Genomic DNA, 57,410 nt, shown 5'->3' with positions numbered 1-57,410 from the left:
TGACCCACACGTGGTCCAGGCGCCGCACCGGGCGGCGGGCGGGGTGGGTCTCGCCGTGCTCCCGGTGCCAGAACCGCCAGCCCACCTGGTCGTCGCGCTCCCGCGCGAGCTGCCAGGCGTCGGTGAACCGCTCCCGCAGGGGGTTCAGCTCGGCCGCGTCCGGCTCGGTGTTGAGGTCGCCGACCAGGACGCCGGCCCCCATCGGCGTGGTCTGCAGGTCCAGCAGCGCGCGGACCTGCGCGGCGCGGTCGGGGGCCGGGCCGGTGGTGAGGTGGGTGGTCGTGACCCAGAGCGTGCCGCCGTCGAGCTCGACGAGGGTCCGCAGCGCGCTGCGCGGCTCGCCGTCGCCGGGCAGCGGGTGGACGTCGCTGACGAGCAGCGGCAGCCGGGAGAGCAGGGCGTTGCCGTACTGGCGCGGGTCGTCGCCGCCCCGCGGCCGGTCGATGGCCGGCCCCCAGGCCAGCTGCATGTCCAGCGCCCGGGACAGCAGCAACGCCTGGTCGACGTCCTCGCTGCGCTCGCCGAAGCGGCGGTCGACCTCCTGCAGGCAGACGAGGTCGGCGTCGGCGGCGGCCAGCACCGTGGCCAGGCGCGGCAGGTCGTGCCGGCCGTCCACCCCGACGCCGTGGTGGGTGTTGAAGGTGACCAGCCGGACCGGGATGGGCGGCTGGTCGGGTCCGGGTGCGGGTCTCACACCGGTCAGCCTGGCAGCCCGGCCGGGACGTCGGCGGAGAGGGGCAGGTCGGCGACCAGGTGCACCGCCTCGTGCCCCTCGTCGTCGCGGCCGCTGACCCAGAGCCGCAGCCGCGCCGCCCGGCCCTCGAGCACCAGCTCGCCGAGCTGGTTGCCGAAGTAGGGACCGGCGGCCAGCGCCCAGTCCAGCTCCGACGGGCGGACCCGGGCCAGCCGGCCCAGCGCGGCGGTCAGCCGCCGCGCCCACCGGCTCCAGCCCGCCCGGAAGCCGAGCCGGACCGCCGAGGGGGCCCGGTTGTGCAGCGGGGAGACGGTCAGCTGGTGCACGCGGGTGTCCAGGTCGCCGGGGGAGACCAGCTCGGCGGCGTAGGCGTGGTGGACGTCGCCGGAGAGGACCAGCGCCGTCGCGGGTGCCCGCCCCTGCTCCCCGCGGGCCAGGGCCACCAGCGCCCGGCCCAGCCGCTCGAAGGAGTCCCCGAAGGCCGACCAGTGCTCCAGGTCAGCCGCCTGGCGCAGGGCTTCGGACAGCCGGCCCAGCGGGCGTGCGCGGTGCCGCGCCACGAGCGTCTCGTTCCACCGCTCGAGCTCGTGGATCGCGTGCGGCAGCAGCCAGGGCAGCGAGCTGCCGATGACCAGGTGCTCGACGCCCTCGTCGACCGCGCGGCGCAGCGCGGCCTCCACCCAGGCCATCTCGTCGTCGTCGAGCATCTGCCGCGTGCCCTCGTCGAGCACCCGGCCGGCGCGGGTGTCGACCACGACCAGCCGCGCGTCCCCCCAGTGCCGGACGAAGCTCCACCGGAACGACCGCGGGTCGGCGTCGGCGGCCTCGGCCATGGCCCGCAGCACCGGCTCGGCGTCCCCCTCGGCCTGCCGGACCGCCGCCCAGGTGGGGTCGGCGGCCAGCTCCTGCGGGCTGAGGTTGCCCAGGTGCTGGTGCACCCAGTAGCTGACCAGGCCGCCGACGATGCGCTCGTGCCACCAGTCGGTGGCGCCCACCCGGCGGCGCCAGGCCGCCGAGGTGTTCCAGTCGTCGATCATCTCGTGGTCGTCGAACACCATGGACGACGGGACCGTCGACAGCAGCCAGCGGACCTGCGGGTCGCTCCAGGACTCCGCGTAGAGCCGGGTGTACTCCTCCCGGTCCCGCACGTGCGCGTGCGCCGGCACCGGCTCGCCGCGGTGCACCTCGAGCCAGGCGCGCGTCGCGGGGGTGAGCTCGTCGGCGTAGACCTGGTCGCCGAGCAGGACCAGCGCGTCGGGCCAGGCGTCCTCCGGCCGGGTGGCGAGGTCTGCCGCGTAGCAGTCCAGCGCGTCCGGCGGGATCCCCTCGGCCAGGCCGACGGTGCTCGGTGTGGCGTACCGGCAGGAGCCGAACGCCACGCGGAACGGCCCGGGCCGGCCGGGGGTGCGGATCCGGCTCGGCGGGAACGGCGAGGACGCCCCGGGCCACACCCGCGTCCCGTCCAGCCGCACCTCGTAGGGGGTGCTGCTACCGGGCTCCAGGCCGTCGACCACGACCAGCGCGTAGTGGTGTCCGCCGACCTGGAAGGTCCGCGCCGTCCGGCCGAGGACGTCGACGTCGCAGGGCCGGTCGGTCTCCACCCAGACGGTGGCCGACACCGGGTCCACGTGCCGCAGCAGCGGCCCCAGGAGGAGGGCGGGGGCGTCCCCGGCGGTCAGCGGCATGCCGGTCAGCCTCCTCCACCGACCCGGGTTCCGCCCAGAGCCGGGTGTGCGCCGGCTGGGAGACTGGCGGCCATGGAATTCGTGCTGATCGCGATCGCGATCCTCGTCGTCGCCCTGATCGCCGGGGTCGGCCTGCTGGTCGGCCGCGGTCGCCGCACCACCCGGCTCGACGAGGACGCCGCCGGCGGCACCACGCTCACCCGGCCGCGGCCGCCCGCCCCGCCGCGCGAGGAGCCACCGCCCCCGTCGGGGGCCACCGCGTCGGGGCTGGGTGCACCGCCGGCGGAACCGGACGCCGTCACCCCCGAGGCCCCGCCGGAGGTGGAGCTCCCGCCGGCCGAGCCCGAGCCCGGCCTGGTCTTCGAGACCCCGCCGCCCTCGGCCGGCCGGCTGGTGCGGTTGCGCTCCCGCCTGGCCCGGTCCCAGTCCTCCCTCGGCCGCGGGCTGCTGACCGTCCTGGCCCGCGAGCGGCTGACCGAGGACGACTGGGAGGAGGTCGAGGAGACGCTGCTGGCCGCCGACGTCGGCGTCGCCGCCACGACCCAGATCGTCGACCGGCTGCGCACCCAGTCGATGGTGCTGGCCACCGCGTCGGGCGCCGACCTGCGCCGGCTGCTGGTCCGCGAGCTGACCGCCGTCCTCGGCCCGGACCTGGACCGCTCGCTCGGCGTGGACCGGCGCGAGGGCCGCCCCGGGGTCGTGCTCGTCGTCGGGGTCAACGGCGCCGGCAAGACCACGACGGTCGGCAAGATCGCGCGGGTGCTGGTGGGGGACGGCAAGAGCGTGGTCCTGGGGGCCGCCGACACGTTCCGCGCCGCCGCGGCCGACCAGCTCGAGACGTGGGGTGAGCGGGTCGGCGTGCTGACGGTGCGCGGCCGGGAGGGCGCCGACCCGGCCTCGGTGGCCTTCGAGGCGGTGCGCACCGGGGTGGAGGCCGAGGTGGACACCGTCGTCGTCGACACCGCCGGCCGGCTGCACACCAAGGGCGGCCTCATGGACGAGCTGGGCAAGATCAAGCGCGTCGTGGAGAAGCAGAGCCCGGTGACCGAGGTGCTGCTCGTGCTGGACGCGACGACCGGCCAGAACGGCGTCGTCCAGGCGCGGGTGTTCACCGAGGCCGTCACCGTCACCGGGGTCGTGCTCACCAAGCTCGACGGCACCGCGAAGGGCGGCATCGTCGTCTCCGTGCAGCGGGAGCTGGGCATCCCGGTGAAGCTGATCGGGCTGGGGGAGGGGGCCGACGACCTGGCGCCGTTCGAGCCGGAGGCCTTCGCCGAGGGGCTGGTGGGCGGGGAGGACTGAGCGCTGGTGGGCGGGGAGGACTGAGCGCTGGTGGGCGGGGAGGACTGAGCGCTGGTGGGCGGGGAGGACCGGGCGCTGGTGGGCGGGGAGGACCGGGCGCTGGTGGGCGGGGAGGACCGGGCGCCGGCGGGCGGCTAGCGCTCGACCCGCAGGGCCAGCAGGGCGACGTCGTCGACGGCGGCGGGTGCCAGGCGGGCGAGCAGGGCGTCGCAGAGGCCCTCGAGCGGGTGCGCGGCGAGGTCCCGGCCGGCGTCCAGCAGCCGCGCCGTCCCCTCGTCGAGGGTGGTGCCGCGCCGCTCGACCAGCCCGTCGGTGTAGAGGACGACGGTGTCGCCGGGGACGAGCGGCACCGTCGCGTCGCTGCGCGCCGTGGCGGGGTCGGTCCCCAGCAGCCGCTCGGGCCGCCGGTCGAGCAGCTCGGCGCTCCCGTCGGCGTGCAGCAGCAGCGGGGCGGGGTGGCCGGCGCTGGACCAGCGCAGCGTGCGCACCCCTGCCGCGCCGGAGGCGGGCAGCTCCACGCGGCCCACGACCGCGGTGACGAGGGTGCCGATCCCCAGGTCGGCCATCGCCCGGTCCAGGGCCGAGAGCACCGTCGCCGGGGACGCGTCGAGGGCGTGGGCGATGCCGCGCAGCATGTTGCGGACCTGGCCCATGACGGCGGCCGAGGCGCGGTCGTGCCCGGCGACGTCGCCGACCACGAGCGTCGTCGCCCCGTCGCGGGAGAGGAAGGCGTCGTACCAGTCGCCGCCCACGCGGGCCTCCTGGGCGGCCGGGCGGTAGCGGACGCTGATGCCCAGGTCGTCCGGCTGCGGCGGGTCGGTGAGCAGGGAGCGCTGCAGGGCCTCGGCGAGGCTGCGGGTGGCGTGCGCCCGGCGCCGCTCGGCCTCCAGCCGGGAGACCCGGTCCACGGCCTGGGCGCACTGCGCGGCCCAGGCCTCGAGCACCCGCAGGTCCTCGCCGTCCAGCGGCTGGGGGTCCCGCCAGCCGATCGTCCAGGACCCCAGCAGCCGGCCGCCGGCGCGCAGCGGCAGCGCGGCCCACGCGGCCAGGCCCAGCCCCTCGGCGAGGCGCCGGATCTCCGCGTCGCCGGCCGTGCCCGCGTCGCGGACCACCACCGCCCGCCCGCCCGCGGCCACGGCCATCGGCAGCGGCGACCCGGGGTCGAGGTCGGCGGTGAGCAGCCGCTCGTCCCGGCTCTCGGTCAGGGCGTGCGGGGCGCTGCCGGGCCGGATCAGCGTGACCGCGGCCACGTCGGCGCCCAGGGCGGTGCGGCCCTGGGCGAAGAGCCGTTCGAGCATGGCCCGGGTCGTCTCGGCGTCGGCGAGGGCGGACACCGTGGTGGCCAGCCCGGCCAGCGACCGCGCCGTCCGGCGCTCCCGGTCGGTGGTCGCGCGCAGCTCGGCGTTGAGGCCCTCGAGCTCCCGGGCACGCCCGAACAGGTCGCCCTCGACCTCCTCCACCCGGGTCCGGCCCAGGGGCCGCCTGGCGGCGGGCCTCGTCCCGCTCGACCACGTACTCCGTCACGTCGTCGGCGCGGTGCAGCAGCAGGACGACGCGGCCATCGTCGTCCAGGATCGGGACGTTGCGCGGGCTCCAGTACCGCTCGGCGTACGAGCCGTCGGGCATCGGGATGTCGTACTTCTGGATCGGCATGGTGACCGGGCGGCGGGTGTCCCGTGCCCGGGCCATTGAGTCGGCGAGGTTGACCACCCCGTCGGCGGCCGGGTCGTCCGGGTTGAGGGGGAACAGGTCGAACAGGTGCCGGCCGACGTTCTGCTCCAGCGTGGTCGCCGTCGCGTCCAGCCGTGCCTGGTTGGCGTGGACGATGACGAAGTCGGGGGTGAGCAGCAGGAACGGGGCGGGGGCGACGTCGAAGACGCGCGCGAAGTCCGGGTCCGGGAGGTCCCCCGCACGCCGCGGGTCCCGCTCGGCCGACACGCGGTGCTCACCCTCCCGTCCGCAGCCCGCCACGGGCTCCACCTGGTGTGCCGGCCTGCATACCCGCCGGTCGGCGCGGCGGTAACGTGCCGCGGACCTCAGGCGACCCCGCGCGGGTCGAAGCCGAAGGGCAGCTCGAGGCGGTGGGCGGCGAGCAGGTCCGCGTCGGCGAGCAGGTCCCGGGTGGGCCCGTCGGCGACCACGACGCCGCCGTCGAGGACCACCGAGCGCGGGCACAGCTGCAGGGCGTAGGGCAGGTCGTGGGTGACCATCAGCATGGTCACCGGGAGCGCCTCGAGCACCTCGGCCAGCTCCCGCCGCCCGGCGGGGTCGAGGTTGGACGACGGCTCGTCGAGCACGAGGACGTCGGGGTGCATCGAGAGGACCGTGGCCACCGCCACCCGGCGCCGCTGGCCGAAGGACAGGTGGTGCGGCGGCCGGTCGGCGGCCCCGGACATGCCGACCTGGTCGAGGGCGGCGGCGACCCGGGCGGCGACCTCGGGCTCCGGCAGGCCCAGGTTGCGCGGGCCGAAGGCGACGTCCTCCCCGACGGTCGGCATGAACAGCTGGTCGTCCGGGTCCTGGAAGACGATCCCGACCCGGCGGCGCACCTCCTGCAGGTGGTTGCGGTCGACCGGCAGCCCGGCGACCGCCACCCGGCCCCGGCCGGCGGTCAGGATGCCGTTGAGGTGCAGCACCAGGGTGGTCTTGCCCGCCCCGTTGGGGCCCAGCAGCGCCACCCGCTCCCCGGGGTCCAGGCGCAGGTCGACGCCGAAGAGCGCCTGGTGCCCGTCGGGGTAGGCGAAGGCGAGGTCCTCGACCAGCAGGGCGGGACCGGGGTGGGACGGGCCCGGCGGGGAGGGCGGGGCGGACGGGCTCACCCGACCAGCATGCCCGCCGCCAGGACGGCGGCGGCGGCCACCGGGAGGCTGAGGGCGGCCAGCCACTCCCGGGGAGCCACGGCCGCGCCCGGCCCGGTGGGCATCCGGCCGGTGTAGCCGCGGGAGAGCATCGCCAGGTGCACCCGTTCTCCGCGCTCGTAGGAGCGGACGAACAGCGCCCCCGCGGTGGAGGCCAGCACCCGCAGCGCGCCGGGGCCGCGACCGCGGAAGCCGCGGGACTCGCGGGCCACGCGCATGCGGTGCAGCTCGCCGCCGACCACGTCGACGTACCGGATCATGAACATCAGGATCTGGGTGAGTGCGGAGGGCAGCCGCAGCCGCTCCAGGCCGCGCACCAGCGCCCGGGGCTCGGTCGTCGCCGCCAGCACGGTGGCGGCCAGCACCGCGAGGGTGGCCTTGGCCAGCAGCCCGCCGGCCGCCGCGAGCCCGCTCTCGGACAGCGAGAGCCCGCCGACCTCGACGCGGGGACCGTGGGCCACCACCGGCAGGAGCAGCGCGAAGACCACGAAGGGGATCTCCACGACCAGCCCGCGGACCAGCCGCCGCGGCCCCACCCGGGCCACCGCCGCGGCGCCGAGGACGAGCAGCAGGTACCCGCCGTAGGCGGCCGGAGCCCAGCCGGCGTGGACGGGGGTGGCCACGACGACCACCGCGAAGGCCAGCACCGCCAGCAGCTTCAGGTGCGCCGGCAGCCGGTGCGCCGGGGTGTCCGCGGCGACGTAGGCGGCACCGAGCGCACCGCCGTGCCCCGCGCCCACGTCAGCCGGTCCGGCCGGTGGGGGTGCCGGCGCGGGGCTCGGCCCGGTCACGCCCGCGCCGCCGCACGAGCAGGGTCACCCCGCCGGCGAGGACCAGCGTCGCCGCGACCCCGACGACCCCGGCCAGCCCGCCGGAGAGCCGGGGGTCGTCGACCCCCGTGACCGCGTAGTCGGCCAGGGGCGACCCGGCGACCGCGCTGTCGCGCGCGGTGTCCCCGAACCCCTCCTGCTCGGCCGACCACTCCAGGCCGTCGGGGTGCGAGGAGGCGTAGTAGCTGCCCACCCCCGCGACGAGGAGGGCGACGAGCAGCCCGGCCAGCAGGAAGCCGCCCGTGCGGTACGCGCGGGTCACCGGGCACCGCCCACGGCCGTCGCCGGGCGGCCGGCCAGGGGCGCGGTGCCCCGCAGGCGCCGCGCGGCGTGCACGAGGTCGGGCCGCACGGCGAGGACGGCGCCGAGCACGGCGACGGTGATGGCCGCCTCGCCCAGGCCGATGAGCAGGTGGACGCCGGTCATGGTCGCCGCCATGGCGCCGAGCGGGACGTCGACCGCCCCGCCGACGGCGAACAGCCCCACGAAGACCAGCGCCGCCACGGGGACCGACAGGAAGGCGCCGATCCCGCTGCCGGCGAGCAGGGCGGCGCGGCTGCGCGGTGCGAGCGCGGTCGCCAGGCGGGTGCACAGGTACCCCACCGCGACGGTGACCACGCCGATGAGCACGATGTTCGTGCCGAGTGCGGTCAACCCCCCGTCGGCGAACAGCAGTGCCTGGACGACGAGGACGCAGGTGACCGCCAGCACCGCCGTCCAGGGGCCGACCAGCGCGGCGGCGAGCGCGCCCCCCATGAGGTGTCCGCTGGTGCCCGCGCCGACCGGGAAGTTCATCATCTGCACGGCGAAGACGAAGGCAGCGGTCAGGCCGGCCAGGGGGGCGGTGCGCTCGTCGAGCTCGGCGCGCGCCCCGCGCAGCGCCACGGCCACGGTGCCCGCGGCCAGGACCCCGGTGCCGGCCGACGTCGTCGCGTCCAGGAACCCGTCGGGGACGTGCACGCTGCCTCCTCTCGGTGCCGGGCCCCGCGGCGGGAACCGGCGCTGGCGACCTTATTGCACATCTCTTGCAGGTGCACAGGGTTCGCAGGAGGAACCGTCCGGTCGGGCAGGGAGCCCCGGCGCGCGGGAGCGCAACACGGCCGGAACACGCGGCGGGGACACGCGGGCCGGAGTTCACCGCGCGGAAACAGCGGCGCGCCACCGCGTGAAACAGGCCGACGGCACCGTGAACGCCGCGTCGACCGGCCCCCCGGACGACGGCCCCACCAGCACACCGCCGGGCGTTCCCCTGCGCCGGTGGACCCGACCGATGCGGGCGATGGCCCCCGACACGTACAGGAGGTTGCCGTGGTCGACACCGGCAACACCGCCTGGATCCTCACCAGCGCGGCGCTCGTGCTGCTGATGACCCCGGGCCTGGCGCTCTTCTACGGCGGCATGGTCCGCGCGAAGAGCGTCCTCAACATGATGATGATGAGCTTCGGGGCGCTGGCGCTGATCAGCGTCCTCTGGGTGCTCTACGGCTACTCGGTCGCCTTCGGCAACGACGTGGGCGGCGGTCTGCTCGGCGACCCGTTCGAGTACCTCGGCCTCGCCGGCCTGATGACCAGCGTGACCAACGGCCTGCCCGACATGGCCTTCGTCGGCTTCCAGGCCGTCTTCGCCATCATCACCGTCGCCCTCATCAGCGGCGCCGTCGCCGACCGCGCCCGGTTCGGGGCGTGGATGGTCTTCGCCGGCATCTGGGCGACCGTCGTCTACTTCCCGGTGGCCCACTGGGTGTTCGCCTTCGACAACGACGACCTGGGCGTGGTCGGCGGCTGGATCGCCAACGACCTGGCCGCCGTCGACTTCGCCGGCGGCACCGCGGTGCACATCAACGCCGGTGCGGCGGGCCTGGCGCTGGCCCTCGTGCTCGGCAGGCGGCGCGGCTTCGGCCGCGACGCCATGCGGCCGCACAACCTGCCGCTGGTGATGCTGGGTGCCGGCCTGCTGTGGTTCGGTTGGTTCGGCTTCAACGCCGGGTCCGCGCTGGGCGCGAACGAGACGGCGGCCACGGTGTGGGTCAACACGCTGGCCGCGACGGGCGCCGCCGTCCTCGGCTGGCTGGCCACCGAGAAGCTGCGCGACGGTCACGCCACCTCGCTCGGCGCCGCCTCCGGTGCGGTGGCCGGCCTGGTCGCCATCACCCCCGCGTGCTCGGCGGTCAACCCGGTGGGCGCGATCGTCCTGGGCGTCGTCGCCGGCGCGCTGTGCGCCCTGGCGGTCGGCCTGAAGTACCGCTTCGGCTACGACGACTCCCTCGACGTGGTCGGCGTGCACCTGGTCGGCGGCCTGTGGGGCACCATCGCCGTGGGCTTCCTCGCCGACCCCGAGGCGCCGGCCGGCGTGGAGAGCCTGCTCTTCGGGGGCAGCGTCGACCAGCTGTGGCGGCAGGTCGTCGGTGCGCTCGCGGTGCTGGTCTTCTCCTTCGTGGTCACCTGGATCATCGGGACGGGCATCAGGGCGACGATGGGCTTCCGGGTCAGCGAGGAGGACGAGGTCACGGGCATCGACACCGTCGTCCACGCCGAGTCCGGCTACGACCTCGCCTCGCTGGGGAGCAGCGGCTCGACCGCGCCGCTGACCGGCCAGGCACGGGCTGAGGCCCGCAACACCGAAGGGATCCGGGCATGAAGCTCGTCACCGCGATCGTCAAGCCGTTCAAGCTCGACGACGTCAAGAACGCCCTCGAGCTGATCGGCATCGCCGGGCTCACCGTCAGCGAGGTCCAGGGCTTCGGCCGCCAGCGGGGCCACACCGAGGTCTACCGCGGCGCGGAGTACCAGGTGGACTTCGTGCCGAAGGTCCGCATCGAGGTCGTCGTCGGCGAGATCGAGGCCGCCCGCGTGGTGGACGCGATCGTCGAGGCCGCCTCCACCGGTCAGATCGGCGACGGCAAGGTGTGGGTGACCACGATCGACGAGATCGTGCGCGTCCGCACCGGTGAGCGGGGTGCCGACGCCCTCTGAGGGATCCCCTCGCCCCCCACCCCTCGCACGCTCGGGGCGGGACCCCGCAAGGGGACCGGGAGCACCCGTCGGCCGGGGTGGCGGAACCCCGCCACCCCGGCCGACGCCGTCCCGGGGTACCGATCCGCGACACCGCTCCAGCACACGCCGCCGCGCCGGCGGCGCACCGCAGACCGAGGGGGACCCGTGCTCGACACCGAGGCGCTGCCCGCGCTCCCGCGGGCGCGGCGCGGGGAGGTGCTGGAGGCCTGGCTGCGCGGGCTGCTCGAGGACGCGGTCGCCGGGACACCGCCGCCGCGGAGCCGCCGGGGCGGGCCCCCGCCCCGCAGCGGCACCGAGGGGGTGGCCCTGGTGGCCGTCGGCAGCCTGGGGCGCCGGGAGCCGCCGCCGTACGGCGACCTGGACCTGGTCCTCGTGCACGAGGGGCGGCCGGAGATCGCCGCCCTCGCCGACGCCGTCTGGTACCCCATCTGGGACGCCGGCCTCCGGCTCGACCACTCCGTGCGGACCGTCGCCGAGGCGGTGACCACCGCCTCGACCGACGTGAAGGCCGGGCTCGGGCTGCTCGACGCGCGCCTCGTCGCCGGGGACGCCGACCTCGCGGCCGCCCTGCGCACCGCCACGCTGGCCAGCTGGCGGCAGTCGGCCTCCCGGCTGCTGCCGCAGCTGCGCGACCTGCGCCGGGGCCGCGCCCGCCAGGTGGGGGAGCTGGCCTTCCTGCTCGAACCCGACCTCAAGGAGGCCTACGGCGGCCTGCGCGAGGGCCAGGTGCTGCGCGCCGCGGCCGCCGCGCAGCTCGCCGACGAACCCCCGGCCGAGGTGGAGCAGGCCTACGCGTTCCTGCTCGACGTCCGCGATGAGCTGCGCCGCCGGACCGGCCGCCCGACCGACGTGCTCGTGCGGCAGGAGCAGCGGCCGGTCGCCGCCGCGCTCGGGGTCGCCGACGAGGACGCGCTGCTGCGCGAGGTGAGCCTGGCCGGCCGGCGGCTGGCCTTCCTCGCCGACGAGACCTGGCGGCGGGTCGAGGCCGGTCTCGTGCGCCGGCCCCGCGGGCGCTACCGCCGGGTGCGCCGCGAACCGCTGGCCGAGGGCGTGGTGCGCCAGGGTGACGAGGTGGTCCTCGCCCGGGACGCCCGCCCGGCCGCCGACCCGGGCCTGGTGCTGCGCGGTGCCGCCGCGGCCGCCCGCGCCGACCTCCTGCTCTCGCCGTACACGCTCAAGGTCCTCGCCGTGCACTCCCCGCCGGTGCCCGAGCCGTGGCCGGCCGAGGTCCGCTGGTCCTTCCTGCGGCTGCTGGCCAGCGGGCGCTCCGCCGTCCCGGTGCTGGAGCAGCTCGACCAGGAGGGGCTGCTGGCCCGCCTGCTGCCGGAGTGGGACCGGGTGCGCTCCCTCCCGCAGCGCCACCCGTGGCACCGCTACACCGTCGACCGGCACCTGGTCGAGGCCGCGGCGGCCGCGGCAGAGCTGACCCGGGACGTCGACCGGCCGGACCTGCTGCTCGTCGGCGCGCTGCTGCACGACATCGGCAAGGGCTGGCCCGGGGACCACAGCGTCGTCGGGGCGCCCGTCGCCGGGCAGGTCGCCGCCCGGATGGGCTTCGCGCCGGCCGACGTCGCCACGCTCACCGCCGTCGTCCGCCACCACCTGCTGCTGCCCGACACCGCGACCCGCCGGGACATCGACGACCCGGCGACGGTCGAGCGGGTGGCGGCGACCCTCGACCACGACCCGGCGCTGCTGCAGCTGCTGCACGCCGTGGCGCAGGCCGACGGGGCGGCCACGAGCACGTCGGCCTGGTCGCCGTGGAAGGCCCACCTGGTGGCCGCGCTGGTGGCCCGCGTGCAGTCGCGGATCGGGGGCTCGGCCGCGCCCGACACCGAGCCCGTGCTGCACCCCGGTGCCCCGGACCCGGGGGCGGAGGGCGGCGGGGCGGCGGTGACCGTGGCCGTGGAGGACGTCGCCGACGGCCAGCAGGTGACCTTCCGCGCGCCCGACCGCCCCGGGTTGTTCAGCTGCCTGGCCGGCGTCCTCGCGCTCAACCAGCTGGACGTGCGGGCGGCCAAGGTCAACACCGACGGCTCCCGGGCCACCGCGGTCTTCGCCGTCCGCCCCCGCTTCGGCCGGCCGCCGGTGCCCTCGATCCTGGCCGACGCCGTGCGCGCCGCCCTGGAGGGGACGCTGCCGCTGTCGGCCCGCCTGCGGCAGCGGGAGGCCGACTACCGGCAGGACGACGGTCGCGCGGCCCCGCCCCGCATCGCCTGGCACAACGGCGAGGTCACCGGCGACGCCACCGGCATCGTGGAGGTCCGGGCCGGCGACCGGGCCGGCCTGCTCTACCGGCTCACCGCGGCGCTGGCCGCCGAGGGCCTCGACGTCACCTCCGCACGCGTGGAGACCCTCGGGGCCGATGCCGCCGACCACTTCTACGTGACCAACACCTCCGGGACGCCGATCGACGGGGAGCAGCGGGCGCGGGTGGAGTCGGCGCTGGCCGCCGCCGCGCGGGGCGCGGTGCCCGACCCGGTGCCCGGGGGAGCGGACACGCCGGGCTGAGGCTCCCCGGTTCTGTCGGTGGCCCGTGCCACCGTCGGTGACGAGGAGGGGACGGACCGGTCCCACCTCGCCGCGAGAGGAGTCCGCATGACCGACCGCTTCGCCGTCGCGACCGCCGAGGGGCGGGTCTGGGCCTGCCCGGTGTGCGGCGACGACCGCGAGTTCGTGCAGCCCCCGTGCGCCGACGGCCACACCGACGACGGCGGCGAGTGCCCCGACTGGACGTGCGGCGACTGCGGCGCCGCCGTGTGGGCCGGGGCGCCGGTGCCGGCCGCTGCCGCGCGGGCCACCCGCGCGGCCTGACCGGGCCGGGGCCCCGGCCCCGCGGTCACCGCACGGTGAGCGCCACGCGGCCGTGGTCGGCCAGGGCGCCGTCGGTGACCAGGGCCACCCAGCCGCCGCGCAGCAGCACGATCTCGATGACCTCGTCGACGAGGTCGTCCACGACGTCTGGGTGGTCGACGTCGTCGGCCGGGGTGACGAAGTCGCCGTCGGGGCTGAGCCGGGCGGGGAAGAGGAAGCCCTCCTCCACCGCGAGCATCTCCGGGCGCTCCCGCCGCGCGGCCAGCCACACCGCCTCGATGCCGTCGACCACCGCGTGCCGGGACCGGCGGCGGTCGAGCAGCGCCAGCGCCTCGTCCTGCCGGGAGAGCAGGTAGGCGTCCAGCACCTCGCGGATCCGCGGCACCAGGTCGGGCAGCGGCGCCCGCGTGAGGCCCCCGGTCACCGTGCCCGCGAGCCGGCCGAGGTTGCGGGACACCCGGCGGAAGCGGGCCAGCGTGCGCTCGGCGCCCACCAGCACGAGGGGTGCCGGGTGCAGCCGCAGGTGGGTGCCCAGGGACTCGTCGACCCGGCGGAGGAAGGCGTCCCGGCCCATGCCCTCGGCGGGGACGGGGAACGGTGAGCGGGGCGGGGGGCGCAGGTCCTCGGCCACCCCCTCCAGCAGCCGCGCCTCCCGCTCGGAGAGCAGCAGCACCAGGTGCCGGGGCGTGCGGTGCAGGGCGCGGACCAGGTCGCGGGTGGCGAAGGTCGGGTCGACGACGACCCGGTCGGCCACCGGTACGGGGAGCCGGACCACCTCGCGGACGGCGGGGTCGACGAACACCGCGATGCCGCGACCGGTCGGCCCGGATCGGGCGCGGGCGACGGTCTCGGCGATCGCGTCGGTGAGCTCGGCGCCGGCGCGCCCCTGCCCGGCGAGCCGGGTGGCGGCACCGGCGGCCAGGCGGCGGAGCGTCGCGGCGTCGGCCTCGGTCATCCGCGGCGCGGGCCGGGTGGTGGCCAGCAGGGAGACGCAGGTGTCGGTCCGCACCGACTGGAGCAGCAGCACCTGCTCGGGGGTGGGCCAGCCGACCCGCCCGGGCGCGGCCGTCACCGGGGGGCGCCCACGACGACGGCGTCCAGCCGGCGGGCCAGCCGGCCGACCGTGCGTTCGAGGACCCGCCGGCGCCGCCGCCCGGACAGGCCCGGGCACCGGTGCAGGTCGACGGTCGCGGACGCGCCCGCCGCCGCGAGCGCCTGCCGGACCGCCGCGCGCAGGTCGCGGGCGAGGCGATGGGACTCCTCGGCCAGCAGGGCGGCGAGCTCGGCGTCGAGGGTGCAGGGTGGTCGGGGCAGGACCACGGCGACGTGCAGCGGTGCACGGCTGCGCCGGGCCGCGGCGAGGGCGGGGCCGAGGTCGGCGGCCACGTCGCTCCGGTCGGTGACGACGGCGAGCAGGCGCCGGGGTCCAGGGCGGGGCGGTGGCGCGCTGCGCTGCGGTGCGGGGGCCGGTGGCGGTGGGCTGAGCACGGTCACGGGGAACTCCCAGCGGTGCGGCGAGGTCTCCCCCGACCCCGGGTGGGGCCGGCCGGGCCCGGGCCGGGGCCGGGACTGACGGGCGGCGGCTGCGCAGGATGCGCTCGGGCACTCCCCTCGCACGAAGAAATTTACGTGAAATTCTTTGCCAGGTACAGGGGTGCGGAGCAGTGCCGCGGTGACGCCGCACGGTGAGCCGCGTCCCGATCCGCGTGCTGTCCCCGTCCGCGTAGTGTCCTTCGGGTGACCGAGACCTCTCCGGGGTGGACCTTCCTGTCCAACCACGGGCACGTCCTCGTCAGCCTCGCCGCGGACCCCGAGGTCCGCATGCGGGACGTCGCGACCCGGGTGGGCATCACCGAGCGTGCGGTGCAGATGATCGTCAGCGACCTGGAGCAGGCCGGCTACGTCGTCCGCGAGCGCGTGGGGCGCCGGAACCACTACACGGTCGTGAACCACGGGCGGTTCCGGCACCCGCTGGAGCAGCACGTGCGGATCGGGGACTTCCTCGCGCTCGTGCTGCGGGACGCCGGGGGAGGGGCATCGGTCAACGGCGCCGAGCCGGCCGGCCGGCGAGCTTGACCGACTCCTCCACCACCAGGATCGCGGAGGCCACCGCGGCACAGGTGAGCCACTGGGTGAGGTCCAGTGCCGTGGTGTCGAAGACCGTGTGCAGGAACGGCAGCTGCACGACCAGGACCTGCAGCAGCACGACGACCGCGAACGAGATCCACAGCCACCGGTTCCTGTACAGGTGCCGCGTGAACACGGTCTCCCGCTCGGCACGGGCGTTCAGGGCGTTGAAGAACTGGAACAGCACGAACGTGGTGAACGCCATCGTGGTCGCCACCGCGGTGCCGTAGGCCGCGTCGGCGAGGGCGAGCGCAGACAGCGTGCCGGTCGCCATGATCGCGCCGGCCCGGAACATCCGGAACAGCCGGGTCCGGTTCAGGATGCGCTCGCTGGGCCTGCGGGGCGGGTCGTCCATCAGCCCGGGTCGGGCCGGGTCGACGCCCAGGGCCATGGCCGGGGGGCCGTCCATGATGATGTTGACCCACAGCACCTGGATGGCGGTCAGCGGCGCCGCCAGCCCGGCCACGCTGGCGCCCAGGAAGGACAGGATGGCGCCGATGTTGGTGGACAGCTGGAAGCGGACGAACTTGACCACGTTGTCGTAGATCGACCGGCCCTCGCGGACCGAGGCGACGATGGTGGCGAAGTCGTCGTCGGTGAGGATCATGTCGCCGGCTTCCTTGGTGACCTCGGTGCCGGTGATCCCCATCGCCACGCCCATGTGCGCCGAGCGCAGCGCGGCCGCGTCGTTGACCCCGTCGCCGGTCATCGCGGCGACGTGCCCCCGGGCGGTGAGGGCTGCCACGATCGCGACCTTGTGCTCGGGGGCCACCCGGGCGAAGACACCGACGTCCTCCACCCGTCCCGACAGCTCCTCGGGGCTCATCCGGTCCAGCTCGGCACCGGTGAGCACCTCGCCGCGGATGCCGAGCTCCCGCGCGATCGCGGCCGCGGTGTCGCGGTGGTCGCCGGTGATCATCTTGACCGATATGCCGGCCCGGTGCGCCAGGGCGATGGCGTCCCTCGCCTGCGGTCGCGGTGGGTCGGCGATGCCGACCAGGCCGAGCAGGGTCAGCCCTGACAGCCGCTCGGCGAACTCCTCGGCGTCGGTGGGAGCGTCGTCCGCGAGCGTCGTCGCCGCGGCCAGCACCCGCAGACCCCGTGACGCGAGGGCCGACACCTCGGCCGCCATGCGCTCCCGCTCGGCGCCGTCGAGCGACCGGACGCCGTCGCCGGTGAGGACCGCGGTGCTCCGGGCCAGGAGCACGTCGGGTGCACCCTTGACGTGGACGCGGGCGCGGCCGCCCTCGTCGTGCACGGTGGCCATGAACTTGCGGGCGCTGTCGAAGGGCAGCTCGGCGGTGCGGGGATGCGCCCCGCGCAGCACCGTCGCGTCGATCCCGGCCTTGGCGGCCGCGACGACCAGGGCACCTTCGGTGGGGTCGCCGACGATGCCGGGCCGGTGGCCGGTGTCGGGGGAGAGGGTGGCGTCGCTGCACAGGGTGAGGGGTTCCAGCAGCAGGCCGGCGTCCTCGGCCGGCCGACCGGTGGCCTCGTCGACCAGGGCACCCCGCGGCGCGTAGCCCTCGCCCTCGATGCGGACCCGGCGCCCGGCGTACACCAGCGCACGGGCGGTCATCTGGTTCAGGGTGAGCGTCCCCGTCTTGTCGCTGCAGATGACGGTGGCCGAGCCCAGGGTCTCCACCGAGGCCAGCCGCTTGACGATGGCGCCGCGCCTGGCCATGCGGGCGACCCCGAGCGCCAGGGTCAGGGCGAGGACGGCCGGCAGGCCCTCGGGCACGGTGGCCACCGCCAGGGCGACCGCGGAGAGCGCCAGCTCGCCCAGTGGCTCGCCGCGCGCCAGGGCGATGGCCGCGTAGGCGGTGATGGCGATGCCGCCGATGACGGCGATGCGCTTGCCCAGCGAGTCCAGCTGGACCTGCAGCGGCGTCTTGGGGTCCTCGCCGCTGCGGAGCAGCTCGGCGATCGCACCGACCTCGGTGCGCATGCCCGTCGCGGTCACCACGAGCTCGGCCCGGCCCCGGGTGAGCGTGGTGTTCATGTAGCCCATGCCGGTGCGGTCGGCCAGCGCCACCCGGTCACCCGGCGCGGGCCCGACCGGGGCGGTGCCCTTGCTCACCGGCTGCGACTCCCCGGTGAGCGCGGACTCGTCGACCTCGACCGACTCGGCCACCAGCAGCCGCCCGTCGGCGGGCACCCGGTCGCCGGCCTCGAGGAGGACCACGTCGCCCGGTACCAGGTCGGCGGCGTCCACGACCCGCGCCGCACCGTCCCGGCGGACCCGCGCGGTCGGCACGAGCATGTCGCGCAGGGCCTCCAGGCTGCGCTCGGCCCTGTTCTCCTGGACGAAGCCGATGGTCGCGTTGATCAACAGCACCACCAGGATGACGATCGTGTCCTTGAGGTCGCCCACCGCGCCGGCCAGGACGGCGGCACCCAGCAGGATGAGGATGAGCAGGCTCCGGAACTGGTCGAGGAAGCGCAGCACGGCCGGCCGGCGCGGCTGCTGGGCCAGCGCGTTCTCGCCGTGCTCGGCCCGGCGGCGGGCGACCTCGGTCTCGTCCAGGCCACGGGTCGGGTCGACCTCCAGGGCCTCCGCCACGGCGGTCGCCGGGAGCAGGAAGGGGTCGCGCAGTTCTCCGCCTGCCGAGCCGAGTGCCGTGTCGGCGGGGGGCGACTGGGTCATGGGAGGACCTCTCGGAGGGGGCGGTCGGGTACCCGGTCGAGCCCGACGCCGGACTCGTCGGTGGGCGGGTGCGCGGGGGTCTGGGCGTCCACGGGGGTGCGCCGGGGGATGGGAGCGGTGCCGCGCCGAGGAGATGCGGTGCGCCCGGGAGATGCGGTGCGCCCGGGAGATGCGGTGCGCCCGGGAGATGCGGTGCGCCCGGGAGATGCGGTGCGCCCGGGAGATGCGGTGCACCCGGGAGGGGCGGCGCCGGTGTGCGGCCGCCCGACGCTGCGGCACGTCGCCCGGCGATGCCGCGCGGGGCCCACGCGCGCGTCCGTGGGTGCACCCTGAGCGCGATGGCGGCGCCCCACAGGCCGAGGGTCAGCCACGGGATGAGATCCGACACGGGGACCACCCCCTCGTCCACCGGCCGCCCGGGACGGGGAGCCGGGTCGCACGGCAGTCTAGCGCAGCACAAATTACGAAAAAAACTTCTTGCTATGGGATGACGCGCGGATCGGTGCCAGGCCGGAGCCGTAGAGGAGCACGGTGCCGGTCAGGACCGCCGGGTGGGTGACGTGGCCGGTCCCGGCCGCGGTCAGCAGCGCCAGGCCGGCGCAGACCGCGCCGACCCCGAGAACCACGGCGCCGACGTGGACCGGTGTCACCGTGGCCGCCGGGGCCGCGGTCGTGCCCCTGGCGCGGGGGCGCTCGAAGCGGCCCAGGGCCAGGACGAGGACCAGCAGCACGGCCGCGCACGCGAGCACCCACACCGGGCGCAGGGCGAACCAGCCGGCCGACAGCGGCTCGGGACGCGGGAGGGCGCCGGTCAGGTACAGCGCCGGGGCGGCGACCAGCACCGGTACGAGGTGCCACAGGTAGACGGTGAGCACGGTGGCGTTCACCGCGGCCGTCGCCGTCCACACCGGCGGACGACGGCACAGCCGGGTCAGCGGGCCCCGCAGCAGCAGGACGAGACCGACCTGCGCCACGCCGTAGGCCAGCAGGGCCAGCGTGGGTGGCGCGGTGTTCTGGAACTGCTCGCCCGGCACGCCGAGCATGCTCACCGGGTAGGGGCCGGCGGCCACCAGCCCGACGGCCGACAGCCCACCGCAGGCCAGCAGGGCCGCGGGGGTGCGGTCCCGGGTCAGCAGCGTGCCGGCCCGCCAGCCGATGCCGAGGACGTAGAGGCACAGCCAGACGAGCACGAAGTCGAGGGCGCCGGCCAGGGCCTCGCCGGAGAGCAGCCGCAGCAGGTCCGAGGTGGCGACCAGGAGCGCCAGCGCCACCGGCACCCGCAGCCCCCACCTGCCGTGCCCCGCGACGAGGACCGGCGTCGCGGCGACCACGGCGACGTAGACGGCCAGGAACCACAGCGGGATCGCGACAAGCCACGCCGCCGTGGCGACCAGACCGGGGGCGGCGACCTGCCGGCCGATCGTGATCCCGGTCAGGAGGGCGGCCAGGAAGAGCGAGGTGGGCCGCAGCAGTCGGCGCAGCCGGTCCTCCAGCCAGCCCGGTGCCGGCCGGCCGCCCGGGCCGACTGCCAGGAGGCCATGCCGGCGTAGCCGCCCACGAGGAAGAACAGCGGCATGACCTGCCACAGTCAGGACAGGTACTCCGCCGGGGGCCACAGCCCCAGGCCGTTGGCGCCGCTCAGCTCCCCGTCGCGGACGACGACGACCACGGCCACCCAGTGGCCGACGACCACGGTGAGGATCGCCGCCGCCCGCAGCAGGTCGACCACCCGGTCCCGGCTCTCCGGTGTCCGTCCGACGAGGGTCCGGATCGACGGGCTCCGGGTCGGACCCACCCCGGTCACCTCCTCGCGCACGTCGGTGCGGGGCGGCCGGGAGGCGACCGGCGCCCGGACGGCGGGATGCCCTCGGCGCCCCCGGGCCCCGGTCGGTCAGGTGCCGACGGGTACGACCGTCGTCCGGCCGTCCGGCAGCCGCCCCACCGGCAGTCCCACCCGGTCCAGCGCGGCGGCCACCGCCGCGGCCACGTGCGGAGGGTGGTGCAGCGGGAGCTCCGCCACCAGGGTGCCGGCCTCGTCGATGCAGCGCCGGTCGTCCGCCGCGGTCCAGGAGGCGTACGAGCCCGCGCCGTCGGGGAAGCGGTGGGCGAGCGCCTCCTCCAGTCGCCGGCGCGTCACCCCGGGGTCGTCGCCGACGGCCGGCAGCGCCGCGATCCCGTACCGGCGGAGGACGGAGAAGGCCAGGTCGAGCCGTGCCCGGTGCGGGGTCTCGGCGATCCAGCAGGGTGGTGGGCGGCCGGACGCGGGGTCCGGGCGGTAGGCGCACGCCGCCCCGGGGGGCCGGGACCGGGCGGGCGCTGCGCCGTGACAGCGGTCACTGCCCCTGCCCGAGGGAGTAGCCCGGCCGCCCGCTGAACCGGTAGAGGCCCTCGGTCTTGACGAAGTCGACGCCGGCCCGCTCCAGGAAGTGCAGCAGTTGCAGCACGTGCTTCGAGTGGGCGCAGCCGGGCGCCGGGGCCAGGAAGCGGGCCCGCCAGTGGTCGGTGCAGAACGTCTCCGGCAGGCCGTCGGGCCAGACCTTGACCCCGCGGTTGGAGACCATCTGCAGCTGCAGGTAGCAGCTCCGCGACGCGTCGCGCAGGGTCGCCGCCAGCGCGTCGGGGAAAACCCCGGCGTGGTGGACGAACACGTCGACGCCGTCCATCGTCCTCGGCTCCGGCTCGCGGCGCACCGGAGCCGGGGGCTCGAACGGGGGCAGGGCGGCGTAGGCCACGGCCGGCAGCGTGGCCGGTCGCTCGCCCAGGCGGGCGACGACGGCGTCGGCGAAGGCCCGCGTACCGAGCGGGGTGCGCCCGGGCGGGGTGATGTCGTAGGTGGTCTCCCCGGCCTCCAGGGTGGCCAGCCAGGCGTTGTGCACCCGTTCGGCGACCTCGGCCTGGCCCACGTGCACCAGCATCATCACCGCGCCCACGAGCAGGCCCGACGGGTTGGCGACGTCCTGCCCCGCCCGGCGCGGCGCCGACCCGTGGATCGCCTCGAACATCGCCACCTGGTCGCCGATGTTGGCCGAGCCCGCCAGCCCGACCGAGCCGGCGACCTGGGCCGCCACATCGGAGAGCACGTCGCCGTAGAGGTTGGGCATGACGACGACGTCGAAGGCCTCGGGCGTGTCCGCCAGCTTGGCCGCGCCGATGTCGACGATCCAGTGCTCGGACTCGATGTCGGGGTGCTCGGCGGCCACCTCGTCGAAGACCCGGTGGAACAGCCCGTCGGTCAGCTTCATGATGTTGTCCTTGGTGAAGCAGGTGACCTTCCGGCGGCCGTGCCGGCGGGCGTAGTCGAAGGCGTACCGGACGATCCGCTCGCACCCCGGGCGGCTGATCAGCTTCAGGCACTGGGTGACCTCGTCGGTCTGCCGGTGCTCGATGCCGGCGTAGAGGTCCTCCTCGTTCTCACGGATGATCACCACGTCCATGCCGGGGTGCCGCGTCGGCACGAAGGGTGCGTAGGCCACGCACGGCCGGACGTTGGCGTAGAGCCCCAGGGCCTTGCGCACCGTGACGTTGAGCGACTTGAACCCGCCGCCCTGCGGGGTGGTGATCGGGGCCTTGAGGAAGACCTTGGTGCGGCGGAGCGACTCCCAGGCCGACGCCTCGATGCCGGCGGTGTGCCCGCGCCGGTACACCGCCTCGCCGATCTCGATCTCCTCCACGGCCAGGCGGGCGCCGGCGGCGTCGAGGACCCGCAGGGTCGCGTCCATGATCTCCGGGCCGATGCCGTCGCCACGGGCCACCGTGACCGGGACGCCGGCCGTGCTCTCCCGTGGTCGGGCGTCCGGCGCCGCTGCCGCAGGTCGCTGGTACGTCGTGGTCCCGGTCATGAGCCACCTCCAGGGGATCGCCGTATGCGTACAGAATTACGCGAATTTCACATCCTGTAAAGCGGCCGGTCCGGCGACCGCCCCCGCCACGGGCGTCGGTGCCCGGCCGTCCGCCGCAGGACGCCGAGGGGCGCACGGGGTGACCGGTGACCTCGAGGGCGGTGCGGCGCCCGGTCGACGACCCGTCGACCGGGCACCGGTCGTGCGGTCCCGCCGCCGGCTCGGAGCCGGCGGCGGGATCAGGTGGCCAGCGAGCCGGCGAAGACCTGCCAGGCGAGCGCGCTCTTGGCGACCAGGCTCAGCACCAGGTAGGCCTGCTCCCCGTGGGCGTAGCTGCGCCACGGGCCGACCTCCCGGTACTGCAGCCACTGGTTGACCGCGAAGCTCGTGAAGAACACGAACAGCGAGAAGAAGATCCCGTAGACGAAACCCGGTATCCGGTCGGCCCCGACGATGTTCGCGGTGATCGCCACCCAGGGCGCCGCCCCGGCGATGCAACCGAACCAGAACGGCAGCATCGTCGTCCGGGCGCGGCCGGGTGGGTTCACCTGCTCCTGCAGCCAGCCGAACAGGATCATCGCGGCGTTGGCGCCGGCGATGCCGATCAGCGCGCTCAGCCCGGTGATGCCGGTGTAGGCGCAGATCAGCAGCACCATGATCGTCGAGCTGAACGAGTACTCCAGCCAGCGGAACCGGTTGATGCCCCGGCGCAGGTCGTCCTCGTAGCGCCGGCGCAGCACCGTGGCGGTCAGCAGGTGGTCCACCGCGGCCAGCCCCAGGAAGACCGCGATCGCCGCGCCCACGCCGACGTCGACGAGGGGCTCCGGCGCCGGCACCGCCGTGCCCGGCGGACCTGCCGGGAACGACGACGTCACGGTGATCGCGAAGCCGCTCGCCAGCACGAGGACCGCGACGGCCTGCGCGGCGTGCAGGACCGTCAGCGCCAGGTTCCAGCGCCGGAGGCCGGCGAGCCGCGCGTCGTCCACCCCCGTCGCGACCGGTGCGGAGCGGGGAGCGGTGGTGCCGTGCACGGCGACCTCCTGGACGGGGAAGGGCCGGGACGCTGCCCCATGGTGCCCCGTCCCTGCCCGGGTGCCGCTTCTCCGCCGCGCACCGCAGGCGGGGTGCTCCGTCGTGGTCCCACCCGGGGGGTGTCGCGCTCGATACCCTGGCGGCAGGAGGCGCGAGGGTCCGGACCCGACCGGGCCCGTCGCCGTGTCGCCGATCGGTTCGACCGGCCGGCCGCGCCAGCGAGCTCTGACGAGGACGTGCTGTGTTCGAGACACTCTCCGACCGCCTGGACACGGTCTTCAGCGGCCTGCGCGGCAAGGGCCGGCTGACCGACGCCGACATCGACGCCACCGCGCGCGAGATCCGCATCGCGCTGCTCGAGGCCGACGTCGCGCTGCCCGTCGTCCGGTCGTTCATCAACGCCGTCAAGGAGCGGGCGCGCGGGGCCGACGTCTCGCAGGCGCTCAACCCCGCCCAGCAGGTCATCAAGATCGTCAACGAGGAGCTCATCGAGATCCTCGGCGGCGAGACCCGGCGGCTGCGCTACGCCAAGCAGGGGCCGACGGTCATCATGCTGGCCGGTCTGCAGGGGTCCGGTAAGACGACCCTGGCCGGCAAGCTCGGCCGCTGGCTCAAGGCCCAGGGCCACACCCCGCTGCTCGTGGCCTGCGACCTCCAGCGGCCCAACGCGGTCAACCAGCTGTCGATCGTGGCCGGCCAGGCCGGGGTCGACGTCTACGCCCCCGAGCCGGGCAACGGCATCGGCGACCCCATCCGGGTCGCCGCCGACTCGGTCGAGCACGCCCGCCGCACGATGCACGACGTCGTCGTCGTCGACACCGCCGGCCGGCTGGGCATCGACGCCGAGCTGATGGCGCAGGCCGCCGGCATCCGGGACGCCGTGCAGCCGGACGAGACGCTGTTCGTCGTCGACGCGATGATCGGCCAGGACGCCGTCACCACCGCGGAGGCCTTCCGGGACGGCGTGGGCTTCAGCGGCGTCGTCCTCACCAAGCTCGACGGCGACGCCCGCGGTGGTGCCGCGCTGTCGGTCCGCTACGTCACCGGCCAGCCGATCATGTTCGCCTCCACCGGCGAGAAGCTGGCCGACTTCGACGTCTTCCACCCCGAGCGGATGGCCTCGCGCATCCTCGGGATGGGTGACGTGCTCACCCTCATCGAGCAGGCCGAGCAGGCCTTCGACGCCGACCAGGCCGAGCGGATGGCCGGCAAGCTCGCCTCCCGCGAGGGCTTCACCCTCGAGGACTTCCTCGAGCAGATGATGGCGATCCGCAAGATGGGCCCGATCGCCAACCTGCTCGGCATGCTGCCCGGCGCCGGCCAGATGAAGGAGCAGCTCAAGCAGGTCGACGACCGCGACCTGGACCGGACGGCGGCCATCATCCGGTCGATGACCCCCGAGGAGCGGGTCAACTCCAAGATCATCAACGCCTCGCGGCGGGTGCGCATCGCCAACGGCTCCGGCGTGACGGTCACCGAGGTCAACCAGCTGCTGGAACGGTTCGCGCAGGCCCAGAAGATGATGGGCCAGATGGCCGGCAGCATGGGCCTGCCCGGGATGGGCCCGATGTCGAAGAAGGCCCGGGGCCGGCAGATGCAGGCCCAGTCGAAGAAGGGCAAGAAGGGCAAGGGCAAGGGCGCCGCCGCGAAGAAGGGCGGCGGGCCCGCCCGCCGGCCCGCGGGCGTGCCCGGCCTGCCCCCCGGCGCCGGCCTGCCCGGCGGCGGGTTCCCCGGCGGGCAGATGCCGTCCCTGCCGCCCGGCCAGGGCCTGCCCGACCTCAGCAAGCTGGACTTCAGCAAGTTCGGGGACGAGCGGCCCGGCCGGTGAGCACGCCGCCGCTGCACCTCTCCGGCGTCGTCCTCCCGGACGGCGAGCGCCGCGACCTCTGGGTGCGCGACGGCCGCTTCACCACCGAGCCGGTCCCCGGTGCGGAGACGGTCAGCCGCGGCGGGTGGCTGGTCCCGGGCCTGGTCGACGCGCACTGCCACGTCGGGATCGGCCGCGGCGGCACCCCGGTCGAGGACCTCGCCGGCCTGCGCGAGCAGGCGCTCGCGGAGCGCGCCGCCGGGGTGCTGGCGCTGCGCGACTGCGGTGCGCCGGTGGACACGCGGGTGCTGGACGACGAGCCGGACCTGCCGCAGGTCATCCGGGCGGGCCGGCACCTGGCCGCCCCGCGGCGCTACATCCCCGGCCTGGCCGTCGAGCTCGGGCCCGCGGACCTCGCCGACGAGGTCCGCGTCCAGGCCCGCCGCGGGGACGGCTGGGTGAAGCTGGTGGGCGACTGGATCGACCGCGGCGTGGGGGACCTCGCGCCGGAGTGGCCCGAGGAGGCCGTCGCCGCGGCGATCGCCGCGGCCCACGACGAGGGCGCCCGGGTCACCGCGCACACGTTCGGCACCGACGCGCTGCCGGCCCTCATCCGGTCGGGCATCGACTGCATCGAGCACGGCACCGGGCTGACCGAGGAGCTGGTCGCCGAGATGGCCGCGCGTGGCACCGCCGTCGTCCCGACGCTGGTCAACGTCGAGCACTTCCCGTCCTTCGCCGCCGCGGGGGAGAAGCGCTTCCCGGCCTACGCCAGCACGATGCGCCGGCTCCACGCCGGGTCGGGGGCCGTCGTCCGCGCCGCGTACGAGGCCGGTGTCCCGGTGTTCGCCGGCACCGACGCCGGGGGCGGGATCGAGCACGGCCGGATCGCCGACGAGGTGCGCGCGCTGCACGACGCCGGCCTGCCCGCCGAGGCGGCGCTGGCCGCGGCGTCCTGGGGCGCGCGGGCGTGGCTCGGCCTGCCCTGCATCGAGGAGGGCGCGCGGGCCGACGTCGTGGTCTACGACGCCGACCCGCGGGCCGACCTGACCACCCTGGCCCGCCCCGCCCGGATCGTCCTGCGCGGCCGCGTGGTGGCCTAGCTAGGCGCGCCGCCTCCCCACCCGCCCGCCTCCCCACCCGCCGTGATCACGGGCTTCTGGCCGCCGACACGCGCCGACGCGCCGAGGCGGCCCGCCAGATCCCCGTGATCACCGGGGAGTCGACCCGGGAACTCGCGCGCAGCCGGCTCCGGCGGCCTGGGAGGATCAGCACCGTGCTGCTGCGGATGTCCACCCTGTTCCTGCGCACCCTGCGCGACGACCCGGCCGACGCCGAGGTCCCGAGCCACCGGCTGCTGGTTCGGGCCGGCTACATCCGGCGGGCCGCGCCGGGCGGGTTCAGCTGGCTGCCGCTGGGCTACCGGGTCTTCCGCAACGTGGAGCGCGTCGTCCGCGAGGAGATGGACGCCATGGGCGCCCAGGAGGTGCACTTCCCGGCGCTGCTGCCGCGCGAGCCCTACGAAGCCACCGGCCGCTGGACCGAGTACGGCGACAACCTCTTCCGGCTCCAGGACCGCCGCGGGGTCGACCACCTGCTCGGCCCCACCCACGAGGAGATGTTCACGCTCCTGGTGAAGGACCTGTATTCGTCGTACAAGGACCTCCCGCTGTCGCTCTACCAGATCCAGACCAAGTACCGGGACGAGGCGCGGCCGCGGGCCGGCCTGCTCCGCGGCCGCGAGTTCACCATGAAGGACAGCTACTCCTTCGACGTGGACGACGCCGGGCTGGACAAGTCCTACGCCGCCCACCGCGACGCCTACATCCGCATCTTCGACCGCCTCGGCCTGGAGTACGTGATCGTCTCGGCCGTGTCCGGCGCGATGGGCGGCTCGAAGAGCGAGGAGTTCCTGCACCCGACCGAGATCGGGGAGGACACCTTCGTCCGGTCGCCCGGCGGGTACGCGGCCAACGTGGAGGCGGTGTCCACCGTCGTCCCGGAGGCGATCCCGCTCGACGGGCTGCCCGCGGCGCACGTCGAGGACACCCCCGACACCCCCACCATCGAGACGCTGGTGGCCGTCGCGCAGCAGCTGTTCCCCGACGCCGGGTACACGGCGGCGGACACGCTGAAGAACGTCGTCGTCACGCTCGTGCACCCCGACGGCGCCCGGGAGCCGGTCGTCATCGGCATCCCCGGGGACCGGGAGGTCGACGCCAAGCGGCTCGAGGCCCAGGTCGCGCCGGCCGAGGTGGCGCCGTTCGAGGACTTCGCCAAGCACCCGGTGCTGGTCAAGGGCTACATCGGCCCGCAGGTGCTCGGCGAGGGCAGCGCGTCGGGGATCCGGTACCTGGTCGACCCGCGCGTGGTACCGGGCACCCGGTGGGTGACCGGGGCGAACGAGCCCGGCAAGCACGTGTTCGACCTGGTGGCCGGGCGCGACTTCACCTGGGACGGCGTCGTCGAGGCCGCCGAGGTGCTCCCCGGCGACCCCGCTCCCGACGGCTCCGGCGCCCTCGAGCTGGCCCGCGGCGTGGAGATCGGCCACATCTTCCAGCTGGGCCGCAAGTACGCCGAGGCGCTCGAGCTGAAGGTGCTGGACGAGAACGGCAAGCTCGTCACGGTCACCATGGGCTCCTACGGCATCGGCGTCTCCCGCGCCGTGGCGGCCATCGCGGAGTCGACGCACGACGAGCTGGGCCTGTGCTGGCCGCGGGAGATCGCGCCGGCCGACGTGCACGTCGTGGCCACCGGCAAGGACGCCGCGGTCTTCACCGCCGCCCAGCAGCTGGCCGGCGACCTGGTCGCCGCCGGCGTGACCGTCCTCTACGACGACCGCCCGAAGGTCTCGCCCGGGGTCAAGTTCAAGGACGCCGAGCTGCTGGGGATGCCGACGATCGTGACGGTCGGGCGCGGCCTGGCCGAGGGCGTGGTGGAGCTGCGCGACCGGGCGACGGGGGAGCGCGAGGAGGTCCCGGTGGAGGACGCCGTCGCCCGGGTGCTGGCCGCCGTCGGTCAGCCGCCCGCGGTCAGCGCCCGGTAGCGGGACGGCGTCATCCCGTAGGCCGCCCGGAAGGCGCGGCCGAACACCGTCGGGTCGGCGAAGCCGCAGCGGCGCGCGACCGCGGCCACGGGCAGGCCGAGCGCGCCGCCGCGGGCCAGCTCCTCCCGGGCCCGCTCCAGGCGGCGGTGCCGCACGTAGCGCGCCACGGTGTCCTGCCGGCCGGCGAAGAGCCGGTGCAGCTGCCGGACCGAGAGGAAGTGGGCCGCCGCGATCGTCCGCGGGTCCAGCGCGGGGTCGGCCAGGTGGGCCTCCACGTACGCCCGCACGGCGGCGAGCAGGTCCGCCTCGCCCCGCGGGCCCGCGACCGGTGGGGGAGCGGCGGCGCCGGCCGCGGTCGTGCCGGCCGCGGTGGTGACCAGCTCGAGCAGCTCGCCGGCGAGCCGGTCCCCGGCCCCGGCGACGTCCTCGCTGCGCACCAGGTCGGCGATCATCCGGCCCAGCACCCCGGTGAGGCCGGCCGCGCCGTCCAGCCGCCGCGCGGTCAGTCCGCCGGCCGGGGAGTCGGGCCGCGACCAGGTCAGGACCAGCAGCGACCAGGCCCCCGCCGTCCCCCCGCGCAGGTCCCAGCAGAACGGCCGGTCGGTCTCGTAGAGGGCGTAGTCACCCGGCTCGAGCCAGCACTCCCGGCCGTCCTGCTCGACCCGGGCCCGACCCGCTCGACCAGCCCGACCTGCACGTACCGCCGCCCGTCGGAGCGGGCCAGGCCGGGGGTGCGCAGCGCGCGCTGGTCCCCCGAGCGCACGCGCGACAGCTGCAGCGAGCCCACGGCCCGGCTACGCACCTCGCCGCCGAGCGCCTCCCCGGCGGCGGGGAGGACGTCGAGGTCCACGAAGTGCTCGCCGAGCAGGTCCCGCCAGGGCCGGACGCCGGTGCACCGGGCGCTGGTCGGCGTGGGCCTCGTCGGTCTCGGCCCGGTCGGGAGGGGCCTCGTCGGGGACGGCATGGGGCCTCGCTGGCGGTCGGCCGCGCGCGGGGCCCGTGCGGCGGACTCGCGCAGGACGGGCCGAGCGTGCCACGGGACGCCCGGCCGGGGAAGTCACCGGGGGTCGAGGGCCTGGCACGCAGGGTCGAGCCCGGTCGCGGCCCGGCGCGCGACGATCGCCGCACCGCGCGCCGGGGCCGGCCGAGCCCCGGGGAGGAGGGCGACCATGTCGGTGACCGACCTGCCGATGCCGGGGACGACCACGGTGCACGGCGCCTGCCCGCTGGACTGCCCGGACACCTGCGCGCTCGAGGTGACCGTCGAGGACGGGCGGGTCACCCGGGTCCGCGGGGACCGCTCGCACCCGTACACCCGCGGCGGGCTGTGCGTGAAGATGAACGACTACGACCGCACGGTGAACAGCGAGGACCGGGTCCTGCACCCGCTGCGGCGCACCGGCCCCAAGGGCAGCGGGCGCTTCGCGCGGATCTCCTGGGACGAGGCGCTGGACGAGATCGCCGACCGGTTCCGGGAGATCGCCGCCACCTCCGGGCCCGAGGCGATCATGCCGGTGAGCTACCTGGGCACCCAGGGCATCCTCAACGGGCTCAACGTCGGCGACGCGTTCTTCAACCGGCTGGGCGCCACCATCAGCGAGCGCACCTACTGCGACTCCGGCTCCTGCACCGCCTACGCCATGACGGTCGGCGCGACCGCCGGTGTCGACCCGGAGTCGTTCGTGCACGCGCGCTACATCGTGATCTGGGCCAACAACATGCTCAGCACGAACCTCCACCTGTGGCCGTTCGTCGCCGAGGCGCAGCGGCGCGGCGCGAAGGTCGTCGTCATCGACCCGGTCCGGCACCGGACGGCGCAGCACGCCGACTGGTACATCCCCATCCGGCCCGGCACCGACGGCGCGCTGGCGCTGGCGATGATGCACGTGATCATCGGCGAGGGCCTGACCGACGAGGACTACGTCGCCCGGTACACCGTCGGCTTCGACGAGCTGGCCGAGCGGGTGCGCGGCTACACCCCGGAGTGGGCGAGCGGGGAGACCGGCATCCCCGCCGACGACATCCGGACGCTGGCCCGCGAGTACGCCGCCGCCGACCCGTCGGTCATCCGCATCGGGGTGGCCATCGAGCGGCACGCCGGCGGCGGGCAGACCGTGCGGGCCATCTCCTGCCTGCCCGCGCTCACCGGCGCCTGGCGCAAGCCCGGCGGCGGCCTGCTGCAACTGCCCCTGTGGGCCTTCCCGGTCAACTGGCCGGCGTTCCTCGGCGCGGAGTTCATCCGCCCCGGCACCCGCGTGGTCAACCAGTTCCTGCTCGGCCGGGCGCTGACCGGCGAGCTGGGTCTGGACCCGCCGATCCGCGGGCTGGTGGTCTACAACAGCAACCCGCTGGTGGTGTGCCCCGAGCAGGACAAGATGGTCGCCGGGCTGTCGCGGGAGGACCTGTTCACCGTCGTCAGCGAGCACTTCCGCACCGACACCGCGGACTTCGCCGACCTCGTGCTGCCGGCCACCACCCAGGTCGAGCAGCGCGACGTGATGTTCTCGTGGGGCCACCTGTACGTGACCATGAACGAGCCGGCGATCCCGCCGGTGGGCGAGGCGGTGCCCAACACCGAGCTGTTCCGCCGGCTGGCCGCGCGGATGGGCTTCACCGAGCCGGTGTTCACCCGCACCGACGAGCAGATGGTCGCCGAGGCGTTCGACTGGTCCTCCCCGGTCATGGCGGGCATCACGCCGGAGACCCTGGCGCGCGACGGCTGGGCCCGGCTGCGGCTGCCCGGCCCGGACGAGTACGCCCCGCACGCCGAGGGCGGCTTCCCGACGCCGTCCGGGAAGGTCGAGTTCGTCTCCTCGGCGGCCGCCGGGGGCAACTTCGTCCTGCCGCTGTTCCGGCAGGGCAGCGACGAGCACCAGCCGGGTGACCCCGTGGACCCGCTGCCGCACTACGTGCCGCCGCGCGAGCGACCCGACGGCCGCCACATGCTCACCCTGCTGTCGCCGAAGTCGCACGCGTACCTCAACTCCAGCTTCGCCGACCGGCCCGGCCAGCAGCGGGTGCAGGGCGACCCCGTCCTGCACATGCACCCGGAGGACGCGACCGCGCGCGGGCTGGCCGACGGCGCGGAGGTGTGCGTGATCAACGACCGGGGCCGCTTCGTCGCCCGGCTGCACGTGACGACGGACGTCGCGCCGGGGGTCGTGGTCTCGCCCATGGGCGCCTGGCGCAAGCACTCGCGGGGCGCGACGGTCAACGCGCTGAGCCCCTCGGTCTTCGCCGACCTGGGCAACGCACCGACCTTCTCGGACAACCTCGTGGAGGTCGAGCCGGCCTGAACCGGGCGCGCGGGGAGGCGGGGGTCGTCCGTCTGGCATGATGGACGGTCGAGCACGGCGGTGGGCGGCCCTCTCACCGTTGCCGGCCGTGTCCAGCCGCACCGCCCCCGGCGTACCCCCACGCGCCGCCCGGGGCGCTGCACACGACCTGCGTTCGAGGAGAACACCACACACCGTGGCCACCAAGATCAAGCTCATGCGCCTGGGCAAGATGCGCGCCCCGTACTACCGGATCGTCGTTGCCGACGCCCGCACCAAGCGGGACGGCCGCGCCATCGAGACGATCGGCAAGTACCACCCGAAGGAGGAGCCCTCCTTCATCGAGGTCGACAGCGAGCGCGCCCAGTACTGGCTGGGTGTCGGCGCGCAGCCGACCGAGGCCGTCGCGGCCATCCTCCGCGTCACCGGTGACTGGCAGAAGTTCAAGGGCGAGCCGGCCCCGCCGCCCATGAAGGTCGCGGCGCCCAAGCCCGACCGCAAGGCCATCTACGAGGAGGCCGTGCGCAACGCCGGTGCCGAGGAGCCCGCCGGCGGCGCCACCACCCCGCGCAAGAAGGCCGCCCCCAAGGCCGACGACGCGGCCGCGCCGGCCGAGACGCCCGCCGAGTAAGACGTGCTCGAAGAGGCGCTCGAGCACCTGGTCAAGGGCATCGTCGACCACCCCGAGGACGTCACCGTCGACCTGGTCGGCGGCCGCCGGGGCAAGACGCTCGAGGTCCGGGTGCACCCCGACGACCTGGGCAAGGTCATCGGGCGCGGCGGTCGCACCGCCAAGGCCCTGCGCACGGTGATGACCGGGGTCGGTGGCCGGGGCCTGCGGGTCGACGTCGTCGACACCGACGGGCGCTGAGCCGCCGCCTCCGTGCAGCCCAGCACCACCCCACCCGACACCGTGGTGGTCGGCCGGATCGGCCGGCCCCACGGTGTCCGCGGTGAGGTGACCGTCGAGGTCCGCACCGACGACCCGGACCTCCGCTTCGCCCCTGGCGCCGCGCTCCTCACCGAGCCCGCCGGGCGCGGCCCGCTCACCGTGACCGGGAGCCGCTGGCACCGCGAGGTGCTCCTGCTGTCCCTCGAGGGCCCCGGCGGCCGGCCGGTCGACGGCCGCGAGGCCGCCGAGGAGCTGCGCGACACCCTCCTGCACGTCCCGGTCGCCGAGCTGCCCCCGCTCGAGGACCCGGACGCCTACTACGACCACCAGCTGGTCGGGCTCACCGCCCGGCTGCCCGACGGCACCGAGCTCGGCGAGGTGGCCGCCGTCCGCCACGAGGGCGCCGACCTGCTCGTCGTCCGCCGGGTCGAGGGCGGGGAGCTGCTCGTGCCGTTCGTCACCGCCATCGTGCCGACCGTGGACCTCCCCGGCGGGTCGCTGGTCGTCGACCCGCCCGAGGGGCTGCTGGACCTCTAGATGCGCATCGACGTCGTCACGATCTTCCCCGAGTACCTCGCCCCGCTGCGCCAGTCGCTGCTGGGCAAGGCGGCCGAGCGCGGCCTGGTCAGCATCGGGGTGCACGACCTGCGGCAGTGGACCGACGACGTGCACCGCACCGTGGACGACGCCCCCTACGGCGGCGGCCCGGGCATGGTGATGCGCCCGGAGCCGTGGGGGCGGGCCCTGGACGCCGTCCGGCCGCCGGGGACCCGCCTGGTCGTGCCCACACCGGCGGGGGAGCTGTTCACCCAGGCCACGGCCGCGGCCTGGGCCGCCGAGCCGGGGCTGGTCTTCGCCTGCGGGCGCTACGAGGGCATCGACCAGCGGGTGGCCGACTGGGCCCGCGACGCCGGGCCGGTGTCGGAGGTCTCGATCGGGGACTACGTGCTCGCCGGCGGGGAGTCCGCGGTGCTGGTCATGGTGGAGGCGGTGACCCGCCTGCTGCCCGGGGTGGTGGGCAACCGGGAGTCGGTCGAGTTCGACTCGCACGCCGACGGCCTGCTGGAGGGCCCGGCCTACACCCGCCCTGCGTCCTGGCGCGGGCACGACGTCCCCGCGGTGCTGCTCTCCGGTGACCACGCCGCCATCACCCGCTGGCGGCGCGCCGAGTCGCTGCGGCGGACGGCGACCCGCCGTCCCGACCTGCTGGGCGCTCTCGACGAGGCCGCCCTCTCACCGGCCGACCGGGCCGCGCTCGACGGTGCCTGAGCGGCCGTGGGTCCGGGCGACGGCCCGGGTGGTCGTCCTCGACCCGGGCGGTCGCGTGCTGCTGCTGGGTGCACGGCTCACCGACCCGGCGCTCCCGCCGGGGGACGTCCTGTTCTGGTACACCCCCGGTGGGGGAGTGGAGGACGGCGAGGGCGTGCGGGACGCCGCCGCCCGGGAGCTCGCCGAGGAGGTCGGCCTGGTCGTCGACCCGGAGGCGCTCGAGGGCCCGGTGTGGCTGCGGCGGCACGTCGGGCCGTTCGCCGGCCGGCAGATCGACTCCCGGGAGACCTTCTTCGTGCTGCGGGACGTCGTGCACGAGGTCGACCCCGCCGGGCGCACCGAGCTCGAGGTCCTCGGCGACGAGCCGCACCGCTGGTGGAGCGCGGGGGAGATCGCCGAGGCGGCGGTCGCCTTCGCCCCGGCCGAGCTCGCGCGCTTGCTCCCGGAGCTGCTCGCCGGCCCCTGGACGGGGCCGCCGCGCTTCGTCGGCTGAAGATGTGGCACAGTAGAGAGCTGCTGCGGACCGTCGGCACTCTCGACGTCAGCTCCCCCCGGAGCGCAGCCCCCCGGAACCACGAGGCCGGGGCAGGCCGCTGTCCGCACCGAGAACACCGCCACCGCTAGGACAGGACTGCCGCGATGAACACCCTGGACGCACTCGACGCCGACTCGCTCCGCGACGACATCCCCGAGTTCCGCCCGGGCGACACCGTGAAGGTCCACGTGCGCGTCATCGAGGGCAACCGCTCGCGCATCCAGGTCTTCCAGGGCGTGATCATCCGCCGCCAGGGCGGCGGCATCCGCGAGACCTTCACCGTGCGCAAGGTGAGCTTCGGCGTGGGCGTCGAGCGCACCTTCCCGGTGCACACCCCCGTCGTGGAGAAGATCGAGGTGCTGACCCGCGGTGACGTCCGCCGGGCCAAGCTGTACTACCTCCGCGAGCTGCGCGGCAAGGCCGCCAAGATCAAGGAGAAGCGCGAGACCGTCGCGCGCTGACGTCCCGGGCCGCCGCCGCGCGGTCCGTCCACGGCGGGTCCCCCGCGGCCGTACCCTGGCTCTCGATGACCAGTGACCGGCCCGGGAGGCCTGCCGACGTCGTTCCCGAGCCCGAGGAGCCCGGTGCCGGCACCGGGCAGGGGCAGTCGGCCGCCGGGTCCCGGCGCCGCGCCCAGGACCCGAGGAAGGGCTCCCTGCTCCGGGAGCTCCCGGTGCTGCTGCTCGTGGCCTTCGTCCTCGCCCTCCTGGTGAAGACCTTCCTCGTGCAGGCCTTCTTCATCCCCTCCGGGTCGATGGAGCAGACGCTGCACGGCTGCCCCGGCTGCACGGGGGACCGGGTCCTGGTCAACAAGGTCCCGTACTGGTTCGGCGAGCCCGAGCCCGGCGACATCGTGGTGTTCGAGGGCCCCGACACCTGGTCGCCCGAGGTCACGGTGAGCGAGCCGGGCAACTGGTTCTCCGGCGCCGCCCTGTGGCTGGGGCGGGCGATCGGCGTCGCCCCGCCCAGCGAGGACGACTACATCAAGCGGGTCATCGCCGTCGGTGGGCAGACCGTCGAGTGCTGCGACGAGCAGGGCCGGGTCACCGTGGACGGCGAGCCGCTCGACGAGCCCTACATCCACGAGGACACCCCGCTGGAGTCACGGGCCTTCGGCCCCGTCACCGTGCCCGAGGGCCGGCTCTGGGTGATGGGGGACCACCGCTCGGCCTCGGCGGACTCCAAGGCCCACATCGGCGACCGGTACTCCGGGACGATCGCGGTGGACGACGTCATCGGCAAGGCCGCGCTCATCGTCTGGCCGCTCGACCGCCTCGACGTCCTCGACTCCCCGGACATCCAGGGCACGGAGGCGCAGGGCATGGGGGCCCCGGCGGCGCCCGAGGCCGGGGGCGGCGCCGCGACCGCGACCCCGGACGGCGGTGCCGCCGCGCTGGTCGCCCCCTACGCCCTCGGTCTCGCCGGCGCCCTGCCGCTGCGCGCCTGGCGCCGCCGGCGCGCCCGGCGCCGCCCGGTACCGGCCCGGCCGGACGGACACCGCTCCGGCTGAGAGCCGAGATCGCGCCGGCGACGGACGGCCCGCACCCCGCACCGGGGTGCGGGCCGTCGTCCGTCCCGGCGGGGGTCGGTGCGCGTCGCCATGTCGACAGAAATGGCGGATGCCACCGATGACCGTTACGGGTGTGACCCGGAGCCATTCCGCAATCGATTGCCGGGCTCCGCGAAAAATGTCGGAAAAGCGTTCAAGCAACCGTTTCACCCGTCCGATGGAGAACGTGAGAGTTCCCCCCGAACGGTGAAACGGAGTCAGTTGTGTCCGCACCCATGGCGAGCGTCCGCGGCGTCACCCGCGTGCTCCTCCTCGCCGATGCCCCCGTCGTGCGTCGTGGCCTGGTCAGCATGGTCAACGAGACCGCCGGCATGCAGGCGGTCGGCACCCCGGGTGAGGTGCGGCGCGCGCTCACGCTCGTCGAGACCGCTCGCCCCGACGCCGTCGTCGTCGAGCTCGGCTCCGGCCGCGCCGCCACGCTCAATGTCTGCCGGGACCTGCGCCGCCGGTACCCCCGGGTCACCATCATCGCCCTGGCCACCTCCGAGGACCCGGCCGTGGTGAACGAGGCCCTGGCCGCCGGCATCCGCGGGTACCTGCTGCTCAACACCTCGCCCACGCTGCTGGGCTGGGCGATCCTCGCCGCCCGCGCCGGGCGGGTCGTCGTCGACCCGCAGATCCGGCGGGTCGAGCCCTCGGCCGCCCCGGCCGGCAAGCCGCTCACCCCGCAGGTGCCGCTGACCCGGCGCGAGTCCGACGTGCTCGACGAGCTCATCCAGGGTCAGTCGAACCGGCAGATCGGCCGCAACCTGTTCATCAGCGAGGACACCGTCAAGTCGCACGTGAAGGCCATCCTGCGCAAGCTGGGTGCCCGCGACCGGGCGCACGCGGTGTCCCTGGTCCTCTCCTCCCGCAACCCCGGCTGCACCTGCGGGGCGCACAGCCTCGCGTCGGCCGAGGCCTGAGGACGCACCGACCACTCCCCCCGGTGGTCCCGGCCTCCTCCCGGGACCACCCGGCGCCCGCCCGGGCCGTCCGCCTCCTCGGCGGCCCGGGCGGACGCCGCGCAAGACCCGCCGGCCTGCGGCGGCGCGACGACCGACCGGTGAGCCGGCCCCCGACCGTCGGGGGGCGGCTCGCGGCGTCCCCGGGGCCGTACCCGCCGGGTCCCGCGGGCCCGTCGCGGCCCGGGCCGCCTCCCGGCCGGTCGCGGCTGCGGGGTCGTACTGTCGGGGAGCGATGGCAGGACGCACCACCCCCACCCTCCCGGCTCCCCGCACCCGCGCGGCGGCCGGGCGGCCCGACGCCCTCTGGGAGATGGAGCGCTCCCTGCGGCGGCGCGGGTTCGCCGCCGTCGCCGGCGCCGACGAGGCCGGCCGCGGAGCCTGCGCGGGCCCGCTCGTCGCGGCCGCCTGCGTGCTGCCCGAGGGGCGGCGCGGGCGCGTCCCCGGACTGGCCGACTCCAAGCTGCTCACCGCCGGCACCCGGGAGCGGGTCTACGAGGAGGTCGTCGACCGCGCCGTCGCCTGGTCGGTGGTCGTCATCCCGGTCGCCGACCTCGATGAGCGCGGCATGCACGTGACGAACCTGGAGGCGTTGCGCCGGGCGGTGTGCACGCTCGAGCCCGGCGCGGACTACGTGCTCACCGACGGGTTCGCCGTGCCCGGCCTGGCCCGGCCCACCCTGGCCGTGTGGAAGGGCGACCGGGTGGCCGCCTGCGTCGCCGCCGCCTCGGTGCTGGCCAAGGTGACGCGCGACCGCATCATGCTCGACCTCCACGAGCGCTGGCCGCAGTACGACTTCGCCGTGCACAAGGGCTACACGACCGAGGCCCACACCGCGGCCCTCGAGCGGTACGGACCGTGCCCCGAGCACCGGTTGCGTTTCGTCAACGTGGCCCGGGCGCTGGGTGCACACGCCGGGCGGGGGCTGCCTGCGACCGGTTCGGCCGGCATGGTCGATGATGGGTCCATGCGCCCTGCGTCCGGAGAGCCGCGATGAGCAGCGAGGACCTGGAGAAGTACGAGACCGAGATGGAGCTGCAGCTCTATCGCGAGTACCGGGACATCGTCCGCCAGTTCACCTACGTGGTCGAGACCGAGCGGCGCTTCTACCTGGCCAACGCCGTCGACCTGCAGGTGCGGGAGGCGGGGGGCGAGGTCTACTTTGAGCTCAAGCTCTCCGACGCGTGGGTGTGGGACATGTACCGGCCGGCCCGCTTCGTCCGCAACGTCCGCGTGCTGACCTTCAAGGACGTGAACGTCGAGGAGCTCGACAAGCCCGACCTCGAGCTGCCCGACGGCCCGCGCCTGCCCTGATCCCCGCACGGCCGGCAGGCTGCCACCGGCCGCGGACGGCGGGGGCCCCGCCGTCCACAGGCCCCTCACCCGTCCACAGCCCCCCACGAGTTCCCCCCGCCCGCCCCGGCGGGGGCGCACGGTCGGGCGGTGCCTACCGACGACCTCGGCGGCCGCGGTGAACGCATCGCGGCCGCCTACCTGACCCACCAGGGCCTGCGGGTCCTCGACCGGAACTGGCGCTGCCGTGAGGGCGAGGTCGACATCGTCGCCCGCGAGGGCGCCGCGCTGGTCTTCTGCGAGGTGAAGACCCGGCGCGCCACGGGCTTCGGCCACCCCGTCGAGGCGGTGACGGCGGCCAAGCAGCGCCGGCTGCGCATCCTGGCCCAGCGCTGGCTGGCCGCCCACGACGAGCACGCCCCCGACCTGCGGTTCGACGTGGTCGGCGTGCTGGTGCGGCAGGGCGGCCCGGCCGAGGTCACCCACCTGCGGGGGGCGTTCACGTGACGCTCGCCCGCACGTGGTCGGTCGGCCTCGCCGGGGTGCAGGGGGCGATGGTCGAGGTCGAGGTCGACATGTCCGCCGGGGTGCCCGGCGTCGTCCTCGTCGGGTTGCCCGACGCCGTCGTCCGCCAGTCGGTGGACCGCGTCCGGGCAGCGGTGGTGAACACGGGCGCGCGGTGGCCCCTGCGGCGCATCACGATCGGGCTGTCCCCGGCCGCCATGCCCAAGCAGGGCAGCGGCTTCGACCTCGCGCTGGCCGCGGCGGTCCTGGCCGCCGACGGGGCGGTGCCGGCGGCGGCGCTCGACGACCTGGTGCTGCTCGGCGAGCTGGGGCTCGACGGCTCGGTGCGCGCGGTCCGCGGGGTGCTCCCGGCCGTGCTCGCCGCCGTGCGCGCGGGCCACCCCGCGGTCGTGGTCCCGGCGGGCAACGCCGACGAGGCGGCCCTGGTCGACGGCGTCGAGGTCCTCCCGGCCGCGACGCTCGCCGACGTGGTCGCGCACCTCACCGGCCGCACCCCGCTCGCCCGGCACGACCGGGTCCGGGTCCCGCCGCCGCCCCCGGGACCCGACCTGGGTGACGTCCTCGGCCAGGCGGCCGGGCGGCGTGCGGTGGAGGTCGCCGCGGCCGGCGGGCACCACCTGTTCCTCTCCGGCCCGCCGGGCGCCGGGAAGACCATGCTGGCCGAACGGCTGCCGGGGCTGCTCCCACCGCTCGACGAGGCCGCGGCGCTGGAGGTGACCGCGATCCACTCGGTGGCCGGCACCCTGCCGCCGGGCGCCCCGCTGGTGACCCGGCCGACGTTCGAGGCCCCGCACCACTCGGCGACGATGGCCGCGCTCGTCGGCGGCGGGTCGGGCCCCATCCGGCCGGGTGCGCTGTGCCGGGCGCACGCGAGCGTGCAGCTGTGTACCTTGAGCCTACGGGGAGCGAAGCGACGAGCCAGTATCTCGCTTGGGGCGCTCATGGACAGCCGCCGTGCGGGTATCTACCTGCGCATCTCAGACGACAAGACCGGCCAGGGGCTGGGTGTTGCCCGGCAGGAGGCTGACTGCCGCAGGCTGTGTGACTCCCTGGGCTGGGTCGCCGCTGAGGTCTATGCCGACAACGACCTCTCAGGCTTCACAGGTGTGCTCCGCCCCCAGTACCGCCGCCTCCTCCAAGACCTGCAGGAGGGGCGTATCGACGCGGTGGCTGTCTGGCACCACGACAGGTTGCACCGCTCCCCCAAGGAGCTGGAGGAGTTCATCGACATCTGCGAGCGCCATCACGTGGCTGTGCAGACGGTCAAGGCCGGTGCGATCGACCTTGTTACCCCTGCCGGCCGGGCAGTCGCCCGCACGCTGGGTGCCTGGGCTCGCTACGAGTCCGAACACAAGGCAGAGCGCCAGCGACGCAAGGCCTTCGAGCTTGCCCAGCGTGGCCAACTGGCAGGCGGCGGCTACCGACCCTACGGCTTCGACGCAGACCGCATCACCATCAAGGAGGACGAAGCCGAGCGCATCCGGGAGCTGCGCGACAGGCTCTTCTCCGGTGAGCCGATGGGTGCGCTGGTCGCTGACTTCAACCGGCGCAAGATCCCAACCAGCGAGGGTGGCAAGTGGACGAACACCACCATGCGCCGGCTGCTCACCAACCCCCGCATCAGTGGCCAGCGGGGGTATCAACCCACCACTGAGAAGCGCACCGTCTACGGTGGGGAGCCGGTGGCCAAGGCCGTGTGGCCGGCGATCATCTCTCCTGCGGACACGGCCAGACTCCGGGCGATCCTCATCAACGCCGACCGCTCCCAGGCCCGCGCCAACCCCCGCCGGTACCTGCTGACCAACATCCTGGTCTGTGACCGCTGCGGGCATGGCATGTGCGGCAGGCCTCGGGATGACGGTCGTCCCCGCTACGTCTGCAACCACATCTTCGACAACGGGCGGTGCGGCAAGACGTTCGTCCTGGCTGAGCCGGCGGACGAGCTGGTGGTAGGCATGGTGCGGGAGGCCTTGAACACGCCAGCTTTCTGGAGCGCCCTGTCCCACACACCGGATCAGCCGGACGAGGATGACCTGCTTCTGCTGGGCGCTGCGCAGGACAAACTCGATGAGCTGGCTCGTGACTACGCCACAGGCCTGATCGGTAGGTCAGAGTGGCTTGCCGCCCGGGAGGTACTTGAGGGGCAGCTGACGGCCGTCAGGGCACGTCTAAGCCGAAGCTCTCCCCGGTTCGCCCTGACAGAGCTTGCCGGGGAGGACTTCGACACCCGCTTCGCTGCACTCACCCTGTCGAGGAAGCGGGCGGTGCTGTCTGCTGCCCTCCTTGAGGTACGGGTGAAGCCTGCGGTGCGGGGTCGCAACGTCTGCGATGAGAAGTGGGCGCTGCGCTTTCAGCCTCACTGGCGGATCTGAGGCTGTCGACGATCCGCCGGATCGTCACCTCACACTCGATCTTGGGTGGCAGGCCTTGGGCTGCCCGCGACTCGGCAACGAGCCGCTTGAGGACGTCTTCGTCCACGCCTGAGTCCTTGGGGTCTTATTCTCTAGGATCATCACTAATCACTGCCTAAATGGTTGTGCCAGAGGTGGTGCCAGCCTCCGCTGGGGAGGTAGTCAGTTCAACTGATGCGAGGACGGCTGATGTTCCACATGGGTAGCACCCTGTGGCCGAGGAGCGCACGAGGTGTGTCGCTCCTGGTAGGTCCCGGCCGACTACGTGCAGCACCTCTGGTCAGATGTGGCCAAACGCGTCCGCACCGCCGAGCTGGTGACAGACTGGTGATGCATCCGTGACGCTGGCCAGCTAGGGTGGGTAGAAGACGAAGCGCCCGGTCAGTGATCTTGCGCGAGAGGCGTCCATGGACCGATTCACGCGATGCGTGCTCACCGCCGTTGGCGTGGCGGCGCTCGCCGCGGTGCTTTTCATCGTTCAAAGTCTGCTAGCTGCGGCCATCGCAGGAGCCTTCGGTGCATTCGGTGTCGGTGCCATACCAGCCGTCGCAGCAGCCTTAGGGCCCGTCCTGTTCGCGGCAGGATTTCTCTTTGTCGGCGGGACGATCCTCTTGATTGCGACATGCATCGTAACTGAGGCGATGAGCAGGGCTCGGCGTAGCACCAGGACTGCTGCCGCCTCGCCTGTTGCCACTTCAGAAGCGCCACTGGCAAGGGTCGAGGGTTCCGTCCGACGGAAGATCGCATCCTTGGCGAGCGTCGGTGGAACCGCCGCCACCATAGCTTTCCTGAGCGCCACTGCCAGGCTGAAGAAGCGAGCAGCATAACCTGAGGCCGCCGGTGTAGCTTGTAAGGTTGCCCATTGGTTGGATCCTGCGCCGAGTCCAGTTGTAAGCTCGCCTACTGTTTCCCTCTTGCAATCCTGCCACAATAGGACTAATCTATATTTGTGTAGAGCAGTAACGCACAGAAAAACCCCACATGGGCTTTTTGTGAGTTGACAGAAGCTATGGTTATCTCAATCGCCAGCCAGAAAGGCGGTACTGGCAAGACTTCAACAAGCATTTCACTCGCAGCGGGTTTAGCCCATAAGGGCAGACGCGTTCTTTTAGTCGATATCGACTCGCAAGCCAACTCAAGCAAGGTGCTGCTTCGGGACTATCCCAAGCTGACCAAAGATCAGACGGTCTACAGCACCATCCTCAACCGCGCTCCCCTGCCGGTACATGAGACGTTTGTGCGAAATCTCTCGATTGTCCCCTCTCACATCCTGCTGTCAAACACTGACATTGAGCTCACAACCGCCAAAGATCACCGCGAGTCACGGCTGAAGACTGAACTGGATAAGATCAAGGGCAGCTACGACTTTGTCTTCGTCGACAACCCGCCGGCCCTGGGTTGGCTGACCTTGAACTCCTTCACCGCATCAGACCGGGTGCTGGTGGTCGTCTCGCCCGGCTACTTTGAGCTGGACAGCCTGGTACAGCTTGGCAAAACCCTGGACGAGGTGCGGGAGTACTTCAATCCCCACCTAGAGCTCCTGGGCTACCTGTTCACGATGAGTGAGCCAACGATCAATGCGTCGGCTTCCCTGCAGATTCTCCGCCAAACCTACACCGAGAAGGTGCTGCGTACCGTCATCCCCCGCAACACTGACCTTCGGGACGCGCACTTCAACAAAACAGACATCTACACCTTCAACCCGCGCGCCAAGGCGGCGCTTGCTTACGAGAAGTTGATCCGAGAAGTCTTCCTCCCCGAGGAGGCCTCACCGGACGGACAACCTGAAGCCTATGGGGAAGAAGCTTAATGTTGATGCCATAAGTAATGAACTGCGCGGCAACTCCGCGTTCTTCCCGTCCTACAAGAAAGATCCCTCACCCACCCCGAGACAGGCACCCGCTGAGCAGCCGGCACCAGCAGCAAGGGTGACAGAGCCACTACCCGTACCCCCCGTACGGGTAGTACCCCCAGTACCCCCCGTCCGGGGTACCCCTCCGCCTAAACGCGTCATGAAGCAGCGTCATCCCTTTGATATCTGGCAAGACCAGTATGAGTCCCTCCAGCAATTGGCGTTGGAGGAACGTAAGCAAGGTGGCATTGGCAGTATGAGCGCTATGGTTCGAGAAGCACTTGACGCCCTGATTGACAAACGTCACAAGAAGTAGACCCGTACCCCCCGTACCCCTAGAACGGGTAGTACCCCCCGTACGGGGCGACCCGTACGCCTCGTACGTCCCGTACGGAACTAGTCAGACGTTATCCCACTATGCTTATATGTAACTTACAGCATCTGTGGTGCTTTGACCCTAGGCGGTAGTGCGATTGCACAGCACTAGGGAGGGTAGCCCCCCACATGCAATACTGCTGGCGGCCGGGTCTTGAGCCTAGCCAGCTAGGAACCCGGATGAAACATGTCCGGGCTCTCCAAGATACTTGCCGGACGAGTCACGCGTCTCTGCGCCAACGATTATCACAATCGACGGCGCAGCCGTCGGACAAGCCACAACGAAAGAACCCCTACAGATAACGGGGGGTTCTAGGGGGGAATCGTTGTCGTGCAAAAAACGTCCTCGAACACGTCAGTTATCCACATGCAGCCTGGCGGCAGGTGTACCGGCTCAGGCCGGTACGGGAGAGGCACAACCGGAGCACCGGCCTTCGGCCGGCACAGCAGCTGGAAGGGGGAAGCGCCGTCCCGGCGCGTTAAGTGGGACGAGTGACCTAGCGGTCAGGAGGTCGGCCCCACCGCTCGCTTCGCTCGGTGGTCGCTTCGCTCCCTGCGGCCGACCTCCTGACCACTGCTCCACCTCGCAAGAACCACGTCCGAATTCCTCAAGTTGTGTGGGTGACGTAACGGGATCGGGTGCTGAGGTGCGTAGGGGAGCGAGCTGGAGCAGCGGTCACTCGCCCCACAGGGGGAGTGCGCGAAGCGCACTTGGATCCCCGTTGCCGGGGAGGGGAGCCGTCGTCGGATCCTTCCAGACCTTCCTCCGCCGCCGGCAAGAAGGCCGCACTGCGGCAAGCCTGTCCAGTGCTCATGCAACCACAATCTGAAGCGCCCGGCGGGGCGCGTCAGGTTGCCGTGTTCACGCCAAGAAGGACGAGCGCCACGAAAGCTAGAAGCCAGGCGATCCACAACGCAGCGACCGAAGGAGCCGGGAGCGCTCTGCTGGAGGAGTGCTTGAGGAGCTGCCGAGAAAGCGGCACGATAGCCAGGCGATACAAGAGACTGGCTGAGGAAACGACCCACAGCAAAAACGTCCCCAGTAGCACGACAGTGACGATCACCGCGACGCTGTATTCAGTCGAGCCCTCCTCGAGCGCGGCAATGTCTCCGTAGGGAATGGGCAGGCCGACGAGAAGGGAGCCCGCGAGGATCGTTAAGCCCGAGGAAACAAGAGCGATGACGCCACCTGCAACTAGCGCCGTGGAGTACTCACCGGAGTCCTCGATCCACTGTTCGAGCCGCGACCACGCCTGCTTGAACGGGCGAAAGTGACGGCCAGCTACCGAAGCCGAAATCTTATCGCCTGCTCTCGGCCATTTCTCTGCGCCATAAGCGTGACTTGGTTGTGGGTCGACAATACCCGGCTGACCATAGGGCATGTAGCGCGGCTTCAGGGACTCGCCGACTTGTCCATGGTCTGCGCCGGAGGAAGTGGGCGGAGAGGACGATCGTCCAAATGCGGCGCCGGTTGCGCCTGGCATGGAAGTCTTCTCGCTTCGTGGACGTTGACCAGCGCGCTTCTTGAGTTGAGCCTGCATGAAGAGGAAGAAGCCGCAGAGCCCAGAAATGATGCCGAAAACGCCGGAGACCAAGCCCACCCATAGGGCCGTCACCTCGATGCCCATGTCGCAAGAGTGACAGTGTGGCTACATCGGGTCAAGTGGTCCTGGCGCCGCCATGGATAGGCTTTTCGCCCCCTACTCCTAAGCGGTGTGCTGCCTCTTGGCCAAGCCCGCTACCGAGACCTCGCTGCCCGCACCCGAGCAACGGAGGTCGCGTGGATCTCTAAGGTCTTCCTCGTGCCTCGAGGTGTCTCTTCCTCGCGGGTCACAGGGCGACCGCTGACATCTACCAGCCGTCCCTTCCTAATCTCGCCCCGCTGCGTTGCAGCCTTCAACGCCTCAGCAGTCTCGTCGAAGACGACGACCTTGTGCCAGGTTGTCTTGTCATCGTGATTGACGGCCAGCGGGAAGCCGGCGATACGCGCGTCCACGCCTCCTGAGAACCAAGGATCCCGGCCAAGCCGCCCCTGCAGCGTCACCGGTTCAGATTCACCAGACTCTAAAGATGTCCCGTCATGGGGCTGTGGTGCCGTTGTAGCGGGTTCTGGTGCGTCTGTGAGTGGTTGGCCGGCCTTTGCATCGATTTGCTGGGGACGGCGCTTGTAAGCGGATTCTGCGGCATTGAGGACTGGGTAGAAGGACACCTTGCCGTTGTCCCGCACCACCAAACGCGAGCGCTCCTCACTGCTGCTCTGCTCAAACACCACATGGCCGTGCTCTGGGTTGAGGGCAAAGCCCCCAATGTCATGCACCTCAACGCGTGACCGCTCAGTTGTCACCCGGACAACCCCTTTGGGGAAGACCTCAAGGACGGTCTTGCCCTCAGCAATCTGCAGCACGGTTCCTTCACCGTGGGACAGATCCCGCGCCTTCTTCATGTCTGCGCGAAGCAGCGCGGATACCTCCTCGTGGTTGAACTCTTTGAATGCTGCGTGTTGCTCCTTCATAAACAGGAGGGAATTATAGGGAAGCGACTGCTGAGAAGTCAATATGCTGTCAGCCTCAACAGCCGGTAGGGCGGAGTTTCATACGCAACTCTTACCGACTTGCCAACGTCTTACCACTCATGGGCGCTACACTCGGTCTTTTCGCGATGGAACCAGCGCGCCCAACAATCACTGAGACAGATACGGCGATCCTTCGCGCTTTGTCTCGCTACCACTATCTCACTGCGGCTCAAGCGAGCCGGCTGCTGTTTCCGCGCCTGGTTGATGAGAATCGCTATATGCAACGCCGCCTCAAACGGCTGGCTGATACGAACTTTGCCCTTCGGCTGCGCGCGCTGCCAACGCCCCGCTACGGCCAGGCACCCCACGTCTTCACGCTGCACCGGCTCGGGCGGGCGTATCTCAAGCGCTTGGGGATTGCCGTCCTGCCGTACTTTCGGCCGTCTGAAGAACAAAAGGCCGCCTGGAACGACTTCTTCATGCCCCACAGGCTGGCGGCAATCGATGTCTTAATCGCAGCGGATCTGCTGTGTCAGCGGAGCCGGGTGAGCTGTCCGCGTCTTCTGACTGATCGGCACCTTCGGCGGCATCCTGTCCGTGTTGGCGTTCAGCAAGCGCAGCGAGCAAGAAGTGTTGCAGTCATCCCGGACGGCTGGTTTCAGCTACAGCCGGCAGGAAGGCCGGTGATCTCAATTGCGCTTGAGCTGGATCGGGGCATGGAGGCGCAGAAGGCGTGGCGGGAGAAGGTTGCAGGCTACGCCGCCTGGGCTCCCGGGCCGTACCGGCAAGCCTTTGCAACAGACAACCTCACCATTGCGGTTGTTGCACCGTCGGGGGAGCGGGTCAAGCAGCTGCGGATCTGGACGCGGGCGGAGCTTGCCCGCCAGCGGGCCGAGTCTCTTTCGGACATCTTTCTCTTCACCTGCGCCTCACCGGTTGCCACGCCGCCTGAGAAGTTCTTTCTTAGTCCTGTCTGGTGTACGCCTGAAGACGACGAGCCTGTGGCGCTGCTGGATCCGCCGGCCGCAGCTGTAGAGGAGGTGTTGTTTGAAAGCGCGTGAGCCTGTGGACGAAGCGGCCAATCATCCCGCTGGGCTTTCGGCGGATCTTTCCTCTGGTGGAGTTGCCACTTTCGATAACGACAAAGCAGGCACTCAGCCACATGCATGTCATCGGCAAGACGGGCTCAGGCAAGAGCTACTTTCTGCTTGGTTTGTGCCTCGCCTTTCTTGAGGCGGGGTTGCCCTTCACCCTGATTGATCCCCACGGCACGCTGTCCAAGCTGCTTCTGGCGCATCTAATTCAGGCCGGCTACTACCGGAACGCTGCCATGTACGACCGGCTGATCTTCCTTGACATCCCCTCGGCGATGGATGCCAAGCGGTATCTCCCCTTCAACTTCCTCGACCAGCCCTACGAGGATCATGCGGTCGGGGAGTTCGTCACGGATGCGTTCAAGCGGGCATACCCGGAACTATCCGTTGGTGCCCCCACCTTCACCAACCTCGTCAAACACTCCATCATCGTGCTTCGGCAGAACCGGTTGCCGATCACCGCCCTGGCTGATCTTCTGACTGACCAGGCCTACCGGATGCAGCTGCTTGGACAGGTTACCGATCCGCAGGTGATCCGCTACTTCACGATGCGCTTTGATAAGTGGGGCCGCGATGAGGCGGACAAGAAGGAGTCCACCCTCAACCGGGTAGACGACCTGACCTACGCGCCCTTCATGCGCTACAGCCTGGGGAACCCGATAAACAGCCTCAACTTCCGGTCGATCATTGATGCCGGCCAAAGCATGGTGGTCAACCTGTCAGTGCCTGAGTACCCGGAGGCGAGCCAGCTCTTCGGTTGTCTCTTTACGGTGGGGATGGAACAGGCCGCCAAGTCGCGCTCCCGGCTTGATGAGGGTGAGGTAGACCGCCTCCCGTCACACCACCTGGTGATAGATGAGTTCCAGCGTTTCACGAAGAAGGATCAGGGGAGCTTCTCAGACATCCTGTCTGAGACGCGCAAATACCGCCTGTTTAGCATCCTGTCCCACCAGAACTGGTCGCAGGCTGACGAGCGGCTCAAGGGTGCGCTTGAGAATGTAGGCTTTGAGGTGATCTTCAAGGCCGGCCGCAAGGATGCCACCTACTCGGCCGAGCAAGTGGGTGCAGTCAACCCGATGTTGGTCAAGCACGAGATCCCTTCCTCGGCCGGCGGGCAGCGCACGCACCCTGCATACCTGCAGCTGCAGGAGCAGTGGGAGTTGCACCGCCAGGGGATTCAGTACCTCAAGCGCGGCCATGCCGTTGTGACGTTGCCAGACGACCGGCAGTACCGGATCAGGACGCGCACCCTTCCTAGACTGACGGTGGGCAAGGAGGCGGTCGCCACGGTTCGGGAGGAGTACCTGCGGCGCTACTTCGTTCCCGCACCCGCTTTCCCGGTTGCCGGGAAGCCCGCTGTCCCGGTGCCGGCTGGCATCAGCCGGCGGCCCCCGGCAGCACCCGTGAGCCTCTACGAGGCCTCGGAGGAGCCCACCTGAGGGGTGGTGCTCCCGGGACGGCTGTACCGGATCAACCCGGTAGACCTCACCCGGTACGTCTCAATCGCGGCGTCATCAGTGCCACAGGCGGTGGCTTCGCGAATCTGTAGTGGGAGGAAGCAGACGCTTGAGGCCGGGAGGGGGGTCCACCGCACGGTCGTATCCGAGGCTGGCAAGCAGCGGATGTGCGGTGGACCCCCCTCCCGTACCGCTGGTGTGATCCTGCCAGGCGAGGCGGTTGTGCACGGTCGGGGGCTCCTGCGGAGGGAAGCGGAGGGGATCTGCCGGCATTCCTCCCACACCCCCCTTCCGGCAGATCCCTGAATTATTAGGGGCTAACGCCAAGAGATGACGAAAGCGGTGTCCGGCTATCCATACGGAATCATGGGCGGACGCTACAAGAGGCTAACGCCACGACCCTCCATTGGCAACGCTCCTTCGCAGCTTTCCCAGTGTGTCACACGGCTTCCACAGTTTCGTCAAGACTCCTCCTTCCAGTCGGCCCGCTGCGGCGGCGAAACTGCGGTTTCGGTCCTGACAAAACAGTGCGCCGTGTGTCTTGATCCTGAGAGGCCGTGTGTTCTAGCTGCTGCAAAGGAGCTTCTCCTGAATCCTGCAGCGGAAAGGAGGTGAGTGCATGAAGCTACTTACTGAGACGCTGAAGAAGCAGATACCCCAGCTGTACAGCCAAGAACAGGAAGCGGATCCGGTGGTGGTCGCAAAGTTCTTCGCACCGGGTACCGGTTGGACGTGGTACGTGATTGAGGGGGCAACCCGGGAAAAGGAGGGGTGCGGGTTTGGTGTCGGGTGCGACCACCGGCCGCTGACTGAGTACGACCCGGAGCGTGATGACGTGGTGTTCTTTGGTTATGTCATCGGGGTGGAGCCGGAGCTAGGCTACTTCACCCTGTCTGAACTTTTGCAGGTTCGCGGAATCTCGGGCCTGCCGGTTGAACGGGATCGATACTTCATGCCCTGCCGGTTGTCACGGCTGAGAAAGTAGCGCAGGGAATCTTGCGCGGAAAGGAGGTGAGAAACATGAAGTACTTCAAAATCACGCGGACGTGGTCGGTCAAGGCGGAGTCTGAGGAAGAGGCCTTCAAAAAGGTCGCCGCAGACCCGCACAAGTATCTCGAGTCTGAGGCAGTGACCCGGACTGAGTACAAGCGGCCGCAACAAGGCGGCGGCGGCTGGACGGCAGCTCTCGCCACTCAGTTGACCGGTGGCGGGTCAAACAATAAGCGTTAAGCGCTTGTTCCTTCTCCCGAATCAAGCTCGGGGGAAGGTGCAGGTTCTCAACGAAGCTTTCCGCCAGTATATCATCTGCCAACCGCCAGGCGCGTTTCGGCTGGCGGGTACCAACGGCTCCCGACTATCGTCTCTTCGGTTCTTCCAGCGGTTGGCGGTTACCCCTCCCCGAAACGCGCCCTAGAACTTGCAGAATACCGGCGGATTTGTTATAAGCAAGTTTGATATGAGCGTTGAACACGGGGAGCGCCGTTTAAGGACGGAAAACAACAACCCAGACAAGTCGATCATGCCGAAGTCGCGCTGAGGCGTGATACTGCTCCTTTGGAGCCTGCCCCAGGGCAGCCGGCCGAGGGAGATGGACACGTGCCTGTCGAGGTGTTCGACCGGGTGGCACAACTTGAGCGGGAGCTCGCTGAGGCGCGGGCGAAGCTCGACCACCAGCGCGAACGCAAGCGAGCCAACGACAAGGCCTGGCGACAGCGACATGCGGACGAGGTGAAGGAGCGGACGAAGCAGCGCGTGGCAGCGCATCGTGCGCGCAAGAGGCAGCAGGGCACCTAGCCCGACGTCATGTCTCACCGCCTGACCTGCGGGTTCGCGACTGTACGTGGTGCGCTTGTGAGGTAGAGCACAAAGTCGCGGGTAGAGTTGTAACAGGTCACCCGTTACACCGCCCGAGGATGCCCATGACCACCACCCTCTCTCCTGGTCCTGCTGGCGCGCGCTTCGCGCTGAGCCCGGAGACCTCCTGAACGCCTGCTGCCGCCGAACCGGCTGATCGCTCTCCTCATCCTCGGGGCGCTGATCTTCATCGGCTTCCAGCTGTACGACCTGGCGCACCCCGAGGCTTCTCAGCCGCAAGCGCGGACACCCGTTCTCCACGAGACGTTGCCGGAACCTCCGGCTGAGCGGACACCGACGACACCGACACCTTCCTCTCCTACGCGTACGCCCGAACCCGCGCCGACATCGCAGCCGCCGGTCGTCGTTGAGGAGCCCAGCCCGACGCGAGCGCCCCAGGTTCCCCCGCCGGTCGAGGCCACCCCCACCCGCACGCAAGAGCCGGACACTCCGGCCCCGCCCGACGCTGCACCGTCGGTGCCGGCAAGCGCGGCTGAGGTTGCCTCTCTCATCGACGGCAGTCCGTCCCGCTGGTCGCAGGGCCCGGACGAGCATGGCCGGCCGGTGCCGGACACCGCCTGGATCTACCGCTCCTTCGGCGAAGCGCCGCTGTCCTTCCGCGTGCCGGCCGGGGCAGTCGTCCACACGCCCGCAGGCGAGTACGTCGAGGGCGAGTTCGTGACAGCTGCTGACCTGACGATCCACTTCGGTGTGTCATGAGCCGGCGGGAGGACGTACGGCCTGAGGTCGTTGCCGACTACGCCCTCACTCTTGCCCGCCTGGACGCTGCTGCCACTTGTAGCGCGGCGGAGAAGTCACAGGCGATCCTCGCGCAGCTTGAGCAAGCCCTTGCCAGTCTTGCGTCACTTGACGAAACCAGCCGGCAGGCTGCCGAAGCACAACTTCTTGCCCTTGCCCGTACCGCACTTGCGGCGGTTGCGGAGATGCACACAGAAATAAGCCTTCCGGGCGTTGGCTTTCCGCGCACGGAAAAACCGCCGACATCGTTCGGCGAAAAGTTGGGGTACTGGCTCCACACCAAGTTCCTGCCGTGGTGGCAGGACGACACCTTATAAAAGGGAGAAGAACGAGATGACCGACCTGCCCGTTCCGCTTGACATCAGGATGTCCGCACCGAAGCTGCATGACTTCACGAGCTTCGCTGTACCGAAGCGTCCTCTGACCACCGGCGAGAAGGCGGTGTACCGCCGGCTGGCTGATGACTGGGCTGTGCTGGATGCCGCGGCGCAGCGGCAGCTCTTCGTGAGTCTGATTGCTGGTCGCCTGACTGAGTTCCTCACTGAGATCTTTGCGACCACGGTCGCGCGTGTTTTCACCCGCGAGGAGGCCATCACCAACCCGAGAGTCAAGGAGCTGTCCCGCAAGTTCAACGAAGTTGCGCTGCAGCAGCACGCGCAAACCATGCTTGGGCTTCAGGCAACCACCAATGAGGTGTTCGCGCAGACCGTGAGCGGCGCGCTGACTGCTGCGAGTCAGCCGGAGCGGGCGAACCTTTGGCAGCGCCTGCTTAAGGGGGGTTCCGGTGCCTGAGCAACCCCAGATCCACCCGCATGAGTACGCCTTCATCGGCTCGCTGATCGCCTCCCACGCCCTGCACCTGTCCCGGGTGCGTGGCCTGGTACGGCCGGAAGACCTGGGCAGCACTCTGGCTGCGGCCTGCTATGAGGTGATCCTGGACATCAGCGGCCGGGATGGATTCGTGGAGCCCCAGTCTGTCCTCGCGGGTGTTGAGCGGATGCCGGACTGGGAGGCCAACGGGAACGTCGGTTCCTTCATCCTGGACACCCTCAGCGCAACACCTGACATCCACAACACGGTCGGCTACGGCCAGCTGGTGCTTGAGAACACCTTCCGCTCCGCGCTCAGCGCGGGATCCTCCGTCCTCAACTACCTCAAGCAGGGCGAAGAGTCGTTCTCAGACATGGTGGCGGAAATCAACGAGGTCTTCTCCGACATGGTGGACGTGGCGGTGCGCTACCGGAAGCTGCAGAAGCTTGAGGGCACGGGGGAGGTGTCCTGATGGACGTTGAAAGTCTTTTCCTCGGAACGCTCCTGCAGACAAGCGCCCTCCGGCTGGTTGAGGTTAGGGACCTCGTCAAGGTTTCCGACCTTAAGACGGGGCCGGCCAGTCTCGTCTACAAAGCGATCCTGGACATCAGCGGCGGGACGAGTTGGTTGATAGCGACTCCGTTTCTGCAACTGTGGCCAATAACCGGTATTCACGGATCGTCGGCGGGCATCAGGAGTTCATCACGAAGCTGTACGCAGTTGACGTGCGCCCTGAACTTCTCCTCACGTACGCACGATCCACCGTTAAGATCAGCGTCACGTCAACGATTCTCGCCTGGTGTGGGATCCTGCGACACGCCATCACTACAGAAACGGCCTCGTTTGAGGAGTACGTGGGCTGGGCTGGAACTGCCTCTGCAGAGATCGAAGACGTCGAGCGTCGCTACCGCACGCTCCAGGAGCTGGAGGAGCGAGAAGGTGAGGCGGCGTGATGGCTGACCTCAGCGCCTACCGGTCGTGGGTCAACAACTCTGATCTCAACCTGTTCAAGGAGAAGGCCAACCCCTTCGACACCTGGTGTGAGGAGAGCCTGCGCTTCGTCCAGTGGGGCGCGTGGCTGCTGGGGGAAGTTGCCCGGGATCCAAGTCCCGCCAGACTCGTTGTGGCGAAGGCGCGGCTGCACGAGCGCTACTGGCGCAGGTACCACAGCGCACCTGTTGAGCACCGGGTAGATGCTGCGCACGCTGGCCACCCATGCCTGCACCGGGCGTACCTGGAGATCTGCGAGAAGTTGGAAGACCTTGAGATGTTCGCACCGGTTCCAGAGCTGGAATCACTGACGGAGGCTGCGCGGATTTCGCCATCTGAGGAACATCCGATTATCGAGATGGAGGCTGAACCCGAACCGACTGCTGCAGAAGTCTCCGGCATCGAGTTGGGGGTGTTTGTCAACGATCCCGAAGTGGAGGAGGGGTCGTAATGACCCCCGATCCTGGGGAACTTGAACGCTGTCTTCTGCCGGATGCCGCGCGCGGGATGGGGGTGTTCTTCTGTGCCACGCGCGGCACCGGCAAGTCCCGAACCCTTGGCCGGATTATGGCCTGGCAGGACTTCAACCGCGAGGAACCGATACCCCTGGTTGTTCTTGATCCTGTCGGCGGCACGATCGACAACCTGTTGGACAAGATCGGGAGGGAGCCGCTTACCAAACGGCGGCAGCTGTGGAAGCGCGTCCGCTACGTGAACATGAACGGGCAGGACGGGCGTGTCATCCCCTGGCCGATCTACTACGAGGCACGTCCTGGCGAGCGATTCAGTGCGCGAAGCGAGCGCTTCGTCGAAATCGTCCGGCGCGCAGATCCGGCGCTGCAAACCGCGTCCATCCAAGGGCTCAATGCGCTGGCACCGCTTGCCTTAGCAGGGGGTATCGTGTTGTCCGCCCTGGGCTTGGGCATCACGGAGCTGTGGAGTTTGATCCATACGCCGCAGCGGTGGGACGGCCGGCTGGCTGCAGTGGAGACGCTGCATCCCGAGACAGCAGCAGCGATTGCTGAGCTTCGTGCCCTCGGCCAACTGAACGCCCGGGACTGGGCGAGTAAGGCTGGGTCGCTTCGCAGCAAGCTGTCCCTCTTCCAGTTTCACCCGAACTTCCGGGCGATCTTCGGTGCCGCAACGCCCGGAATCAATTGGCAGGAGGTGGTTGCAAAGCGACAAGCCGTCTTGCTTGACTTTCGGGACATCGAAAACGCAGAGGTCAAGAAGTTCTGCCTGCTGTGGGTGTATCAGTCGTTCCTGACCTTCATCAAGCAGCGCGGACACAACCACATGGGTTCCCCCGTGAGCTTCATCATCGACGAGCTGTCCTACATGGTGGGCAACGCGTCACTTCCCGGAGACCCGCTGGCCGGTGATATCGACGAGCTCGTGCACCGCATTTCCCGGTCGCATGGTATCTGGGTAACACTTGCCACGCAGGAGCTGTTTCAGCTGCCTGAGCAGATCAGGCGAACTGTCCTGTCAATGGGCACTGTGATCCTGGGGCAGACATCAGATGACCAGGCGGCTGAGGAGCTTGCCCGGCGCTTCTACCGGTACGACCCCTACCTGGTGAAGAAGTCCCGAACCATCTATGGACCGCTTCCCAGCCCTGGCAAGGAATTCCGGGAGCCCCTGTCACTTCCTGTGGGGTCGCAGACAACGGAGTTCACCAAGGGTGAGCAGAACTACCTGAACAGCCGGATCTTCCTTGACCTGCAGCGTTATCACTTCCTGGTCGGGCAGAGCGAGCGGGAAGGGGAGCTGCCCACCACGCTTCGACACGTCACCGTTGAGGACATCGATGCGGGCGAGTATCCCGAGCGATCCGTCACCGACAGTTTCCGCTCGCAGCTGATGCGCCGGGACGGGATACCCGAGCAGGCGATCCTGCAGGAGATCGACACCCGGCTCCAGGTCCCGGAGCCACTGGCTGGTGCCGTCCCGGACACAGACACGCTTGCCCCGCCGCCACCGGTTAGCCAGCCCGCGCAGGAGCCGGTACGCCCGGCTACTTCTCCTGACACTGCTGCACTGTCGGTGCCCGAGGAACCGGTGCTGCGGCTACCCGAGGGCCTGCAGCCGCTTCGGCATCCGGGCCGATCTCGCAAGCCTCCACGGGCTGTCCCGTGAGACGCAAGCCTTTGCAGCTGACCGACACCGATGTCCTGGTGCTGCGCGCGCTCAACCGGTTCCGCTACCTCACTGCCGCACAGCTCAACCGCGTGCTCTGGCCGGACAACAGGCGGGATGAGAACCGCTACGCGCAGCGCCGGCTCAGCCGGCTGGTGAAGGACGAGTACGTCCTGCCACTGGCGGAGCTGCCCAAGCCTGCCCGAGGCACCGCCCCCCGCGTCCATGCGCTGGCCTGGCGCGGGCGCCAGGCGCTCCAGGCAATCGGGGACACCGTTCCCTCCTACTACCGCCCTGCAGAGCTCACCGAGGCCTCACGCAACCCGCTGTTCATGCCACACACCCTGGCGGTGGTTGATGTCCTGGTCGCACTCGAGCAGTTGACGCAGGAGGTGCCGGGGGTGAGCCTGCAGGAGCTGTTGCTTGAGCGTGACCTGCGGCGCAAGGGGCTGAAGGCGACCGTGCCGGCGGGTGGGGGAGTGCTACAGCCTCGACGCGTCACGGTTGTGCCGGATGCCTTCTTCACCCTCAGCGTTGCTGGCGGGCTGCAGCATTTTCTGCTTGAGGTTGACCGAGACACGGAGCGGCAACACCAGTGGCGGGAAAAGGTGGCAGCGCTTGCCTTCTGGCTGACCTCGCCTGCCAGCCGGACGCTTGTCCCAACGCCTTCCGTCACTGTGATGGTGACAACGCCGTCTGTCAGAAGGCGTGAGCAGCTTCGGCTCTGGACGCAGCAGGAGCTGCGGGAGCGGAGGCTCTTCGAGGACTTCGCGGGGATCTTCATGCTGACAAGTGTCTCGCCGCTTGACGTGGCACCAGCGGCGTTCTTCGGCGAGGCGCACTGGCATCCGGCCTACCTCGGCGCCACGGACAGCCTCATCGACCTGCCAGCGTTGAGTGCCCAGGAGCCCTGACGGCTCCTCTCGTCAAGACACGCTGTCGCTTTACATCTTGACGATTCACCTTCCGCTTTACCGATCAGCAGGTACCCGAAGACAAAGGGTCTTCAGGTAGCAACAAGCCTGCGCTGGATGGGAGCCCCTGACAGCCTCATCGACCTGCCTGCTGCAGGGTTGTTAGCGTAGGCAGAAGCAGGGATAGCCGTACATACACGAGGGAGGGGTTATGTCCGACTTCCCCAAGCTGCAACACGAGGCCGGCTCCTATCCCTGCACAATTCTCCATCCCAATGGGCACCATCTTCCTGGACAACTGGAACTGGCAGCCGAGCAGAGGCCGACGGCAGAAGTTTTCGGCTGGCCGTACGAGGTTGCCCAAGAGATGCGGTTTCCGCAGCCGACCGAGAAGCATCCCGCCCTGCTTTGCGAGCTTCGCAACGGCCCCGTCGTCCTCCTCGTTGACACATCCGTCACCTCCTGGTGGCCTGGCCGAGCGACCCTCCATGCATCCACAGCAGTTGTCGGATTTGACCTAACAAGTGATCCGCAATCAACCTTCCACGAGGCCAGTCTGCAAATCACTAATGCCCAGCGCGTGTTCGGCCCCATTCCGATTACTTCCATGCGGACACCTCGCAGCCGTCCTGACGGAGGCGATGTCGAGGTCGCCGCGACGATCAGCGTGGATGCCAACAGGGTCTATGAACACGGCGGAACCAAACTGCGCTGCAGATACTGGTGGTCGATACGGAACCTTGACTACTTCCAATTCGGCATCCGAACTGCGCCAGTGTTCGAGGTTCGGGACGGCGAAGCCCTCACAGCGGCTGAGTGGGTTACGAGGCATGTCCTGCCCCTTCGGGAGCTGGTTACCCTGGCCACGCTTGAGAATCAGAGCATCGCCTGGCTGACCCTTGACCAGGATGCCGCCGTCCCAGGGCGGGGCAGCCGCGAGAATCAGGTCTTCGCTCGCGACATCCTCCAAGCCCCCTTCGCTCCGCAGCGAGACATGGAAAATGACGGGAAGTCCCTCTTCGTCCTGAGCGACCTGCCCTACAACCCGGTGGAGCTCCTGCAGCGGTGGGAGGGCCTCCGGCAGACGCACCGAAGCTTCATCCAGCCGCTCATGCACGGTGTCACTGAACGTATGGATCTTCGAGCACGCTTCTTGTCGCTTGTCCAGGCGCTCGAAGGTTTGCACACGCAGATCGCCGGCGAGGGCCCGGTATCTGTTGCGGAACACCAACAGAAGCGCAAGCACATCCTCGCCGAGATCAAAGCTCGGGGCCTTGGAAGGGATGGGCGGGCCTTCCTTAACCGATGGCTCGACCGCTTCGGCCGCTACAGCCTCAGCGAGCGCCTGCAGCAGCTGCGGGACACCGTGTCCGAGGACATCGCGGACCTTGTTGACTTAGACCTCGTTCCGGGCAAGGTTCCTGAGTACCGCAATAAGCTCTCGCATGGAGCAGAGGACTACTCCTGGGAGGTACTCAGACCGCCTACGCGGGCGCTCACCATCATCGGGGTCGCGCATGTACTGCGCATGTTAGATCTGCCCCTTGACCGGCTGCCCCGGCTTTTTCAGTAGCGGGACGGTGACCTCCTCGTCAAGACCTGCAATGCATGCTCGGCCACGGGGACGCCTCAAAGCCGGCGCAGGCTGAGAGCCTCGTACGCCTCCGCTTCGCGGAGGCTGTGTTCTCCTGCCGCCCTGAGCTTGTTCCGGCCGCCCTCAGCGTCAAGGGGTGCAAACCAACTTGACCACCCCTGCGGGGACGCGAGCGCTTGCTCAAGATCGTTTGCCCTGATCCCTTGACCCTGAGCCTCGACGGCCGACGTGGCTCGGAGGCGCGGTGGCGGGAGGTACCCGCCACCCGCTCTTGCCGGGCGGCAGGCGGCCAAGCCGCTGGGCGGGACCTCCGCTGTCACCGGCGTCTCAGGACTCACTACCGCCACTCGCATCTGCTCCTATCGCTCAGAGTCATGCCCCATGCACGTAGCGTCCGCTCGGCGGACGCACTGTCAGGTGCGTTTATGAGAGCGATCGGGGATTCAGTACGTGCCGAACGAGCGTGTGACCGAGGACATTGTTGACGCGATCCTGCGTGCCCTCGGGTACTACGACGACGAAGACTGCTCACTGGAGGACCCTGGACGGGCCGGTGACTGACTGAGAAGGTCGCTGGCGCACCCCGGGTCCCCACCGGATCACTGCCACGGCTGCTAGCTGGAGGTCACAGCCAGACTGAGTTCTGCAGGA

Annotated in this window: 55 protein-coding genes and 2 pseudogenes (1 of these 57 running past the window's edge); 37 read left to right on the top strand and 20 right to left on the bottom strand. The window is 71.4% G+C overall.

Annotated elements, in window-relative coordinates; genetic code table 11:
* Both ACI8AC_RS12920 and ACI8AC_RS12915 read right to left on the bottom strand, forming a co-directional pair.
* On the bottom strand, positions 1-694 hold the 5' portion of the coding sequence (locus ACI8AC_RS12920; protein ID WP_456898181.1) for an endonuclease/exonuclease/phosphatase family protein. It extends 101 nt beyond the left edge of the window; the window shows 694 of its 795 coding nt (coding positions 1-694); the start codon lies at positions 692-694; its stop codon lies beyond the left edge, outside the window.
* A 5-nt stretch (positions 695-699) separates the two neighbouring features.
* The gene (locus ACI8AC_RS12915; RefSeq protein WP_456898259.1) at positions 700-2,379 is read right to left on the bottom strand and encodes an alkaline phosphatase D family protein; all 1,680 of its coding nucleotides are present in this window, start codon (positions 2,377-2,379) and stop codon (positions 700-702) included.
* 72 nt (positions 2,380-2,451) lie between these two features.
* On the opposite strand from ACI8AC_RS12915, the gene ftsY reads away from it, so the two are divergent.
* Positions 2,452-3,681 (top strand): signal recognition particle-docking protein FtsY, encoded by a 1,230-nt coding sequence (gene ftsY, locus ACI8AC_RS12910; RefSeq protein WP_456898180.1) that lies wholly within the window; start codon positions 2,452-2,454, stop codon positions 3,679-3,681.
* A gap of 134 nt (positions 3,682-3,815) precedes the next feature.
* Here the strand turns inward: ftsY and ACI8AC_RS12905 are convergent, their stop codons facing one another.
* From ACI8AC_RS12905 to ACI8AC_RS12880, 6 genes and pseudogenes are all read right to left on the bottom strand, one after another.
* Positions 3,816-5,141, bottom strand: coding sequence for a PP2C family protein-serine/threonine phosphatase (locus tag ACI8AC_RS12905; protein WP_456898179.1), 1,326 nt, complete (start codon positions 5,139-5,141; stop codon positions 3,816-3,818).
* Between the two features lie 67 nt (positions 5,142-5,208).
* Positions 5,209-5,619 (bottom strand): annotated as a pseudogene (locus tag ACI8AC_RS12900) (PAS domain-containing protein); the annotation flags it as partial.
* 98 nt (positions 5,620-5,717) lie between these two features.
* The gene (locus ACI8AC_RS12895) at positions 5,718-6,500 is read right to left on the bottom strand and encodes an energy-coupling factor ABC transporter ATP-binding protein (protein ID WP_456898178.1); all 783 of its coding nucleotides are present in this window, start codon (positions 6,498-6,500) and stop codon (positions 5,718-5,720) included.
* Positions 6,497-7,279 carry a cobalt ECF transporter T component CbiQ gene (gene cbiQ, locus ACI8AC_RS12890; RefSeq protein WP_456898177.1) on the bottom strand — a complete coding sequence of 261 codons (783 nt, stop codon included), beginning with the start codon at positions 7,277-7,279 and terminating at the stop codon, positions 6,497-6,499. Before cbiQ ends, ACI8AC_RS12895 begins: the two co-directional genes overlap by 4 nt.
* A gap of 1 nt (position 7,280) precedes the next feature.
* Positions 7,281-7,631, bottom strand: a complete 351-nt coding sequence (locus tag ACI8AC_RS12885) for a PDGLE domain-containing protein (RefSeq protein WP_456898176.1) — start codon at positions 7,629-7,631, stop codon at positions 7,281-7,283.
* Positions 7,628-8,329 (bottom strand): energy-coupling factor ABC transporter permease, encoded by a 702-nt coding sequence (locus ACI8AC_RS12880; protein WP_456898175.1) that lies wholly within the window; start codon positions 8,327-8,329, stop codon positions 7,628-7,630. The genes ACI8AC_RS12885 and ACI8AC_RS12880 overlap by 4 nt, the downstream gene beginning before the upstream one ends.
* A 348-nt stretch (positions 8,330-8,677) precedes the next feature.
* Between ACI8AC_RS12880 and ACI8AC_RS12875 the strand changes: the two genes are divergently transcribed.
* The 4 genes from ACI8AC_RS12875 to ACI8AC_RS12860 all read left to right on the top strand — a co-directional run bounded on the left by ACI8AC_RS12875 (position 8,678) and on the right by ACI8AC_RS12860 (position 13,197).
* Complete coding sequence (locus tag ACI8AC_RS12875; protein WP_456898174.1) at positions 8,678-10,006, top strand: ammonium transporter; 1,329 nt, start codon at positions 8,678-8,680, stop codon at positions 10,004-10,006.
* Complete coding sequence (locus tag ACI8AC_RS12870; RefSeq protein ID WP_012950005.1) at positions 10,003-10,341, top strand: P-II family nitrogen regulator; 339 nt, start codon at positions 10,003-10,005, stop codon at positions 10,339-10,341. The genes ACI8AC_RS12875 and ACI8AC_RS12870 overlap by 4 nt, the downstream gene beginning before the upstream one ends.
* 186 nt (positions 10,342-10,527) lie before the next feature.
* Complete coding sequence (locus tag ACI8AC_RS12865; RefSeq protein WP_456898173.1) at positions 10,528-12,894, top strand: [protein-PII] uridylyltransferase; 2,367 nt, start codon at positions 10,528-10,530, stop codon at positions 12,892-12,894.
* Positions 12,895-12,981: 87 nt separating this feature from the next.
* Entirely contained in the window at positions 12,982-13,197 is a 216-nt protein-coding gene (locus ACI8AC_RS12860; protein ID WP_456898172.1) for a hypothetical protein, read from the top strand.
* A 25-nt stretch (positions 13,198-13,222) separates the two neighbouring features.
* Here ACI8AC_RS12860 and ACI8AC_RS12855 read toward each other — a convergent pair whose 3' ends face one another.
* Together ACI8AC_RS12855 and ACI8AC_RS12850 are read right to left on the bottom strand one after the other, a co-directional pair.
* Positions 13,223-14,269: a baeRF3 domain-containing protein gene (locus ACI8AC_RS12855; protein ID WP_456898171.1), complete on the bottom strand. Its 1,047-nt coding sequence runs from the start codon at positions 14,267-14,269 to the stop codon at positions 13,223-13,225.
* The gene (locus tag ACI8AC_RS12850) at positions 14,266-14,691 is read right to left on the bottom strand and encodes a hypothetical protein (protein ID WP_456898170.1); all 426 of its coding nucleotides are present in this window, start codon (positions 14,689-14,691) and stop codon (positions 14,266-14,268) included. The genes ACI8AC_RS12855 and ACI8AC_RS12850 overlap by 4 nt, the downstream gene beginning before the upstream one ends.
* A 243-nt stretch (positions 14,692-14,934) precedes the next feature.
* On the opposite strand from ACI8AC_RS12850, the gene ACI8AC_RS12845 reads away from it, so the two are divergent.
* Positions 14,935-15,273: a helix-turn-helix transcriptional regulator gene (locus ACI8AC_RS12845; RefSeq protein ID WP_456898169.1), complete on the top strand. Its 339-nt coding sequence runs from the start codon at positions 14,935-14,937 to the stop codon at positions 15,271-15,273.
* Here the strand turns inward: ACI8AC_RS12845 and ACI8AC_RS12840 are convergent.
* The 6 genes from ACI8AC_RS12840 to heR form a co-directional block, all read right to left on the bottom strand.
* Positions 15,239-17,971, bottom strand: a complete 2,733-nt coding sequence (locus tag ACI8AC_RS12840; RefSeq protein ID WP_456898168.1) for a cation-translocating P-type ATPase — start codon at positions 17,969-17,971, stop codon at positions 15,239-15,241. The genes ACI8AC_RS12845 and ACI8AC_RS12840 overlap by 35 nt on opposite strands.
* 461 nt (positions 17,972-18,432) lie before the next feature.
* On the bottom strand, positions 18,433-19,557 hold the full coding sequence (locus tag ACI8AC_RS12835) for an acyltransferase family protein (RefSeq protein ID WP_456898167.1): 1,125 nt from the start codon (positions 19,555-19,557) through the stop codon (positions 18,433-18,435).
* Between the two features lie 2 nt (positions 19,558-19,559).
* On the bottom strand, positions 19,560-19,766 hold the full coding sequence (locus ACI8AC_RS12830) for a hypothetical protein (RefSeq protein WP_456898166.1): 207 nt from the start codon (positions 19,764-19,766) through the stop codon (positions 19,560-19,562).
* Positions 19,767-19,862: 96 nt separating this feature from the next.
* A complete protein-coding gene (locus tag ACI8AC_RS12825) occupies positions 19,863-20,108 on the bottom strand; it encodes a hypothetical protein (protein ID WP_456898165.1) in 246 nt (81 codons plus the stop codon).
* 196 nt (positions 20,109-20,304) lie between these two features.
* Entirely contained in the window at positions 20,305-21,810 is a 1,506-nt protein-coding gene (locus ACI8AC_RS12820; protein WP_456898164.1) for an NADP-dependent isocitrate dehydrogenase, read from the bottom strand.
* Positions 21,811-22,049: 239 nt separating this feature from the next.
* On the bottom strand, positions 22,050-22,841 hold the full coding sequence (gene heR, locus ACI8AC_RS12815) for a heliorhodopsin HeR (protein ID WP_456898163.1): 792 nt from the start codon (positions 22,839-22,841) through the stop codon (positions 22,050-22,052).
* Positions 22,842-23,083: 242 nt separating this feature from the next.
* Between heR and ffh the strand changes: the two genes are divergently transcribed.
* The 3 genes from ffh (at position 23,084) to ACI8AC_RS12800 (ending at position 27,695) form a co-directional block, all read left to right on the top strand.
* The gene (gene ffh, locus ACI8AC_RS12810) at positions 23,084-24,670 is read left to right on the top strand and encodes a signal recognition particle protein (protein WP_456898162.1); all 1,587 of its coding nucleotides are present in this window, start codon (positions 23,084-23,086) and stop codon (positions 24,668-24,670) included.
* A complete protein-coding gene (locus tag ACI8AC_RS12805) occupies positions 24,667-25,752 on the top strand; it encodes an amidohydrolase family protein (protein WP_456898161.1) in 1,086 nt (361 codons plus the stop codon). The genes ffh and ACI8AC_RS12805 overlap by 4 nt, the downstream gene beginning before the upstream one ends.
* 173 nt (positions 25,753-25,925) lie before the next feature.
* Entirely contained in the window at positions 25,926-27,695 is a 1,770-nt protein-coding gene (locus ACI8AC_RS12800) for a proline--tRNA ligase (RefSeq protein ID WP_456898160.1), read from the top strand.
* Here the strand turns inward: ACI8AC_RS12800 and ACI8AC_RS12795 are convergent.
* Positions 27,668-27,970 carry a helix-turn-helix transcriptional regulator gene (locus ACI8AC_RS12795; protein ID WP_456898258.1) on the bottom strand — a complete coding sequence of 101 codons (303 nt, stop codon included), beginning with the start codon at positions 27,968-27,970 and terminating at the stop codon, positions 27,668-27,670. The two genes, ACI8AC_RS12800 and ACI8AC_RS12795, sit on opposite strands and share 28 nt — an antisense overlap.
* Positions 27,971-28,081: 111 nt before the next feature.
* Positions 28,082-28,360 (bottom strand): annotated as a pseudogene (locus ACI8AC_RS12790) (hypothetical protein); the annotation flags it as partial.
* A gap of 504 nt (positions 28,361-28,864) precedes the next feature.
* On the opposite strand from ACI8AC_RS12790, the gene ACI8AC_RS12785 reads away from it, so the two are divergent.
* The 14 genes from ACI8AC_RS12785 to ACI8AC_RS12720 all read left to right on the top strand — a co-directional run bounded on the left by ACI8AC_RS12785 (position 28,865) and on the right by ACI8AC_RS12720 (position 42,219).
* Complete coding sequence (locus ACI8AC_RS12785; protein ID WP_456898159.1) at positions 28,865-30,991, top strand: molybdopterin-containing oxidoreductase family protein; 2,127 nt, start codon at positions 28,865-28,867, stop codon at positions 30,989-30,991.
* Between the two features lie 175 nt (positions 30,992-31,166).
* Positions 31,167-31,601, top strand: coding sequence for a 30S ribosomal protein S16 (gene rpsP / locus ACI8AC_RS12780; RefSeq protein ID WP_117379038.1), 435 nt, complete (start codon positions 31,167-31,169; stop codon positions 31,599-31,601).
* Positions 31,602-31,604: 3 nt separating this feature from the next.
* A complete protein-coding gene (locus ACI8AC_RS12775) occupies positions 31,605-31,841 on the top strand; it encodes an RNA-binding protein (RefSeq protein WP_117379039.1) in 237 nt (78 codons plus the stop codon).
* Between the two features lie 12 nt (positions 31,842-31,853).
* Positions 31,854-32,399 (top strand): ribosome maturation factor RimM, encoded by a 546-nt coding sequence (gene rimM / locus ACI8AC_RS12770; protein ID WP_456898158.1) that lies wholly within the window; start codon positions 31,854-31,856, stop codon positions 32,397-32,399.
* Positions 32,400-33,131, top strand: a complete 732-nt coding sequence (trmD, locus tag ACI8AC_RS12765) for a tRNA (guanosine(37)-N1)-methyltransferase TrmD (RefSeq protein WP_456898157.1) — start codon at positions 32,400-32,402, stop codon at positions 33,129-33,131.
* Positions 33,124-33,624 (top strand): NUDIX domain-containing protein, encoded by a 501-nt coding sequence (locus ACI8AC_RS12760; RefSeq protein ID WP_456898156.1) that lies wholly within the window; start codon positions 33,124-33,126, stop codon positions 33,622-33,624. The genes trmD and ACI8AC_RS12760 overlap by 8 nt, the downstream gene beginning before the upstream one ends.
* Positions 33,625-33,770: 146 nt before the next feature.
* Positions 33,771-34,127, top strand: coding sequence for a 50S ribosomal protein L19 (rplS, locus tag ACI8AC_RS12755; RefSeq protein WP_456898155.1), 357 nt, complete (start codon positions 33,771-33,773; stop codon positions 34,125-34,127).
* Positions 34,128-34,192: 65 nt separating this feature from the next.
* A complete protein-coding gene (gene lepB, locus ACI8AC_RS12750) occupies positions 34,193-35,176 on the top strand; it encodes a signal peptidase I (RefSeq protein ID WP_456898154.1) in 984 nt (327 codons plus the stop codon).
* A 275-nt stretch (positions 35,177-35,451) separates the two neighbouring features.
* Positions 35,452-36,141, top strand: a complete 690-nt coding sequence (locus ACI8AC_RS12745; protein ID WP_456898153.1) for a LuxR C-terminal-related transcriptional regulator — start codon at positions 35,452-35,454, stop codon at positions 36,139-36,141.
* A 274-nt stretch (positions 36,142-36,415) separates the two neighbouring features.
* Positions 36,416-37,177: a ribonuclease HII gene (locus ACI8AC_RS12740; protein WP_456898152.1), complete on the top strand. Its 762-nt coding sequence runs from the start codon at positions 36,416-36,418 to the stop codon at positions 37,175-37,177.
* Entirely contained in the window at positions 37,174-37,494 is a 321-nt protein-coding gene (locus tag ACI8AC_RS12735; RefSeq protein ID WP_117379046.1) for a DUF2469 domain-containing protein, read from the top strand. Before ACI8AC_RS12740 ends, ACI8AC_RS12735 begins: the two co-directional genes overlap by 4 nt.
* Positions 37,495-37,623: 129 nt before the next feature.
* Positions 37,624-37,980, top strand: coding sequence for a YraN family protein (locus ACI8AC_RS12730; protein WP_456898151.1), 357 nt, complete (start codon positions 37,624-37,626; stop codon positions 37,978-37,980).
* A complete protein-coding gene (locus tag ACI8AC_RS12725) occupies positions 37,977-40,370 on the top strand; it encodes an ATP-binding protein (RefSeq protein WP_456898150.1) in 2,394 nt (797 codons plus the stop codon). Before ACI8AC_RS12730 ends, ACI8AC_RS12725 begins: the two co-directional genes overlap by 4 nt.
* Before the next feature lie 1,048 nt (positions 40,371-41,418).
* Entirely contained in the window at positions 41,419-42,219 is an 801-nt protein-coding gene (locus tag ACI8AC_RS12720) for a ParA family protein (RefSeq protein WP_456898149.1), read from the top strand.
* Positions 42,220-43,484: 1,265 nt separating this feature from the next.
* Here ACI8AC_RS12720 and ACI8AC_RS12715 read toward each other — a convergent pair.
* Entirely contained in the window at positions 43,485-44,264 is a 780-nt protein-coding gene (locus tag ACI8AC_RS12715) for a hypothetical protein (RefSeq protein ID WP_456898148.1), read from the bottom strand.
* A 110-nt stretch (positions 44,265-44,374) separates the two neighbouring features.
* The gene (locus ACI8AC_RS12710) at positions 44,375-45,148 is read right to left on the bottom strand and encodes a single-stranded DNA-binding protein (protein WP_456898147.1); all 774 of its coding nucleotides are present in this window, start codon (positions 45,146-45,148) and stop codon (positions 44,375-44,377) included.
* A gap of 146 nt (positions 45,149-45,294) precedes the next feature.
* Between ACI8AC_RS12710 and ACI8AC_RS12705 the strand changes: the two genes are divergently transcribed.
* The 14 genes from ACI8AC_RS12705 to ACI8AC_RS12640 all read left to right on the top strand — a co-directional run bounded on the left by ACI8AC_RS12705 (position 45,295) and on the right by ACI8AC_RS12640 (position 56,738).
* Positions 45,295-46,209, top strand: a complete 915-nt coding sequence (locus ACI8AC_RS12705; RefSeq protein WP_456898146.1) for a replication-relaxation family protein — start codon at positions 45,295-45,297, stop codon at positions 46,207-46,209.
* On the top strand, positions 46,206-47,681 hold the full coding sequence (locus ACI8AC_RS12700) for a helicase HerA domain-containing protein (RefSeq protein WP_456898145.1): 1,476 nt from the start codon (positions 46,206-46,208) through the stop codon (positions 47,679-47,681). Before ACI8AC_RS12705 ends, ACI8AC_RS12700 begins: the two co-directional genes overlap by 4 nt.
* A 637-nt stretch (positions 47,682-48,318) precedes the next feature.
* Positions 48,319-48,684 (top strand): DUF2958 domain-containing protein, encoded by a 366-nt coding sequence (locus ACI8AC_RS12695; RefSeq protein ID WP_456898144.1) that lies wholly within the window; start codon positions 48,319-48,321, stop codon positions 48,682-48,684.
* 35 nt (positions 48,685-48,719) lie between these two features.
* Entirely contained in the window at positions 48,720-48,929 is a 210-nt protein-coding gene (locus tag ACI8AC_RS12690; RefSeq protein ID WP_456898143.1) for a hypothetical protein, read from the top strand.
* Between the two features lie 366 nt (positions 48,930-49,295).
* Positions 49,296-49,493, top strand: coding sequence for a hypothetical protein (locus ACI8AC_RS12685; protein ID WP_456898142.1), 198 nt, complete (start codon positions 49,296-49,298; stop codon positions 49,491-49,493).
* A gap of 624 nt (positions 49,494-50,117) precedes the next feature.
* A complete protein-coding gene (locus ACI8AC_RS12680; protein WP_456898141.1) occupies positions 50,118-50,273 on the top strand; it encodes a hypothetical protein in 156 nt (51 codons plus the stop codon).
* Positions 50,270-50,629: a hypothetical protein gene (locus ACI8AC_RS12675; RefSeq protein WP_456898140.1), complete on the top strand. Its 360-nt coding sequence runs from the start codon at positions 50,270-50,272 to the stop codon at positions 50,627-50,629. The genes ACI8AC_RS12680 and ACI8AC_RS12675 overlap by 4 nt, the downstream gene beginning before the upstream one ends.
* A 16-nt stretch (positions 50,630-50,645) precedes the next feature.
* Positions 50,646-51,104 (top strand): hypothetical protein, encoded by a 459-nt coding sequence (locus ACI8AC_RS12670; protein ID WP_456898139.1) that lies wholly within the window; start codon positions 50,646-50,648, stop codon positions 51,102-51,104.
* The gene (locus ACI8AC_RS12665) at positions 51,097-51,594 is read left to right on the top strand and encodes a hypothetical protein (protein ID WP_456898138.1); all 498 of its coding nucleotides are present in this window, start codon (positions 51,097-51,099) and stop codon (positions 51,592-51,594) included. The genes ACI8AC_RS12670 and ACI8AC_RS12665 overlap by 8 nt, the downstream gene beginning before the upstream one ends.
* Positions 51,595-51,775: 181 nt before the next feature.
* Positions 51,776-52,075, top strand: coding sequence for a hypothetical protein (locus ACI8AC_RS12660; protein ID WP_456898137.1), 300 nt, complete (start codon positions 51,776-51,778; stop codon positions 52,073-52,075).
* Positions 52,072-52,563 (top strand): hypothetical protein, encoded by a 492-nt coding sequence (locus ACI8AC_RS12655; RefSeq protein ID WP_456898136.1) that lies wholly within the window; start codon positions 52,072-52,074, stop codon positions 52,561-52,563. The genes ACI8AC_RS12660 and ACI8AC_RS12655 overlap by 4 nt, the downstream gene beginning before the upstream one ends.
* Positions 52,563-54,251 carry a hypothetical protein gene (locus ACI8AC_RS12650; protein ID WP_456898135.1) on the top strand — a complete coding sequence of 563 codons (1,689 nt, stop codon included), beginning with the start codon at positions 52,563-52,565 and terminating at the stop codon, positions 54,249-54,251. Before ACI8AC_RS12655 ends, ACI8AC_RS12650 begins: the two co-directional genes overlap by 1 nt.
* Positions 54,248-55,165, top strand: a complete 918-nt coding sequence (locus tag ACI8AC_RS12645; protein ID WP_456898134.1) for a replication-relaxation family protein — start codon at positions 54,248-54,250, stop codon at positions 55,163-55,165. The genes ACI8AC_RS12650 and ACI8AC_RS12645 overlap by 4 nt, the downstream gene beginning before the upstream one ends.
* Positions 55,166-55,376: 211 nt before the next feature.
* The gene (locus ACI8AC_RS12640) at positions 55,377-56,738 is read left to right on the top strand and encodes an ApeA N-terminal domain 1-containing protein (RefSeq protein WP_456898133.1); all 1,362 of its coding nucleotides are present in this window, start codon (positions 55,377-55,379) and stop codon (positions 56,736-56,738) included.
* The last annotated feature ends 672 nt before the right edge of the window (positions 56,739-57,410 follow it).

The sequence above is a fragment of the Geodermatophilus sp. SYSU D00758 genome, assembly GCF_054049955.1.
This window is presented reverse-complemented; position numbering and strand designations above follow the sequence as displayed.

Coding starts and splice junctions, on each gene's coding strand:
- ACI8AC_RS12735 (WP_117379046.1), top strand. CDS start 37,174: ATGAGCAGCGAGGACCTGGAGAAGTACGAGACCGAGATGGAGCTGCAG.
- ACI8AC_RS12675 (WP_456898140.1), top strand. CDS start 50,270: ATGAGCCGGCGGGAGGACGTACGGCCTGAGGTCGTTGCCGACTACGCC.
- ACI8AC_RS12670 (WP_456898139.1), top strand. CDS start 50,646: ATGACCGACCTGCCCGTTCCGCTTGACATCAGGATGTCCGCACCGAAG.
- ACI8AC_RS12915 (WP_456898259.1), bottom strand. CDS start 2,379: ATGCCGCTGACCGCCGGGGACGCCCCCGCCCTCCTCCTGGGGCCGCTG.
- ACI8AC_RS12650 (WP_456898135.1), top strand. CDS start 52,563: ATGACCCCCGATCCTGGGGAACTTGAACGCTGTCTTCTGCCGGATGCC.
- ACI8AC_RS12785 (WP_456898159.1), top strand. CDS start 28,865: ATGTCGGTGACCGACCTGCCGATGCCGGGGACGACCACGGTGCACGGC.
- ACI8AC_RS12860 (WP_456898172.1), top strand. CDS start 12,982: ATGACCGACCGCTTCGCCGTCGCGACCGCCGAGGGGCGGGTCTGGGCC.
- ACI8AC_RS12690 (WP_456898143.1), top strand. CDS start 48,720: ATGAAGTACTTCAAAATCACGCGGACGTGGTCGGTCAAGGCGGAGTCT.
- ACI8AC_RS12840 (WP_456898168.1), bottom strand. CDS start 17,971: ATGACCCAGTCGCCCCCCGCCGACACGGCACTCGGCTCGGCAGGCGGA.
- ACI8AC_RS12870 (WP_012950005.1), top strand. CDS start 10,003: ATGAAGCTCGTCACCGCGATCGTCAAGCCGTTCAAGCTCGACGACGTC.
- ACI8AC_RS12740 (WP_456898152.1), top strand. CDS start 36,416: ATGGCAGGACGCACCACCCCCACCCTCCCGGCTCCCCGCACCCGCGCG.
- ACI8AC_RS12695 (WP_456898144.1), top strand. CDS start 48,319: ATGAAGCTACTTACTGAGACGCTGAAGAAGCAGATACCCCAGCTGTAC.
- ACI8AC_RS12705 (WP_456898146.1), top strand. CDS start 45,295: ATGGAACCAGCGCGCCCAACAATCACTGAGACAGATACGGCGATCCTT.
- lepB (WP_456898154.1), top strand. CDS start 34,193: ATGACCAGTGACCGGCCCGGGAGGCCTGCCGACGTCGTTCCCGAGCCC.
- ACI8AC_RS12640 (WP_456898133.1), top strand. CDS start 55,377: ATGTCCGACTTCCCCAAGCTGCAACACGAGGCCGGCTCCTATCCCTGC.
- ACI8AC_RS12820 (WP_456898164.1), bottom strand. CDS start 21,810: ATGACCGGGACCACGACGTACCAGCGACCTGCGGCAGCGGCGCCGGAC.
- ACI8AC_RS12710 (WP_456898147.1), bottom strand. CDS start 45,148: ATGAAGGAGCAACACGCAGCATTCAAAGAGTTCAACCACGAGGAGGTA.
- rplS (WP_456898155.1), top strand. CDS start 33,771: ATGAACACCCTGGACGCACTCGACGCCGACTCGCTCCGCGACGACATC.
- ACI8AC_RS12720 (WP_456898149.1), top strand. CDS start 41,419: ATGGTTATCTCAATCGCCAGCCAGAAAGGCGGTACTGGCAAGACTTCA.
- ACI8AC_RS12745 (WP_456898153.1), top strand. CDS start 35,452: ATGGCGAGCGTCCGCGGCGTCACCCGCGTGCTCCTCCTCGCCGATGCC.
- ACI8AC_RS12715 (WP_456898148.1), bottom strand. CDS start 44,264: ATGGGCATCGAGGTGACGGCCCTATGGGTGGGCTTGGTCTCCGGCGTT.
- trmD (WP_456898157.1), top strand. CDS start 32,400: ATGCGCATCGACGTCGTCACGATCTTCCCCGAGTACCTCGCCCCGCTG.
- ftsY (WP_456898180.1), top strand. CDS start 2,452: ATGGAATTCGTGCTGATCGCGATCGCGATCCTCGTCGTCGCCCTGATC.